At 69.9% G+C, this 57671-nt stretch carries 41 protein-coding genes and 11 pseudogenes; 27 read left to right on the top strand and 25 right to left on the bottom strand.

Annotated elements, in window-relative coordinates; translation table 11 throughout:
- Positions 1-589: 589 nt before the first annotated feature.
- Both C3492_RS44935 and C3492_RS36005 read right to left on the bottom strand, forming a co-directional pair.
- A complete protein-coding gene (locus tag C3492_RS44935; protein WP_171159365.1) occupies positions 590-757 on the bottom strand; it encodes a hypothetical protein in 168 nt (55 codons plus the stop codon).
- 134 nt (positions 758-891) lie between these two features.
- Complete coding sequence (locus C3492_RS36005; protein ID WP_103816873.1) at positions 892-1185, bottom strand: hypothetical protein; 294 nt, start codon at positions 1183-1185, stop codon at positions 892-894.
- Between the two features lie 545 nt (positions 1186-1730).
- Between C3492_RS36005 and C3492_RS36000 the strand changes: the two are divergent.
- A pseudogene (locus C3492_RS36000) lies at positions 1731-2375 on the top strand (TetR/AcrR family transcriptional regulator).
- Positions 2376-2570: 195 nt separating this feature from the next.
- On the opposite strand, the gene C3492_RS35995 reads toward C3492_RS36000, so the two are convergent.
- Positions 2571-3137 carry a hypothetical protein gene (locus tag C3492_RS35995; protein ID WP_103816849.1) on the bottom strand — a complete coding sequence of 189 codons (567 nt, stop codon included), beginning with the start codon at positions 3135-3137 and terminating at the stop codon, positions 2571-2573.
- A 75-nt stretch (positions 3138-3212) separates the two neighbouring features.
- The gene (locus tag C3492_RS35990; protein ID WP_103816848.1) at positions 3213-5369 is read right to left on the bottom strand and encodes a serine protease; all 2157 of its coding nucleotides are present in this window, start codon (positions 5367-5369) and stop codon (positions 3213-3215) included.
- A 1044-nt stretch (positions 5370-6413) separates the two neighbouring features.
- Between C3492_RS35990 and C3492_RS46265 the strand changes: the two are divergent.
- The 6 genes and pseudogenes from C3492_RS46265 to C3492_RS46720 form a co-directional block, all read left to right on the top strand.
- Positions 6414-6500 (top strand): annotated as a pseudogene (locus C3492_RS46265) (transposase family protein); the annotation flags it as partial.
- A 188-nt stretch (positions 6501-6688) separates the two neighbouring features.
- A pseudogene (locus C3492_RS45195) lies at positions 6689-7168 on the top strand (transposase family protein); the annotation flags it as partial.
- A 468-nt stretch (positions 7169-7636) separates the two neighbouring features.
- Positions 7637-11350: a S8 family serine peptidase gene (locus tag C3492_RS35980; protein ID WP_103816847.1), complete on the top strand. Its 3714-nt coding sequence runs from the start codon at positions 7637-7639 to the stop codon at positions 11348-11350.
- 383 nt (positions 11351-11733) lie between these two features.
- A pseudogene (locus C3492_RS35975) lies at positions 11734-12295 on the top strand (transposase); the annotation flags it as partial.
- A 52-nt stretch (positions 12296-12347) separates the two neighbouring features.
- Positions 12348-12752: pseudogene (locus tag C3492_RS35970) on the top strand (alpha/beta fold hydrolase); the annotation flags it as partial.
- Positions 12740-13126 (top strand): hypothetical protein, encoded by a 387-nt coding sequence (locus tag C3492_RS46720; protein WP_103816846.1) that lies wholly within the window; start codon positions 12740-12742, stop codon positions 13124-13126. The pseudogene C3492_RS35970 and the gene C3492_RS46720, both read left to right, overlap by 13 nt.
- Positions 13127-13318: 192 nt before the next feature.
- Here C3492_RS46720 and C3492_RS35960 read toward each other — a convergent pair whose 3' ends face one another.
- From C3492_RS35960 to C3492_RS35940, 5 genes and pseudogenes are all read right to left on the bottom strand, one after another.
- Positions 13319-14176, bottom strand: a complete 858-nt coding sequence (locus tag C3492_RS35960; RefSeq protein WP_258056082.1) for a DMT family transporter — start codon at positions 14174-14176, stop codon at positions 13319-13321.
- A gap of 140 nt (positions 14177-14316) precedes the next feature.
- Positions 14317-15974, bottom strand: a pseudogene (locus tag C3492_RS35955) (IS1182 family transposase).
- A gap of 120 nt (positions 15975-16094) precedes the next feature.
- Positions 16095-16253 (bottom strand): hypothetical protein, encoded by a 159-nt coding sequence (locus C3492_RS46715; RefSeq protein ID WP_308461173.1) that lies wholly within the window; start codon positions 16251-16253, stop codon positions 16095-16097.
- Positions 16254-16508: 255 nt separating this feature from the next.
- A complete protein-coding gene (locus tag C3492_RS35945) occupies positions 16509-16652 on the bottom strand; it encodes a DUF4240 domain-containing protein (protein WP_374938412.1) in 144 nt (47 codons plus the stop codon).
- A gap of 17 nt (positions 16653-16669) precedes the next feature.
- Positions 16670-17641, bottom strand: coding sequence for a helix-turn-helix transcriptional regulator (locus C3492_RS35940; RefSeq protein WP_103816845.1), 972 nt, complete (start codon positions 17639-17641; stop codon positions 16670-16672).
- 193 nt (positions 17642-17834) lie between these two features.
- Between C3492_RS35940 and C3492_RS35935 the strand changes: the two genes are divergently transcribed.
- The 5 genes from C3492_RS35935 (at position 17835) to C3492_RS35920 (ending at position 22348) form a co-directional block, all read left to right on the top strand.
- On the top strand, positions 17835-18929 hold the full coding sequence (locus C3492_RS35935) for an alpha/beta hydrolase family protein (RefSeq protein ID WP_103816844.1): 1095 nt from the start codon (positions 17835-17837) through the stop codon (positions 18927-18929).
- Positions 18930-18970: 41 nt separating this feature from the next.
- On the top strand, positions 18971-19813 hold the full coding sequence (locus C3492_RS35930; RefSeq protein ID WP_103816843.1) for a hypothetical protein: 843 nt from the start codon (positions 18971-18973) through the stop codon (positions 19811-19813).
- A gap of 118 nt (positions 19814-19931) precedes the next feature.
- Positions 19932-21035: a serine protease gene (locus C3492_RS35925; protein ID WP_146075756.1), complete on the top strand. Its 1104-nt coding sequence runs from the start codon at positions 19932-19934 to the stop codon at positions 21033-21035.
- A gap of 106 nt (positions 21036-21141) precedes the next feature.
- Positions 21142-21534 carry a hypothetical protein gene (locus tag C3492_RS44930; RefSeq protein ID WP_181140721.1) on the top strand — a complete coding sequence of 131 codons (393 nt, stop codon included), beginning with the start codon at positions 21142-21144 and terminating at the stop codon, positions 21532-21534.
- 430 nt (positions 21535-21964) lie between these two features.
- A complete protein-coding gene (locus C3492_RS35920) occupies positions 21965-22348 on the top strand; it encodes a hypothetical protein (protein ID WP_103816841.1) in 384 nt (127 codons plus the stop codon).
- Positions 22349-22652: 304 nt separating this feature from the next.
- Here C3492_RS35920 and C3492_RS44305 read toward each other — a convergent pair whose 3' ends face one another.
- Both C3492_RS44305 and C3492_RS35905 read right to left on the bottom strand, forming a co-directional pair.
- Positions 22653-23165: a hypothetical protein gene (locus C3492_RS44305; RefSeq protein WP_181140720.1), complete on the bottom strand. Its 513-nt coding sequence runs from the start codon at positions 23163-23165 to the stop codon at positions 22653-22655.
- Between the two features lie 239 nt (positions 23166-23404).
- Complete coding sequence (locus C3492_RS35905; RefSeq protein ID WP_103816839.1) at positions 23405-23833, bottom strand: signal peptidase I; 429 nt, start codon at positions 23831-23833, stop codon at positions 23405-23407.
- 786 nt (positions 23834-24619) lie between these two features.
- Here C3492_RS35905 and C3492_RS35890 point away from each other — a divergent pair.
- The 4 genes and pseudogenes from C3492_RS35890 to C3492_RS35870 all read left to right on the top strand — a co-directional run bounded on the left by C3492_RS35890 (position 24620) and on the right by C3492_RS35870 (position 29745).
- Positions 24620-25024, top strand: a complete 405-nt coding sequence (locus tag C3492_RS35890; protein ID WP_103816836.1) for a hypothetical protein — start codon at positions 24620-24622, stop codon at positions 25022-25024.
- An 860-nt stretch (positions 25025-25884) separates the two neighbouring features.
- Entirely contained in the window at positions 25885-26766 is an 882-nt protein-coding gene (gene hchA / locus C3492_RS35885; RefSeq protein ID WP_103816835.1) for a glyoxalase III HchA, read from the top strand.
- Positions 26767-26989: 223 nt separating this feature from the next.
- Positions 26990-27840: pseudogene (locus C3492_RS35880) on the top strand (methyltransferase domain-containing protein).
- A 1254-nt stretch (positions 27841-29094) separates the two neighbouring features.
- Entirely contained in the window at positions 29095-29745 is a 651-nt protein-coding gene (locus C3492_RS35870) for a TetR family transcriptional regulator (protein WP_219822111.1), read from the top strand.
- 333 nt (positions 29746-30078) lie between these two features.
- On the opposite strand, the gene C3492_RS35865 is transcribed toward C3492_RS35870, so the two are convergent.
- Complete coding sequence (locus tag C3492_RS35865) at positions 30079-30921, bottom strand: SDR family oxidoreductase (protein ID WP_103816832.1); 843 nt, start codon at positions 30919-30921, stop codon at positions 30079-30081.
- Between the two features lie 681 nt (positions 30922-31602).
- Between C3492_RS35865 and C3492_RS35860 the strand changes: the two genes are divergently transcribed.
- Complete coding sequence (locus C3492_RS35860) at positions 31603-32046, top strand: hypothetical protein (RefSeq protein WP_258056080.1); 444 nt, start codon at positions 31603-31605, stop codon at positions 32044-32046.
- A gap of 199 nt (positions 32047-32245) precedes the next feature.
- Here C3492_RS35860 and C3492_RS35855 read toward each other — a convergent pair.
- Positions 32246-33042 (bottom strand): IS5 family transposase gene (locus C3492_RS35855; RefSeq protein ID WP_258056091.1). Its coding sequence is split into 2 segments (ribosomal slippage): positions 32246-32707 and positions 32710-33042, totalling 795 coding nucleotides; the frame shifts between segments, so codons are not numbered across the junction.
- A gap of 514 nt (positions 33043-33556) precedes the next feature.
- Here C3492_RS35855 and C3492_RS35850 point away from each other — a divergent pair.
- Both C3492_RS35850 and C3492_RS45190 read left to right on the top strand, forming a co-directional pair.
- Positions 33557-33991, top strand: coding sequence for a tautomerase family protein (locus C3492_RS35850; RefSeq protein ID WP_103816830.1), 435 nt, complete (start codon positions 33557-33559; stop codon positions 33989-33991).
- Between the two features lie 1562 nt (positions 33992-35553).
- The gene (locus tag C3492_RS45190; RefSeq protein WP_219822110.1) at positions 35554-36012 is read left to right on the top strand and encodes a helix-turn-helix transcriptional regulator; all 459 of its coding nucleotides are present in this window, start codon (positions 35554-35556) and stop codon (positions 36010-36012) included.
- A 268-nt stretch (positions 36013-36280) separates the two neighbouring features.
- On the opposite strand, the gene C3492_RS35840 is transcribed toward C3492_RS45190, so the two are convergent.
- The 3 genes from C3492_RS35840 to C3492_RS35830 all read right to left on the bottom strand — a co-directional run bounded on the left by C3492_RS35840 (position 36281) and on the right by C3492_RS35830 (position 39626).
- The gene (locus C3492_RS35840) at positions 36281-37162 is read right to left on the bottom strand and encodes a class I SAM-dependent methyltransferase (RefSeq protein ID WP_103816828.1); all 882 of its coding nucleotides are present in this window, start codon (positions 37160-37162) and stop codon (positions 36281-36283) included.
- A gap of 166 nt (positions 37163-37328) precedes the next feature.
- Positions 37329-38846: a GMC family oxidoreductase gene (locus tag C3492_RS35835; protein WP_103816827.1), complete on the bottom strand. Its 1518-nt coding sequence runs from the start codon at positions 38844-38846 to the stop codon at positions 37329-37331.
- Positions 38847-39005: 159 nt separating this feature from the next.
- On the bottom strand, positions 39006-39626 hold the full coding sequence (locus C3492_RS35830; protein WP_103816826.1) for a TetR/AcrR family transcriptional regulator: 621 nt from the start codon (positions 39624-39626) through the stop codon (positions 39006-39008).
- 1083 nt (positions 39627-40709) lie between these two features.
- On the opposite strand from C3492_RS35830, the gene C3492_RS35825 reads away from it, so the two are divergent.
- From C3492_RS35825 to C3492_RS35795, 6 genes are all read left to right on the top strand, one after another.
- The gene (locus C3492_RS35825; protein WP_181140719.1) at positions 40710-41957 is read left to right on the top strand and encodes a protein kinase; all 1248 of its coding nucleotides are present in this window, start codon (positions 40710-40712) and stop codon (positions 41955-41957) included.
- A gap of 360 nt (positions 41958-42317) precedes the next feature.
- Positions 42318-43502 (top strand): pyridoxal phosphate-dependent aminotransferase, encoded by a 1185-nt coding sequence (locus tag C3492_RS35820; protein ID WP_103816824.1) that lies wholly within the window; start codon positions 42318-42320, stop codon positions 43500-43502.
- Positions 43503-43740: 238 nt separating this feature from the next.
- Positions 43741-44649, top strand: a complete 909-nt coding sequence (locus C3492_RS35815; RefSeq protein WP_103816823.1) for a DMT family transporter — start codon at positions 43741-43743, stop codon at positions 44647-44649.
- 852 nt (positions 44650-45501) lie between these two features.
- Positions 45502-46191: a hypothetical protein gene (locus tag C3492_RS44300; protein ID WP_146075753.1), complete on the top strand. Its 690-nt coding sequence runs from the start codon at positions 45502-45504 to the stop codon at positions 46189-46191.
- 48 nt (positions 46192-46239) lie between these two features.
- Entirely contained in the window at positions 46240-46566 is a 327-nt protein-coding gene (locus tag C3492_RS46250) for a hypothetical protein (protein WP_258056079.1), read from the top strand.
- Between the two features lie 478 nt (positions 46567-47044).
- Positions 47045-47710: a hypothetical protein gene (locus C3492_RS35795; RefSeq protein WP_103816821.1), complete on the top strand. Its 666-nt coding sequence runs from the start codon at positions 47045-47047 to the stop codon at positions 47708-47710.
- A 238-nt stretch (positions 47711-47948) separates the two neighbouring features.
- Here C3492_RS35795 and C3492_RS35790 read toward each other — a convergent pair.
- Positions 47949-48107, bottom strand: a pseudogene (locus C3492_RS35790) (IS5/IS1182 family transposase); the annotation flags it as partial.
- Positions 48108-48194: 87 nt separating this feature from the next.
- Positions 48195-48662 (bottom strand): SDR family oxidoreductase, encoded by a 468-nt coding sequence (locus C3492_RS35785; RefSeq protein WP_258056078.1) that lies wholly within the window; start codon positions 48660-48662, stop codon positions 48195-48197.
- 594 nt (positions 48663-49256) lie between these two features.
- On the opposite strand from C3492_RS35785, the gene C3492_RS35780 reads away from it, so the two are divergent.
- A complete protein-coding gene (locus C3492_RS35780; RefSeq protein WP_103816820.1) occupies positions 49257-49958 on the top strand; it encodes a type 1 glutamine amidotransferase domain-containing protein in 702 nt (233 codons plus the stop codon).
- A 507-nt stretch (positions 49959-50465) separates the two neighbouring features.
- Here the strand turns inward: C3492_RS35780 and C3492_RS46245 are convergent.
- The 5 genes and pseudogenes from C3492_RS46245 to C3492_RS35760 form a co-directional block, all read right to left on the bottom strand.
- Positions 50466-50855, bottom strand: a pseudogene (locus C3492_RS46245) (RHS repeat-associated core domain-containing protein); the annotation flags it as partial.
- 54 nt (positions 50856-50909) lie between these two features.
- A pseudogene (locus tag C3492_RS46240) lies at positions 50910-51053 on the bottom strand (transposase); the annotation flags it as partial.
- A 279-nt stretch (positions 51054-51332) separates the two neighbouring features.
- On the bottom strand, positions 51333-53009 hold the full coding sequence (locus tag C3492_RS35770; RefSeq protein ID WP_146075752.1) for a hypothetical protein: 1677 nt from the start codon (positions 53007-53009) through the stop codon (positions 51333-51335).
- A 367-nt stretch (positions 53010-53376) separates the two neighbouring features.
- A pseudogene (locus C3492_RS45180) lies at positions 53377-53484 on the bottom strand (DUF6233 domain-containing protein); the annotation flags it as partial.
- Positions 53485-53801: 317 nt separating this feature from the next.
- The gene (locus C3492_RS35760) at positions 53802-54587 is read right to left on the bottom strand and encodes a calcium-binding protein (RefSeq protein WP_103816817.1); all 786 of its coding nucleotides are present in this window, start codon (positions 54585-54587) and stop codon (positions 53802-53804) included.
- A gap of 220 nt (positions 54588-54807) precedes the next feature.
- On the opposite strand from C3492_RS35760, the gene C3492_RS35755 reads away from it, so the two are divergent.
- Positions 54808-55005 carry a hypothetical protein gene (locus C3492_RS35755; RefSeq protein ID WP_103816816.1) on the top strand — a complete coding sequence of 66 codons (198 nt, stop codon included), beginning with the start codon at positions 54808-54810 and terminating at the stop codon, positions 55003-55005.
- A gap of 336 nt (positions 55006-55341) precedes the next feature.
- On the opposite strand, the gene C3492_RS35750 is transcribed toward C3492_RS35755, so the two are convergent.
- Positions 55342-55734 (bottom strand): hypothetical protein, encoded by a 393-nt coding sequence (locus C3492_RS35750; RefSeq protein ID WP_146075751.1) that lies wholly within the window; start codon positions 55732-55734, stop codon positions 55342-55344.
- A 147-nt stretch (positions 55735-55881) separates the two neighbouring features.
- Positions 55882-56757: a hypothetical protein gene (locus tag C3492_RS35745; RefSeq protein WP_146075750.1), complete on the bottom strand. Its 876-nt coding sequence runs from the start codon at positions 56755-56757 to the stop codon at positions 55882-55884.
- Positions 56758-57671: the final 914 nt, after the last annotated feature.

The following is a 57671-nucleotide window of genomic DNA, read 5'->3' as shown; positions in this document are numbered from 1 at the left end:
CTGGATCGCGAGCAGAGGGAGACAGTTCTCGGCTATGGGCAGGCTCCCGCGGAGTATGACAGCCTTGACATGCCACACCGAGGGTGGGCCAAGTGCGGGGACAGAGCGATATGTTCGCGACTCGCGACTCGTTTTCCACTTTGCACGTGAGTGCATTCGCGGGCGCCGGGAGACGAGTTCGGCGTCGGCGCAGTGGCATCGGGAGAATCTCCCAGGCTGGCGTTGGAAAGCGACAGGACCGCGGCCGGACGCCGTGCTCCACCGCGTCGAGGGGCGCTGCCCCCTGTGGGAGCAGCACACCATGGGGTGCCTCGCCTTCCCTGCCGGCGGTGCTCACCGGAACGGCGGAAAGGATCACTGGCGAGCCGCGGCGGCTACTCGACTGTCCGACGGTGCCACGCCCCGCGAAGACCAGCCCGGTACGGGGGCGGTTCACTACACCGGGCCTGGATGGCCAGGGCCGTACTCCGCATGTGCGCCGGTACCCTGCCCTGCTGAACAGTCGCGGGCACGCTGACGCGAGCCAGGCCGGCAGCAAGAAGACGGGGCCCGGTGACAACTGTCACCAGGCCCCGGGGTGAGGGTGGGGTCAGCGTCTGCGGGTCCAGCCGGAACCGATACCGGCCACGTGCAGAGCCAGAGCGGTCAGCCCCAGCAGCATCACATTCGTCGAAGAGAACACGTCGTTGGTGCTGAGATCCGCCGCGTTGATCAAAAACGACACGAAGAACAGCACCGCCGCGACTATGCCGAGCATGAGACGAACTCCTTTCGAAGGGGTGAAGCCCGTATGCCCGGTTACCGTCTCCGCAGACGTGAAGCCACCTCCGACCACCGCTGGTTCGCCGGGCGCGGCCCGGGCCGAGTCGGCGGGCCGGCGGTAGTGACGGGTCAGGCGTGAGCGTGACGAGGGCTTGCCCCCTCATGTGATGCCGCGTGATGCGCGGGCCGGCCCGTCTCGGGGACGTCGAGGCGCCTCAGGGACAGGCCGGCGGTGACGAGGAGGCAGGTGAAGACGGCGAGAAGGAGGACGCACGCCCACATCTGCCGGCTCCCCGGCGCCTGCCAGCCGGTCCAGGCGGCGCACACGGCCCACAACAGGACACCCCCGGCGTAGAAGGAGCGGACGCGGTGCAACTGCCGCACGGCCCGCAGGAACATGAGGCGTTCGGTCATCGGTGCCATGCGCAGCCGTATACCCCGACGCGCCGCGACCACTGCATCACGATCAACCGGGCCATCTACAGCCGTCCCGAACAGCGGCCCGCTCGCCGTCACCTGCGCAGTCACTCCGCAGTCGGACGGAGGTGCGTCTCCTGGACGCCAGCGTGTCGCCACCTGCCGGCGCCGGGGACCACAGTGACCTCATCCCATAGCCGACGCCGCAGCTGGTGGCAATTCCTGCGTCGAGCAAAGGTGGAACGACTGCGCACTGGAGAATCCCTTGAAACGCGGCGGCGGCACGACATCGTATGACCGTGCGGCTATGACACCCGGTCGGATCGTCTTCCTCAATCGGCATGTCCAGTAAGGGCAGGTCGAGCGTCGCACTGGAGCTCCTGGACATGCTGGACGAGGGCTGGCAGTCGACGCCTTCGACGCGATGTGCAGCAAGCGGGAGCTCGGCTCAGTTGTGCTCGACGCCGCGCTGCGGCGTACCCGGACGGATCGTGGTCGATCATGTGCCGAGCGGGCCCTGGCGGCTGCGCCAAAAAGATCATCACGAGACGATGACCGACCGATCGCCTCGGACCGTGCGCTCCGACGTCCGCGACAACCGGGCTCGTATCTGGGCGCCGCCCGCGCGGTGTTCGTCGAGGAGGGCCTGAGTGCGCCCCTGCGCGAGGTCGCCCGGCACGCAGGCGTCGGACCCGCCACGCTGTACCGGCACTTCCCGACCAAGCAGGCACTGATCGCGGAGACCTTCGCCGAGCAGCGGCGGGCCTGCCATGCCGCCGTCCGCGACGCCCTCGCGGACCCGGACCCGTGGCACGGATTCCAGGACCTGGTCGAGCGGATCTGCGAACTCCGCGCACACAGCCGGGGGGTTCGCCGACGCCTTCGTGACGGCCTTTCCCGAGGCCATGGACTTCGCCACCGACCAGGAGCAGACACTGAGCGCCGTCGGCGAACTGGCCCGCCGGGCCCAGAGGGCCGGCCGACTGCGCCCCGGCTTCGTCGTCGACGACCTGATCCTCATGCTCATGGCCCACCGGGGCCTCAAGGACACACCGCGTGACGACCGGGTCAGGGCCTCCCGCCGCTTCGCCGCCTACGTCGTCGAGGCGTTCCGCGCCGCACCGGAGACGGAAGCCGCTACGCCGCTGCCGCCGGCATCGCGCCTGCGGCTCAGGCACTCGCCCAGCACGCCTTGATTGGCTGCATACCAGCAGCCAGAGCCGGACGCGGTGACCGGCAGGTGGGGCGCCTCGGCCTCCTCGGCATGGAGCTGAGAATTCTCGCTCCGGTTTCGCGGTGTCGCGCAGGCCGCCGCTGCGAGGCCGGTCCGGCACCGGCGCCGACGGACCGCTGCCCGGTGGACCGGGTGCCGGTCGGTCAGGCACGTTCTCTCACTTCTCGCATCCCCTGATGTCGTCCTTGCAGCCCTCCACGTCGGCGGGGGCGACCGTGTTGAGGCGCCACTGGATGAATCCCTGGACATGCCGGCCGGCGGCGGGGATCCGGGCGGTGAAGCGGTTGCCGGCGGGGATGTTGAACTGGTCGGCCTCGCGGTCGCCGCACGTCACCTCCCACTCGCTTTCCGCGTCACCTCGCGAGAGGGTCAGCGTCAGCGTGCGGTGGGTGGGTGCCTGGCAGGCGATGTCGAAGGTGTGGGGCCGGTTCTCCTTCGGAGTGTAGGTCTTGTCCAGTCCCCGGACGAGGTTCTCCATCCCCTCGTCGACCCGTGAGGCGCCGTCGGGTTCCACGGCGTTCAGGGCACGGGTGGCGCGTCGCATGGCGTCTTCCTGGGGTGCCTTGCCTTCCCAGGAGGGGGCCGGAGCGGTGGTGGCCGGGTTTGAGGAGGCCGTGGTGCCGGGTTCGGTCGTCGTCTCCCGGTTCTTCTGTTCCGCGCAGCCGGCCGTCAGGGCGGTGGTGGCGACGATGAGGGCGAGGCCGAGACTCTGGTGTGCACGCATGGGACTCCAGTCGGTGGAGTGGGTGCCGCCCCGTCCCGGCTCGGGCGCGGGCCGCGGCGGCACGTCGTACAGGGTTTACCGGCGGATGGAGCGGCGGTACAGCTCGGGGCCGCAGACCCGGGCACAGGGATCGTCCGAGCGCCGGATGCCCGCAGCGGCGCGCGCGGTGGGCGGCGGGACGAGCATGTACTCGCGGCCGAGTACGTCGGCCTGGGTGTTGCCGTAGATCGTCACCTCGCCGTCCGACCAGCGTACGAACAAGTCATCCTCCCACTCGTTCGCGCCGAACTCGCCTGCCGCGACGACACGGGCATGCTCCCAGGTGCCGTTCTTCGCCTTCAGCTGGGACTCGCCGCCCAGGCCCCGGGTGGCGACGTCCTGGTAGACGGTGAGTTCACCGTCGGACCACTTCACGAACAGGTCGTGGTTGGCGTCGCCGGTCGAGCCGTCGAAGTCGCCGCCGGTGATGAGGTCGGCGTGGTCGGCCCAGAGCTTGTTCTTGGCGAGCAGTTGGGTCTCCGCGTGGAAGCCTCCGCCGTCGACGTTGACGTACTTGGTGACCTCACCGTCGACCCAGCGGACCACGAGGTCGTCGGGCCACTTGTTGCCGCCGTACTTGCCCGTCGCGACGCCCTTGGCGTGTTTCCAGATCGATCCGGCCGGGGCGATCTGTATCTCGTTGGCCGGGTGCTGGCTCGTCGACGTGGGCAGCTTGGTGTTCTGGTCGATGTCCTTGTAGATGGTCACTTCGCCGTCGACCCATTTCACCAGCAGGTCGTAGGCGTTGGAGCCGGTGTAGTCTCCGGCGGTGATCACGTCGGCGTACTTGCTCCACATGTCGTTGGGCTTCGCCAGTTGCACCTCACACGGCTGGCCGGCCTTGCACCCGGTGTAGAAACCCTGGTTCTGGTCGCCGGGATAGAGGGTCACCTCGCCGTCGGTCCACGTGACGATCAGGTCGGAGTCGCCGAACTTCTGCGACTCGGTGTGGAACGTCCCGGAGGCGGCTCCGACGGCGTGCCGCCACAGTTCGGCGTCTCCCATGCCGTCCATGCCCTTGGGGGTGTCGGGTGCGTAGTCGTTGACCGCCTGGTTGTACAGGCGCACGACGTCGGCGTCGAACTGGGAGGAGTAGGAGACGTCGTCTTTGGTGCCGCCGGTTTTGTAACCGCCGATGACACCGATGATGTCGCCGCGTTTTCCGTCGAAGTCGCGCAGGAAGGGGCCGCCGGACACGCCGGGGGCGAAGCCGTCGCAGGCGATTTCGAGGAAGCGGCCGTCGAACGCCTTGGTGTTGGTCGAAGGGCACACCAAGGGCGCCTTCGCGTTGCCCGGGAACCCTATGAGGGTGACGTTGTGCTGGGCGAGCTGCGCGGAGTGCAGGGTGGTGAGCTCGTTGCCCATGCCCGTGGCGTTCTCCAGGAACTGGCCCTTGGAGTTCGGTCCGCTGCGCAGGATCGCGAAGTCCAGGTCGTCGGCCTTGGCGGGACCCTGGGCCAGGTAGCGGCCGTCGATCCAGATCTTGCCCTTCTTGATGGGGAAGATGCCGTAGGGGGCGATGCCGCGGTTCGGGTGGGCGGGATCCGGCTTCCAGCCGGGGGCGAAGGCGAGGGACCTGAACCGGTCGTTGTCGTTCAGGCAGTGGGCCGCCGTGATGACGAGCGACTTGGTCGGCGAGGTCACGGAGGACGCGGAGCAGAACTGGTCGCGGTTGCCCGGATCGGACTGCGGGTCGTCGTCGCTGTTGATGAGGAAGACTCCCGCGGTCGCCACGCCTCGTGTGTCGGGGTGGGACGCCATGCGCGTCATCCCGCTCCCTGTCGGCGGATGTTCGGGATCGCCGCCGTCGGCGCCCGCCCCGTCCTTGCCGATGTCGACCGGCACAGCGTTGGCGATGCGCTCAGGCGTCCAGTACGCCTCCGCGGCCTTGGCCTCGGCGATCTCCTCCGGTGTCGCCTTCAGCGGCTCCTCCGGCGGCTTGGGCGTGTCCGTCGGCTCGGTCGCCGGGGCCGAGGGCGACGGTGCTCGCGGGCCGGGCTGCTTCGGAGAGGCCGGTGGTGTGCCGGCCTCGGTACGCGCCGGCGACGGTGTGGGGCCCCTCTCCCCCTGGGTCCGCGCCGGCGTGGGGGTGTCGGCGCCGGTGCGCGCCGGGGACGGCGACGGAGAGGCCGTGGGCGCGGCCGACACAGCGGGTGCGGTCAGCAGGACCACTGCCGTGGCCAGGCCCAGCACGCTTGATCTCCATCTTGGGCGTCTTACACGGGAACGCAATGTATTCGTACCTCTCACGGTTGGTCAGGCCGTCAGGTGGTGTCACATGCGGCGGTGAATGCCGGGGGAAATGACACTTCTTCAGCGACCGCACGAATTCGTTCATGCGTGCGGATCGTCTGTGCTGAAACCATAAGCGAGGCCCCGAGTCCGAAACGATCTACGACCCTCTCCCCTGCCGCGCGGCGAAGAGATCCCGCCATGCCGGAATCCCGAATTCGCCTTCCGGATCGGTGGATTGCTGCCCGTCCCGTCGGCCGGCGCAAGTCTCCGCCCGCCTCTCGACCTACCGCTACACGCAAGGGGACGCAGCGTGAACCAGACGTGAATTCACGCTCGCTGCCACGCCATCGGCGCGGTTGCCCGCCATCCGTCCGCATGTGCGCATGACGCGATCACGAATTGGCGACTATTCGCCCCTTTCGACGCCATGGTCACCGGTCATCCGGCAGAGGCCCAGGTCAGAAGCCGCTGCGAAACGAGTCGTCGTCCTCGGAGTCACCACCCGCCTGACCGGCCATGGACCCTGGACGCCATGGCCCGTGCCGAGGGCGCCGACCTGGTGACGGCGCCGTGGCAGGTGACCACCGCCGCCGGGACCGGTCGCCATCCGGTCGGGATCGACATCGGCGTCATCGTCTACCTCCTCGCACGGACAGAGCTCCCTGGACGCCCCTCCACAAGGTCGAACTCGGCGACTGCGCTCGTCCTGCGGCGCCCTGCCGCCAAAGGCAGGCATCCGGTGCCCGATGGCCCGGGTCATCCCTAACGAGCTCGTGCACGGTAGGCGGTGAGACGTCGAGCGCCTGATCGTCGATCATGGTCGTGTGGTGGGGAACCCGTCTCGTGCAGCGATCGTCAGCGACCGGAGGAGCACGGGCCTGTCGGCTGAGGTGATCGCTGAACTCGTCGCAGCGGTAGGCCCGTTGTGGCACGCCCGGCACCAGGCCAAGCTTGCGTCCAGGCCACGGAAGCGGGCTGGGCGCGGGAGCGAAGCACCAGCTGGTGTTCGTCGACCGGCTCCTCGCCACCCTCGTGCATCTCCGCCACGCCACCACGCACGACGTACTGGCCTGCTGGTTCGGCGTGGACCGCTCCACCATCACCCGTGTCGTCGGCGAAGTGCGGCCCCTGCTCGCCGAGCGAGGGTGCACCATCAGCCTCGGAGTGCGGCTGCGGACCCTCGCCGAGGTCGTCGACCATCTCGGCGCCAGCGGGAAGACCGGTGTCATCGACGGAACTGAGATCCGGGTCCGGAGGCCGGCAGCCGGACGCACAAACGGGGCAAGGTCATCTCCGGCAAGAGCAAGCAGAACGCGGTCAAGACCATGGTCGTCACGGGCGGCGACGGCCGGGTGCTCTTCTGCAGCCCGACCCAGCACGGCAGCTGCGCGGACATCACCCATGCCCGCCAGTTAGGGCTGGTCAGGTTCCTGGCGGGCGGTCCGGCCGTGGAGATTCTCGCTGATGCCGGCTACCAGGGCCTGGGTGCACAGACTGGCGGGTGTGTCGTGACGCCACCGCACCGCAAGTTCAAGAAGAACGCCCCGGACTGGTACGAGGAGATGCACGAGCGACAGCGCAAGGCGCACTCCTCGCGGCGCATCCGCGTCGAGCACGGCATCGCGCACCTGAAGTACTGGCGGGCGCTGGCCCGCCACCTCGGCCGCCGCGAGCACATCAGCGACACCGTGCAAGCCGTCGCCGCCCTGCTGTCCCACCAGCAGACCGCCGACCTGGCCCCGGCACGAACAATGTGAAACGCCAGGTCCCACCGAGGCACATTACGCCCCACCGCCTACCGTTCACGAGCTCGGTAGCCGCTGTGAGAAGGCGTGTTGCGAGTAGAGCGTCGTCCACAGGTTGAACACCTGCACCGATTCCGCAACTGGGCGCCCCGTAAGCGGACTTCGACACGGATTCGACGGATACTCGCTCCCTGCCGACGTGAGAGCGCGGGCTCGCCGCACCTGGCGTCCGCCCCGGCGGAGGGCATGCGCCAAGCCGCCGAGCTGGGATGCCCCACAGGCCCGTTGCTCCGTCCCTACGCCGAATTCATGGGGCGGTCCGCCGCCGTCCCCCGGACGCGCGGTGGCCGGCGACGCCGCCTGCTCGCGGCGCAACTGTGCCACGGCGCAAGAGCGACATGTGCGACCCCTTGAACGACGGCGGGGGAGGCCACAGGATCCAGTGATCTTTCGCTCTTCGCCGCGTCTCAGGAGTCTTCTTTGCCCAAGGTTCCCATCCCCCGGCCCGGGCCGATCGCCCTCGCCGTGGCGGCCGCGCTCACACTCGGCCTCATACCGGCGACTGCCGCTGCGTCCGCGTACGCCGCCGGCGAGGTGTCGCACAAGGACGCCGGACACCAAACCCCCGGCGATGCCGGCACGCACACCGTCACCCTGATCACGGGTGACAAGGTCACCATCGGGACCGCCGCCGACGGCACCGTCGTGCGCTCCTTCCAGGCCGCTGGCGGAGCCACCACCGGCTTCCACCGCGTTGTCGTGGACGGCGCCACATATGTCTACCCCGACGCCGCCCTGCCGTACGTGAGCGCCGGCAAACTCGACAAACAGCTCTTCAACGTGACGCGGCTGATCACCGAGGGCTATGACGACGCGCACAGCTCCCGGCTGCCGCTGATCGTGCGCTACACCGGAGCTGCCGCCAAGGCCCGCACCCGGACGAAGATGGCCGGCTCGACCGACGTCCGCCGCCTGGACAGCATCCAGGGCGCGGCCCTCGCCCAGAACCACAAGCAGGCACCGGAGTTCTGGTCCTCGCTCACCGGGGGTTCCGGCGCGGCGGCCCGGTCCGCGAAGCCGTCCTTCGCGGGCGGCGTCGCCCACGTGTGGCTCGACGGCAAGGTAAAGGCCGACCTGGCCGACTCCACCGCCCAGATCGGCGCGCAGAAGGTGTGGGCGGAGGGCGACACCGGCCAGGGCGTGAAGGTCGCGATGCTCGACAGCGGCGCGGACACCGAACACCCGGACCTGGTCGGGCAGGTGTCCGACAGCGCCAGTTTCGTCCCCGGCGAGGACGGCATCGCCGACTACAACGGCCACGGCACGCACGTCGCCTCGACCATCGTCGGCACGGGCAGTGCCTCCGGCGGCAAGGAGCGGGGTGTCGCCTCCGGCGCCCGGCTGGCCGTCGGCAAGGTGCTCAACTCCGAGGGCAGCGGTCAGGAATCCTGGATCATCGCGGGCATGGAGTGGGCCGCCCGTGACCAGAAGGCCAGGATCATCAGCATGAGTCTGGGCGGCGGCGGCGACAAGACCGACCCGATGAGCCAGGCCGTCGACGAACTCAGCCACGACACGGGCGCGTTGTTCGTGATCGCGGCGGGCAACGGCGGCCCGCACTCCATCAGCAGCCCCGGTGCCGCGGACTCCGCGCTGACCGTCGGCGCCGTCGACTCCACCGACACGCTCGCCGACTTCTCCAGCCAGGGCCCGCGTGACGGCGACGGCGGGCTGAAGCCGGAGATCACCGCGCCCGGCGTCGACATCGTCGCGGCGCGCTCGCACTACAAGCGCGGCTCCGGCTACTACACCACGATGAGCGGCACGTCGATGGCGACACCGCACGTCGCCGGTGCCGCCGCGCTCCTCGCCTCCAAGCACCCCGACTGGACGGGCACCCAGCTCAAGGAGGCGCTGGTCAGCAGCGCCAAGGCAACCACGGCGTACACCCCGTACCAGGCGGGCGCCGGCCGACTCGACGCGCTGGCGGCCGTGCACACCACGGTCTTCGCCACCACGACCGCCTACTCCGGCTTCCACACGTGGCCCCCGAAGCCCGGAGAGACTGACGTCCAGACGGTGACGTACACCAACGTCGGCGACGCCCCGGCCAGCCTCAGCCTGGCGGTCGACGGCACCGTCCCGGCCGGGTTGTTCAGCCTCTCCGAGGACCATGTCACCGTGCCCGCGCACGGCACCGCCGCGGTCAGGCTGACCGCGGCTCTGGACAAGCTGGCGGGCGACCAGTCGGTCAGCGCCATGATCACCGGTACGGACGGCGCCGGCACGGTCCGCGCCCGGACCCTGATCGGCGCCGCCCGCGAGGGCCAGCGGCAGAATCTGACCGTGATCGCCAAGGACCGTTCGGGCAAGCCGCTGGAGGGCCGGGTCGTCCTGACCGCCGAGCACCTCTTCACGGTGATGGACCTCGACGCGTCCGGCACTGGCACGGCGCGGCTGCCCGTCGGCAGCTACAGCGGCTGGCTCACCGGTGACGTGCAGGGCGCCGAAGGCCCGCACTCACGCGGCATGGTGCTGCTCGCCTTCAACGACGTGAAGCTGGACCAGGACCGTACCGTCACCCTGGACGGCCGCAAGGCACGCCGGATCCTGGCGCGCGTGCCGCAGCAGACCACCGCCGTCGCGCCGCGCCTGGATGCCCACCGGTCCTTCACCGACAGCCTGGTGGAGACGTCGATGCTGCCGGACTCGTCGTACGACAGCATCTGGGCGCTCCCGACCGACAAGAAGGTCACCGACGGCGAGTTCGAGACCGGCGCCCGCTTCCGCCTCGAACAGCCTGCGCTGACTGTGAGCACGAAGTCGACGACCTTCAACGACCCGCTGGTCAAGCGCGCTGCCACGCCGTTGCCCGCCGGTACCCGGAACCTGACGGCGGTCTTCGCCGGTGACGGCACGGCCGAGGAGCTCGCGCGGCAGAACGTGCGCGGCAAGGCCGTCGTGGTGCGCGGCGCCGGCACGGCAGGGATCAAGGCCCAGGCGGAGGTCGCCGCGGCCGCCGGCGCGCGGCTGCTGCTGGTCGTCAACGACGGCGTCGGCCGCATGGAGCCCTGGGACGAGAACCCCTGGAGCCCGGAGAGCCCGGCCCCGGTGACGGTGGCGACGCTCAACGCCGACCAGGGCGCCGACCTGCTCGGCCGACTCCGGCACGGCACGGTCTCGCTGAAGGTCACCTCGCACCCCACGACCGACTACGTCTACGACGTCGTGCACCACTGGACGGGTGCCGTTCCGGCGGACCCGACCTGGCGTGAGGAGTCCAGGGATCTCAGCCGGGTGGACGTCTCCTTCCGGAACTACCGGCAGGGCAAGGCGATGGAGTTCCGCCCGGACGTCTGGCGCGGCTGGGCCGTCGGCAACCAGCTCACCGCGCCTGCCCAGGGCGAGCGCACCGACTGGGTCACCGCCGGCACCACGTGGCTGGACGACGCCTTCATCCAGGGCGAGACCGGGCAGCACTCGATCGAGCCGCTGACCTACCCGGCGCGCAGGACCGGCAAGGTCAGCTGGTTCGGCCCGATCCAGCGGCCCCGCATGGGGCCGATCAACTACCAGCCGGTGCGCTACCTCGACACCATGTACATCACCGCGCCCGGCTGGGGTGACTCGGGGTCCGGCCACGTCGGCGAGGCCGGCGCGAACTTCGACGTCAAGGACTGGATGTCGCTCTACCAGGGCGACCAGCAGCTCGACTGGGGCAACGCCGAGTACCTTCAGGTTCCCGGCCTCGGCGCCGAGCGCCTGCCCTACCGGCTGGTCCTCGACAACGACCGCGGCACCTGGGCCAACCCGTACTCGACGCACACGCTGACCGAGTGGGACTTCACCTCCGCGGTCACCGGCAGCGATGCGGTGGTGTCCCTGCCGCTCATCCAGCTCGACTACGGCGTGGACACCGACAAGTCCGGCCGTGCCGACCGGCACGCCGGCCTGACGGTGACCGCCTCGCACCTGCCAGGCACCACCACCACCATCGGGAAACCGACCGTCGAGGTGTCGTACGACGACGGTGCGACCTGGCAGCGGACCGACCTGAGCCGACGCGACGACGGATGGCGGACGAACCTGCGCGCGCCGCGGTCCGCCGACTTCGTCACCCTCCGGGTCGGCGCCCGGGACAGCGCGGGCAACACCGTCTCGCAGACGATCACCCGGGCCTTCGGCCTGCGCTGACGTCACCCCCCGGGAGTCACCCGGGACAGAACCGCGTGGGTGGGACCGCAGCCGGCGGCCCCGCCCACGCGGCGTTCCCAGGTGTCAGAGGATCTGACGGCGACGGGCGGCCTCCGGGCACTGCACCGCAGGGCCGCCGGGCGCCCGGCCCGGTAGTCGGTGGCCCGACGGCTCACGGCCGACAGCCGACGACGGGCGCCGTGGCGGCCCGTGGCAGCCAGTAGCGGCCGGTGACCGCCAGTACGGGCGGGACTCGGGGTGACGGCGACAGGCCGCCGCGGCCCGGCGCGAGACAGCCGACGGAGACGGGCCGACGCCCGGATGCAGCCGCGCGGTGGAGGCAACCCGGCCGGGACGGCCCGCCGACATGAAGCAGAGGCGGAGGGCATGCGCGCCCCGGCCTCGCGGTCGGGGACGGTGCCCTGGGCTTTTGGAAGGCGCTGGCCGAGGTGTTCCCCACTACCCGCGAGCAGAGGTGCTGGGTTCACAAAACCGCAAACGTGCTTGACTCCCTGCCGAAGTCCGCGCAGCCGGGGGCGAAGAAGGCCATCCAGGACATCTACAGCGCCGAGGACAAGCAGCACGCCGAGGCGGCGATCAAAACGTTCGTGCAACTCTCCGGCGCGAAGTTCCCCAAGGCCGTCAAGAAGATCACCGACGACCAGGCCGAGCTGCTACGTTTTACGACTTCCCGGCCGAGCACTGGATCCATCTGCGGACCACGAACCCGATTGAGTCCACGTTCGCCACGGTCCGGCTGCGGACCAAGGTCACCCGCGGCGCCGGTTCCCGCGCCGCCGCCCTGGCGATGGTCTTCAAGCCGGCGAGTCCGCCCAGCAGCGGTGGCGGGCCGTGAACGCCCCCCACCTGGTCGCCCTCCTCCGCGCCGGAGCCTGCTTCGAACGCGGCCGGCTCGTCGAACGCCCCGAGGCGGTTGCGGCATGATCGAGGCCAGCCGATTCCCTGGGGGGCCGACGTGACATGGTCTGAACGCGTGGTGGTGCGAGAAGGTGTCCGGCTTGCCTGCCGGGACTGGGGCGGGCCGCGACAGCCCATCGTGCTGCTGCACGGCCTGGCCGGTCACGCGGGTGAATGGGACGTGCTGGCACGGAGGTTGAGTTCCCGGTATCGGGTCGTCGCGGTCGACCAGCGCGTGCACGGCGCCAGCGAGCGCCACCCGCGGGACGTCTCCCGCGCCGCCTACGGCGCCGACGTCATCGCCGTTGTCGATCAGCTGGCGCTGCAGCGGCCCGTCCTGGTCGGCCAGTCACTGGGCGGGCACACGGCCATGCTCACCGCCGCCGCGCATCCCGGGCTCGTCCGCGCGCTCGTGCTCGTCGAGGCCGGCCCCGGCGGTGCAAACCCGAACGGCCCCGCGGACATCGGCGGATGGCTCGACTCATAGCCGACACCGTTCCCCTCAGAGATGGCGGCGGCCACGATCTGGTCGTCCAGACCGGGGTCGCGGCGGCGGCCGCGAAGGACGAAGGCGAGGTGGCGGCGGGCGCCGGCAAGCAGGTGCCGGCAGTGGAAGCGGCCGCCGTCGTTCATCACGAACACGGTCGCGGTGACGTCGACGGCCGCCAGGGCGACGTCAACCACGGCGGCGACCCGGGCCCGGATCGCGGCAGCCGCGGCGCGGGCGTGCTCGAGGGGGGAGCGGCAGGACAGCGGCTGATGCGCACAGTGATCGGCGACTCCTCCCTCAAAAGCGCCGACGAGACCGCGCTGACCCGAACACTGGAACAGCTGTTCACGGTGCTCGTGCACCCCTGACGTCGCAGCCTGCGGTGCCGGCCCCGCAGCGTGCCGTTGCCACCTCCGCTCGGCGGCATCGATGCCGCGCACTGCCTGCCGGGCCTCGACTCCGCCCACGAGAAGACACTGTTGGCACATCTGGTCGGTTGAGTGAGAAGGTTTTCGACTCGGTGGGGACGGATGGCCTAGCCCGAGGACGGAGCGGGGCATTCACCCGAGGCTGAGCAGGATGACAGCGGCGGCCGAACTTACCAGGCCTGTCACCTGTGCGCGGGTGACCTTTTCGCGCAGCACCGTGAGCCCGAGGGCCGTCGGGACGGCCGGGTAGAGAGAGGCCAGGACGACAGCGATGGCCAGCATCTGTAGTCGGGTGGCCCAGAGATACAGGATGAGGCCGAGGGCGGCTCCCGCTCCGATCAGGACCGCCCAGCCCCATGACCTGGCGGATCGCCTGAACTCGGAGGTGTGTCGCCAGGTGGCCGGCAGCAGGAGGAGCACCGCGGTGAGGCGGCCGACAGCCACCGGCCAGAGACCACTTGCCGGATCCACCTGGGCGAGGCCGACATATTGCACGGCCACCCCCAGGCTAGCGGCCAGGCCGTCTGTCAGTACCGGCCCGGACTGTGTCCCTTCGTTGTCTCCGCGGCTGGTGCCGCCGGCGGAGACGAGCCACAGGGCGGGCACGGTGATACAGATGCCCAGCCAGGCCAGTGGTGTGGGACGGTCCCCCAGGAAGAACACCCCGCACAACACGGACAGGGCCACTCCGGTGACGGCGCTCACGGGTATCACCACGCTCATGGCACCGCGGCTCAGACCGCGATTGAGGAAATGCATGGCCGTCGCGCTGCCAGCACCGGAGAGAGTTCCCCACATCACATCAGCTGGCCGGACTGCTTCGGCGGGTAACAGAAGAGCGGCTGCGAGCGCGAGCAGCAGGCCTCCGATCTGTCCGAGGAAGGTGACCACGGCGAAGTGGACCCGACGGGACAGCAGCCCGCCGGCGAAGTCGACGACGCCGTAGCAGACCGCAGAAGTCAACGCGAGAAGGGCACCCATCTGCTCCATGTGCCCAGCGCCGCCGTCTCAATCCGCTGGGGTAGTCACGCTTCGCCGCGCTTCACGACAGCACCGCCCTGTCTTCCCTCACGACAGGCCGCATCTCAGAGAGATCAAAGGGAGCACGACTGTGGAGCCTCTGCTGAGTTCTACTGGGCTGGCCGGAGGGCTGCCAGGTGAGATGTTCGGGTGCGAGCCCGTGGGGTGTCAGTCCGCCAGGCGTTGAGCCGGTGGAAGTTCATCGCGGTTGCGGTGTGCTGGTGCTGTAGCCGGGCTTTGGCCAGGCCGTGATTGCGACATCGTCGTAGGCCGAGACATCGGACGCCCTGAGAGATCGTGCCTTCGACACCGGCCCGGAGCGCGTACTGCTCTTTCCATTTCTGGGTGTCTTCCTGGGCTCGTGCCTGCTGAATCGCCTCATACTCCGCTTGCGGGCGGAGGGTGATCCGACGGCCCATATCCCACTTGGTGTTGGAGCGGGTGCACTGCTCTCGGGCCTTGCAGGCCCGGCAGGCAGCCGTCGGGAACCGTGCTCGGACCACGGCTGTCCCCTCCTGGGAGCGGTCTTCGGCCCAACGGCTGCTGGTCGCGCCGTTGGGACAGGTCACCTGTCGGTTCTCCCAGTCGATGGTGAAGTCGGCCTGGGAGAAGCCACCGTCGTCTTTGGTCTGCCAGCTGGTGGAAGCGAGGATTGGGCCCACCAGATTGACTTTGTGATTTCGGCGTGCGGTGACCACTTCCCTGGCTGTGGCGTAGCCCGCGTCGACCAGGTGCCGGTCGGGCAGGAGGTCGCGCTCGGCGAGGTGGGCGTGGATCGGGGCGACCAGCCGCACGTCCTGGACAGTGGAGTCCGTCGTGGCGACGTGTGTGATCAGATTCGGGCTGTCCGGCTCGCAGGTCTCGGTGAGGTGGACCTTGTAGCCGTCCCAGAAGATGCCGCGCTTCACGCTGCCCCGCGCGTCGGTGTCGTAGGGCGTGACCAGCCGCTCTGCGCCCGCGGGCGGTCCTTGAGATCCCGGCGACGGACCAGGCCGTTGTCGACGACGTACTGCTGGATCCACATCTGGCGCAGGCTTTGGACCCGGTCGAGCCGCCTCAGGGAGCCAGGGGCGTCCGGTGCATGCAGGGCCGCGAGCAGCTTCAGCCCGTCGGCGCCGATCTGCTCGATCAGCTCCGTCTGCTTGGCCTTCCCCTTTGGCAGCCGGGTGTCCTCGAACCGGATCGCGTACCGGTCGAACCACTCAGGCGGAACCCACCCAGCCAGCCACTCCGGCTCGCGGGCCGCCACGCTGTTTAGCGCGGCCCGCAGGGTTTCACCAAGTCGCACCAGTCCGTTGATCTGCCGCGCGGCAGACAGCACGATCGTGGAGTCCGTACGAGCACGGCCACCTGCCCTGATCAAGCTCTGCTCCGCGGCGGCCTCGAGGACCCGGTCAAGAAGCTTGATCCCGACGTCTCCGGCGATCAGCCGGTCCCTGAACTCGGTGAGCACCGAGTGGTCGAACCCTGGATCGGCCAGCTCCAGCCCCAGCAGGTACTTCCAGTCCAGCCGCCCGCGCACGGCGTCCGCGGCCTGCCGGTCCGACAGGCCCTCGGCGAACTGCATGACCGACCCGAGCGCCAGCCGAGCCGGCGACCACGCCGGCTTCCCCCTGCTCGGATACAACCCGACAAAGTCCGCGTCCGAAAACAGCTCGCCCAGCTCGTCACGGATCCGTATCGCCAGACTGCCCTTCGGGAACGCGGCCCGCGCTACCCGGGCCGTCTCCTCCGGAACCCCACCGATCTTCCTGACGTGCAACGACACCGCCACCCTCCCCCCCAAACACGACGTCGGCCTTCATGACCACAACGGGGCATGAAGGCCGACGTCACGTTCAGCCCCCAGGATTCGCCAACAGTGTCACGAGAAGGGCGGGGTCGAGGGTCAGATCGGCTGGCTCCGCTCGCGACGGCGGCCGCGCAGCACGAAAGCGAGGTGACGGCGGGCTTCGGCTAGCAGGTGCCGGCGGTGGAACCGGCCGCCGCTGTTCATCACGAACACCACCGCGGCGACGTCGACGGCCGCCAGGGCGACGTCGACCACGGCGGCGACCCGGGCCCCGATGGCGGCGGCCGCGGCGCGGGCGTACCCGAGGAGGGAGTTGACGACGTCGGCGGCGACACCGGAGGTGAGGATCGCGCTCGCGTTCTACCACGCGCGCAGCTGCCCGAGCGGGCGGGCCTTCTGCTTCGGCGGGCGCGTCATCTTCTCGGCCATCCGGTTCGACTTGGCGCGGGCCCGCTCGGAGACCACGGGCAGGAACCGCGGCTCGCCGTCGCCGTCGACGGCGGTGACCTACTACCACTCACGTCCGAGCGCCACGAGACCCGCCGTGAAGTCGCTGAACCGGTCATCGGAGCAGCCCCCACCGACGAGAAAGGCGGCTGCCCATACGTCCCACCGATAGACCGCGTCCTCGCCCAGGAAGCCCGGCCACAGCATAGGCTGTCACCGCGGGTTCAGAGCCAGCCGCGCCGTGCCGCCTGGACCCCCGCCTGGAAACGGGTGGTGGCGCCCAGGCTGTCGAGGAGGGCGGAGACGCGGCGCACGACGGTGCGGCGGCCCAGGCCCAGGTGTCTGGCGATCGCTTCGTCGGTGGCGCCGCTGGCCATGAGGGTGAGGATCTGGCGGTCCCGGGCGTCGATCGGCGTACCGATTCCCGCCGCCGATACCGGAACGGCGAGTCTCCACAGCGACTCGAAGGTGTTGGAGAGCGCCTGGAACAGACCGGAGGGACGGATCAGCAGGGAGACGAGTCCGGGACGGTCGTCGGCAGCGAGGGTGACCACCGCGAGATCGTTGTCACGGATCGCCAGTTTCATGGGCGGATCGTCCAAGGTCCGTGCCTGTTCCCCGGCTTCGATCATGCGTGCCATGTTGGGCCAGGCGATGGGGTCGTCGAAGGCGGATCCGTGGTAGATGGCACGGTAGACGACGCCGGCGGCCATGCGCTCGCGCTGCAGCGCCTCCTGCGCGAGGTAGTGGTCGGAAGTGCCGGAGTACGGTGGCACGTCAATGACGCGGAGCTGGTGGCGCACCGACTGCTGGAGCTGCCTGCTGACCGCCAGGACGCGTACGGGGTCCTCGACGACTTCCAGCGCCTCGTAGTGACCGGCGTCCCTCCTGGCGGAGCGGTAGACCCGTTCCATCTCCGTACCGGTGTGCCGCAACGCGGTGCGCACCACGTCATCGCGCCGCAGCAGCGCCTCGACGACCTGGGTGGGTGGCATCGCTTCCCAACGGCTTCGCGCGTCCCCGGAATCAGCCGTCAGCACGATGTCCTCGGCGGCGAGTTCCTCCAGCAGGGCCCGGACGGCCGTCTCACTCAGTCCGGTCCCGGCCGCCAACCGTGGGGCAGACGCGTGCGGGTGACCGACCAGGAACCGGTAGACCCGCCCTCGGTCGGAGTCCGGGTCGAACACGTCATGCACGGCTTTCCCCCTCGCCGAACCGGGACCGGTCAGCCCAACCCCTAGCAGAGTACTGCCGTGTTGGCGCAATGGCGCCAGCGGCCCGACTGCGCCACGTGTACGTATGGCGTCACGTGGAGTGATGCGGTGAGATGCTCCGTGACCGGCTGACCACCCGTCCCGTCCCCTCGCATCACCCCCCGGAGGACACCTGATGAGATCAGCTCTGCCCACCCGGCTCAAGCGTGCGACGGCGGCGGCCATCGCCCTGGCGACGGCCCTCCTCCTTCCGGGTATGCCGTCCGCACAGGCCGCGGATCCGGACGCGCGCCCACCGCAGATGACCGACGGCTTCGGACTGACCCAGGTCGGCACCACCACCGGCTCCGCCACCAACTTCGTGATCACCGTGACCACGCCCGAGGTCGACGGTGAGCACCGCATCCGGATCCTGCTGCCCGCCGACTACGCCGACCGCCCCGACAAGCGCTACCCGGTCCTGTACTTCCTGCACGGCGCGTCGGACGATCCGGGCAACCCGAACGTGGCCTACCCGGCCCTCACCGCGGCCCAGTCGATGATCACCGTCATCCCGGACGGAGGCCGCAGGGGCTGGTACACCAACTGGCTCGACCAGGGCACCGCCGCCGGGGCGCAGAACTGGGAGAACTTCCACATCACTCAGGTGATCCCGTTCATCGACGCCAATCTCCGCACGGATTCCGCACGGAGGGCCCGGGCCGTCGCCGGACTCTCGATGGGCGGCTTCGGCGCACTGCACTACGCCCAGAGACATCCCGGCCTGTTCAGTCAGGTCGCTTCGCTCTCCGGTGCCGACGAACTCTCCCTCCAGCACGGCGTCATGCGGGCGGCCGTCGTCGCCACGCTGACGAACATCGGAGCCCCGCTCTGCGGCAGCTCGAACCCCACATGCGGTCTCGACTTCGGGCCTGCGGTGTCCAGCGACGCCGTCTTCGGCACGCCGTATCCGGTCTTCGGCGCCGACTGGCGCTGGGACGAGGCGGATCCGGTGGCGCACATGGACGTCCTGGCGAGGGCCGGTACGGGCGTCACGCTGTACACCGGGAACGGGCAGGGCAGCCCCGCCGAGCCGGAGTTCTGGGTCCAGTCGGCGTCCCAGCACGCCAAGGAGCGTCTGGACCAACTCGGACACCCTTCCCATTACGTGGACTACGGGGACGGGTCCAGGTGGGGCGACGAATGCGACGGCGGCCACACCAGCGGCTGCTGGGCGCGGGACCTCGTCGACTTCGTGCCGCGTCTCGAAGCGGCGTTCGCGTCCTCCTGACCGCTCAGCACCCCTCACTCTCCGACAGACAGGGTTGGCACATGATCAGACGATGGTGCGTCCTGGTGCTGAGCCTCACGGTCCTGTGGACCGTGGCAGCCGGCGCGGCCCGGGCCGACACGGGCAAGCGCGTCCACAACGGGATGCAGATCCTCTTCAGTCCGTCGGCACCGTTCGCCTTCTGCACCATCGGCGCGGTGGGCGACGACAAGTACGGGCACCGGATCGCCATCTCGGCCGGTCACTGCCTCAACGACCCCGACGGCACCTACGCGGACCGCGAGATCCCGGACGACGTCGCGCCCGTCTACGACCGGGCGGATCCCGCTTTCGGCCCGATCGGACACGTGCGCTACTTCAAGGACCCCGAGGGTTCACAGACCGGTCACATGACCAAGGACTACATGATCATCGAGCTGGTCCCGCAGGTGACGCTCTCCTCGCGGGGCCCTTACCTGAAGCAGACCGGCGAGGTACGGGTTCCCGGCGGAACCGCCAGTCCGAACGCCCTACAGCCCGCGCTCGACTCCGAGCGACTGCTCGCCACCGGGGACGACGAACTCATCGTGGCGGGCCAGACAGGTGTGTGGTTCGGAACCATCATGGACAACACCGGCGGCATCTACAGGTCGCCGGCCGCCAACCTGACGGGTGACTCGGGAGGACCGGCCGTCTGGCACGTACCTGGGAGCGAACTTCCCTCCCAGGAGAACGGCTTCAAGGCCGAGGGCCCCTGGGCCGGGATCACCAAAGCGATCACTTTGTCCCTGCCGCCGTTCGAATACACCAGCTCGGCCAACATCCTCGCCGACTTGCGCGCCCGGGACGCCGCCACGCCCGCCGGCGTGTACGGCGCGGGCTTCGAGGTGACCAGCAACCCGTGAGGCCGGCCGCCGGCACCGGAAGCGCACCGCCGCGAGGCGGAGAGCCCGCATCGGCCGCCTCCCCGGCGCAGTCGTCCGCACCGAGCACCCCGAGGAGGGGGAAGCATTGCTCACCCGCATGCCGTCACGACATGCCCTCACCACCGTACTCGGCCTTCTCACCCTGACGGCCGCGCTGCTGATCGCGGCACCCCCGGCACGAGCCGCCGTCCCCGCCTTCGAACTCCGCCCGCTGGTCCCGGCCGGCCCCGACCACCAGGAAAGGCTCAGGGCCGAGGTGGAGTACTGGACCCTCGGGAAGATGGCCGACGCCGGCCTCAACAACGAGGACGGGGACGCGACCGCGCCACCCGGAGGCTGGGACGACCTCAGCAGGCCGTGGCCGCGGGAGCACGGGAGCATCTCGCGCACCGCCGGCAAGATCTTCATGGAGTACACGGACGTGGAGACCGGTGCCACGTCGACGTCGTCGTGCTCCGGCAACGTGGTGAGCAGCGCCAACCGCAGCGTCGTACTCACCGCCGCCCACTGCTTGCGCATCCACACCCCGCTCGACGTGGGCTTCGGCGACGTCGTCGCCACCAACATGGTCTTCGTACCGGGATTCGACGGAGCGAACCTGCCCCGTGGCTCCTCCAGCACACGGCTCCCGGGCAGGGACATCGCCCCGTACGGGGTCTGGGGAGTCACCCGCCAGTGGATCACCAACACCTGGAGCCAGAGCGCCGACTGGCTGCTGGGACGTGACATGGCCGCGGTTGTCGTGGCCGACCCTGACGATCCACGCCCGATCGCCGAGGTCACCGGAGGTCAGGAAATCGCGTTCGGCCAGCCGCAGAACCAGACCCACCACGTCTTCGGCTACCCGACCATCAACGAACGCAACTACTACCGCCCCGGCAACGTGCCGGCCGCGCTCCAACGGACCTTCGACGGCCGCAGTCTCATGGTCACCCAGGGCCCCACCCACAACGATCCCGTCTACTACAACGACGTGATGGCCGGCGCCCAGTCACCCGGATGCAGCGGCGGCGCCCTGCTGCAGAACTTCGATCCCACCGCCGGTGCGGGCGTCCAGGTCGGGGTCTTCTCCCGTTACGACGACCCTGCCCAGATCATCGGCATCCTCGGCTGGGTGCAGGGCCCCCACATGAGTTCCACCCACTTCGGCGCCGAGGAACAGGCCGTCTACGACGCCGCCCAAGCGGCAAGCCCGGCATAAGCCGTCGGTGTGCGCCGAAGACGGGCACCGCCCCGTGCAGCGAGGTGCTCTCCGGGCCACCCTGCCGCGAGCGCAGGACCGCGACCGCCAAGGAGGAGAAGAAGGCATGGCACTGTTCAGGCGCGGGAACAACCGCGGGGACGACCACGACAACCGCTGGACGGACGAGAACGGCTGGACCACCGACCGCATGAGCGACGGAACGATCTTCCGGTGGCGGGTGCGCATGGAACGCATCGGCAACATCCTCCCCGAGTACAAGGAAGCCCTGGAGGCCGTGGCCCGCGAAGAGGGCTACACCTACAGGGAGTACGTCGCCTGGGCCGCGAACCTGACCGACGCCCGGATGAACGACACACGTGACCGGATCAGGAACGGGCTGGCCAGCCCGCGCGAGGCCGCCCTGTACCGCTGCTGGCTGGGAGCCCGCCTCGCCGTGCACGAGGTCCAGTACCGACTGGAGGTTCGCCCCGGAAAGTTCATCTGGACCGGCCGCTGACGTCTGGCGGAAGGAGGTCTCGGTCGCGGACGATGACGGGCCCCGCGGTCGACGGCTCCGGCGTCCGCTTCCGAAGACGCACGGAGAGCGTGCAGGTCGAAGGACTCCCAGCGGGCGAACTTGTCGGCTCGGGGTTGGACGGCGTCCCCGACCACGCGGTGATGCGGACGAGCGCCGTGAGCCGGGGAACGCCGCGGCTGTCGTCGCTCAGCATGGTCACCACCTGCGCGTCCGCCGGATCGTCATCGACTCCCACCGTCTCGCCACCACCCGCGCCTACGCTGAACTGCAGGCCGTCGGTGCGCGACCAATCGAACAACCGGACAGAGGTCGCCGGTGTCCCCGGCCCCCGCAGGACGAGCTGTCTGCCCGGGACCCACTTCGACGGCCAACGCGTTCGCCGCCATGCTCAAAACCGGTCGGCATCCAGGTGGACATCAAGAAGGCGGACCAAGCCGATTTCTCCAAGATCCTCAGCGATCGCGACTTCGACCTCTTCCACTCCGGCAACCGCTCGACGGACCCCTTCGGCGCTCGCTACCTTCACCAGTTCTACGGCACCGACAGTGACTCCAACCTGACCGGCACCGGAACGCCCGAACTGGACAAGGAGATCCACGCGGCGTCCCGGATATCCGACCCCGCGAAGCAGACGGCCCAGGCCAACGCGATCGAACGCAAGGAACTCGCGCAGTACGTCTTCCTGCCGCTGTACAGCGGTCCCTCCGTCTACGGTGTCAAGAAGGGACTGGCCAACGTCGGCGCCACGATCTTCGGCACCCCCCTGCCGGAGACGGTCGGGTGGCAGAAGTGACTCTTCGCCGCCGTGGGGGCGTCTTCGCGCCGTCTTGATCCCGTGACGGCGCCCTCCCCGGCCTCCAGCAGGGGCATGGCGCACCCCGGCCCTGGCGGGGCAGCCCTGGCGGCGTCTGCCCGCGCCGAATCGGGCCGTGGCGGACCTGCTATCGCCGCTCCACACTCTGGCCCGCGACGGCACACCGCACCGCGTCACCACGGCGCCGCTGCCGACCCCGGGCCAGGGCTGGCCGGCTTCGTCCGCGGCTTACGGTTCTGACTCGCTCAGCGTGAACCGGTCACGGTGGGTCATGCGACGTAGCTCAAAGGCCGTGGTCCCGGTGCGCTTCTGCGGCCGAAAGTCCCGCGCCACGGAGGTGACCCGGTCGCGCGCGTGCTGCTGGTCCGGAGGTTGATCGTTCGGCAGGTCGAGCGCTCTCGCCGGGTCGACGATGGGCTGCAGCGCGGGCGGGGCGGTCGAGTTCGGCTGCGGCTTCCGCATGGATCAGCTTCGCTCCGTGCACGGGATCGAGTCGGCGCGCCGCGATCTGGCGGGCCCACCAGTGGGCCGCGGCCCATCGCGCCTTGGCAGGATCTTCCCAGGTCAGCGGCAGCAGACCCAACTCCTCCAGCAGAAGGTCGAACAGCTCGCGGGCCTGCGGATACTCACCAAGCGCGCGGCCGGCCAGCGGGGGAAGCGAGGGAGCCTCGATGCCGGCCGACAGGGAGTCCAGACCCAACTGGACCAGGCAGGCGTCCGGGGAGCGCTGCCAGGGTTCCATGGTCAGGTCCGCGGCGGCCATGCGGAGCAGACTGATCGCTACTACTGCGTCCACGCGTCGGCTCCTCCCCCTGTCCCGCAAGAACCGGTGCCTACCTGCGTCGTCGTGGGATCAAGGAAACGATCCTCGTCCCGGCGGACCGGCTCCGCAATCGCAGGAACCTCGGCTCTCGCGGCGGTCGGCCGCCGAGTCCGATCAGACCGACCACCGCGAACGCCACGCGGCCGAATGCGCAACCAACGCCTCATGCGCCACCGTGTGATGGCCACCCGCTAGGACAAGTTGACCGTCCGCTACGAGGCCACCGTGTCGGTCGCGGTCCTGAACGCATGGCTCTGGTCGGCAGCGGAACCATTCTCGTCGGTCACCTTGTAGCCGGGGACGGAGGGCCAGCGGACCGTCAGCACCACGGACTCTTCCTCCGCGAACCAGGAGTGATCGACGCCCCGACCCCACACGACGTAGTCCCCCTGCTGGGCCAGAACCACGCTGCGCCCTGGCAGTTCCACCCGGAAGCGCCCGCTGATGAGGACCAGCAGCGCGGTCCGCTCTTCGCCGGTCACCCACTGAGCCCGCTCGTCACCCCGCGGGTGGACGCCCCATTTGATCTCCACGTCCTCGCTGTGCCGGGGATCGGAGGCGTCCTTGAAATGCCCCAGCAGCCACCCCCGGTCGAGCGCCGCGTCCCTGCCCGCATTCCCCACGTACACACTGTCGGTCATGCCTCCGGAAGGTAGCAGGCAGCCGCGTCAGCCCTCACAGGAGCAACTACTGCCACCTGCACAGCAGGGCCATGGACGGCGACCCCGCACTGGCAGGACCGCGCTGTTCCCCGCCGTCGTCCCGGCAGCCTTCCTGACCGCGTCACTGACCGGCGTCGCGCCCGCCCGTGCCACCACCTAACCCGCGGCGGCAGCGCTCTCGGCTGGGTGGCAGACGTCGCAGGTGATGCGTCGTGCGGATGGAGACGCTGTGCCTGAGCCGGAAGCCAATGCGAGGGGGTCAGGGGTGACGTGCGCATGCCGGCCGCAGACCCCAGCCCCGCAGCGGGCGCAGGCGGCAACGGCGGGATCCGGGGAGATGTTGGTGGTCCCCGCTTGATAGGCGCGCGTACAGTCGAAGCAGTTCATTGCGTCCCATCCATGACACACAGCCCGTTTCCCCCTACCAGTCATGGTGGCACCGACTTCGGTGCCGTGCGACCGACACACCCTCCCAGCCCGGTACCCACTCGCTGCCATCGCCGAGGCCAAGGGTGCGTCTCCCGCCCAGTCTGGGCCTCGCACGGCCTCTGCCACGGCCTCTGCCACGGCCTAGACGCCGACGCTGTCGCGGCGACAGCCGCCGGCAGACGCCGACGACGCAGCCCTCGCCGTCATCACCCTCGCCATCACCGCCGCCGCCCTGATCTTCCTCCTCACTGGCGTCTCCCTCTGGCTCTCCTACGAGCACCTCCACGACGTCGGATCCCGCCACGGCTTCCGCGACGACCCGATCCGCGCCTGGACATGGCCCGCCACCCCTCGACCTGTTCCACGCCGCCGACGAGGTCCTCATCCTCCGCGCCGCCCTGGCCCCGCCGCATCGACTGGTGGGCGATCAGCCTGGTCGTCTTCGGCGCCGGCGGATCGATCGCCCTGAACATCGCCGGCGTCGGCCCGGGCGCCCAGCCGCTGGACTACGGGGTCGCGGCCGTGCCACCCGTCGCCTCCCTGCTGGCGTTCGGGGCGCTGATGAACCAGCTGTACCTCCTGCTCCGCGGGCCCGCCGGCGCACCCGTCGACGGCACTGCGAAGCCCGTCACGGAGCCGGAGACGGCACCCGTCGCCCCGGCCCCGTCGACCGCCCCGGTGCTTGTTCCGCCCGCGCCGACCGCGCGCCCGGCCGCGCCCGCCGCGCGCGTGCCGAAGTAGACCATCCGCCGCCAGACCGACGTCGATGGGCGCCGGTGCCCACGCGACTGGTCTCTTCGTCGGTGAGGGCAGGCGGGCACCGGGCATATGGTCTGCTGGGCGACGAGCCGGCCCTTCGGGCGCCGGAGAGGCTGATCTGTTCGGCGACCTGGTCGGCTTTGATCAGGCCCTCGCCCTTCAGCAGACTGCCGGTCAGGCAGGCGTGTCGCAGGGCGGCGGCGTCCATCAGCTGGTGGGCGCGCGGGCACAGGTCGTCCTCGTGGGCGGAGGGTGCGGGCAGGCGGCGGGTCTTCTCCCACGTGACGTCGGCGACGCGCGGTGTCCAGGTGCAGGCAGGGGTGGCCTGGCGTCGAGGGTGCGGGTCGAGGCCGAGCTGGACGACGAGAACACCTCTACTTCTGGATGTCGATAGCGCGTGCGAGTACGCGGGTGCGATGGAGGGCAGGTGGCATGCCAGGGGCCTGACCTGGGCCGTCTTCCCATGCCTGTTTCGCCGGCCATGGTGCGTTGGTTCTGCGGAGCGCTGGCCGTGAGAGCTGGACGGGCCCCTGCGGCTCCTACTGCGCGACGCCGCGATGCATGTCCAGCTGACCGTTGCCTCCAACGGACCGAGGAAGCCCTGGTGAGATCCCGTCTCGGGGGAAGCTGACCGCAGCGGTCCGGTCGCGTGGGGCGGGGGCGCCGGGCAGGATGTGAAGTGTCAATTCGAACGGGCGCCTTTCGTCTCCGCGCGGCGGCGAACCCCGTACACGGACCCCTGCGACGGGGCGGATGCGTCTCGGTGGAGCCCGCAGGGTCGACGCCAGAGCGACCCAGGGCGCGACACATTTCCTGCACTGCACCAAGGAGAGTGGGCCGCCATGTCCCAGGCCGCAAACGGGTTGAGCAGGGCCCCCACGCCGGACCCGGCCGAAGACAACGCGTACTTCCCGTCGCCGTACTCACTCAGTCAGTACACGTCGTCGAAGACCGATTTCGATGGGGTCCAGCGCAGGGGCGCCTACACCCGGGGGAAGTGGAAGGTGCTCATGATCGCGACGGAGGAGCGTTACGTCCTGCTGCAGAACGGCAAGATGTTCTCCACCGGAAACCACCCGGTGGAAATGCTGCTTCCGCTTCATCACGTCATGGAGGCGGGCTTCGACGTCGACATCGCCACGCTGGAGGGCTATCCGGCGAAGCTCGAGCTGTGGGCGATGCCTCGCGAGGACGACGCGGTCATGGGGACGTACGAGGTCCTCAAGCCGAAGCTCAAGCAGCCCAAGAAGCTCTCCGAGGTCGTCGCCAAGGAACTCGGACAGGACTCGGATTACATCGCCGTCTTCATTCCAGGCGGACACGGGGCCGTCGTCGGGCTGCCGGCCAGTGAGGCGGTGGGCCGGACGCTTGAGTGGGCTCTGTCCAACGACAAGTTCATCATCACCCTGTGCCATGGCCCGGCGGCGCTGCTCGCTGCTTCGATGGGCAGGGACGAGTCGCTGTTCAAGGGGTATTCGGTCTGCGTCTTCCCCGACGCACTCGACGAGGGGGCGAACCTCGAGATCGGCTATCTTCCCGGCCGCTTGCCCTGGCTGGTGGCCGATCTGCTGAGCAAGCAGGGACTCAACGTCATCAACGACGACATGACCGGCAGGACCCACCGGGACCGGAAGCTCCTGACGGGTGACAGCCCCCTCGCCTCCCACCAACTCGGTCTGCTCGCCGCTGAGGCCCTGGTCGAGGCGGCCGCGACCGCCGAATAGGCCGTGTCGCCTCCCAACTTCGGTGGCGGACGAGGGCTTCGCCGGTTCTCGTAGACTGGTGACGTGGCATTCATGAGCACCCCGCGCTGATGCTTCCTGTGACCGGAAGGCGTTGAGGGCGATACCGAACGGCATCGCCCTCCGCCGTTCCCCTGGGGCAGTGACGCTCCGAGCGCGCGTGCAGGCACGGACTCTTCCCTTCACCCTTGCCAGGAGTGCCTCGGTGCCCGTGTCGCTTCCCCCTGCTCTCGAACTCTCCCTCGACGTGCTGCGTCGCCCGACGTGCCGCACGCGCCGCCTGCTTCCCGACCGCGGTGCACTGCGCTGCCCGGTGGGCCACACCTTCGACATCGCCCGCCACGGCTACGCCGGGCTGCTGACGGGCACCCGTCCCACCAGTGGTGACGAGCGACCATGGTCCAGGCCCGGGACCGATTCCTGTCCACCGGCACTTACGCACCCATCCGCGAAGTCGCGGCCCGCCTGGCGGCCTGCGCAGTGTCCGAGCAGGCCACGGTGCTGGACGTGGGGTGTGGCACGGGCTACTACCTGGCCCGCGTGCTCGACCGGCTGCCCGGCGCCCGCGGTCTGGGTCTGGACACGTCGGTGCGCGCACTGTGATCGGCAGCCCGAGCCCACGACCGAGCCGCCGCGGTGGCCTGGGACGTCTTCCGTCCACTCCCGCTGGCCGACGGGGCGGCCGATGCCGTGCTGAACGTGTTCGCCCCGCGCAACCCGGCCGAGTTCCACCGGATGCCGCGCCCGACCGGGAGGCTGATCGTGGTCCGTCCCACCGGGCGGCACCTGGCTGAGCTGCGCGGCCGGTTGCCTGCGATGGTCACGACCGACCCGGCCAAGGAACCGCGCCTGTACCGGGCCCTGGATCCCTTCTTCGAGGCCGCCGTCACCGAACAGGTGGAGTACTCCGCGACCCTGTCCGAGCCGGATGCCCTGGACCTGGTGACGATGACGCCGAGCGCACGTCACGTGAGCCGCGCGGACCTGAGTGACGGCCGCTTCCTGCCCGACCAGGTCACCGTCTCCGTGCTGGCCACCGCCTACCAGCCGCGCTGACCAGGAGCGGGCGCATGCGCCCGCTGACCGACGAGCCGGCCCTGGATCCCGTCGGGGAGCGACAGGCGGGCCGATACGGCCTGCCCGTTCGCCCCGGCTGTCGCGCGTACCTTCGGCTGCCCGCGAAGCGGGGCACGCGTCCCGTCGCCCCCTTGCGCAGGGGTGCCCCGGGGCGGAGGAGAAAACGTGTTGGCTGGCTGTCTGCGATCTGAAACGCTGCGTCTGCTTCTCGGGCGGAGGGTATGTGTTCGTCTTCGTGTGTGCGGGGTGCGACACCGAGTTGACCACCCCGTTGTCCCAGGTCTCACTGCCAGTCCATGCCCGTCAGAAGTACGGCAACGGGGCCCAGCTTGCGGTGCTCATGGAGCCCGGGACCATCATGAAGCTCTGTCGCTGAGACCGGCCGCCGGAAGTCGAAGGCGCGGCGGCCACATCGCATGAGCCGCGGGACCATGTCGAGGGAAACGCCCTGGAATACGCTCCGTTGCCAGGTTTCACCGCGGTGTGCTGCGGCTCGCGGCCCGGGCGGGCGGTCTGGACTCGACGGGGCAGCGCGGCGGTGCGCCATCCTGGCGTGCGGCGTTCCAGCGCTCGGTCAGCTCGTCTTTCCATCCCTGCGGCTGGGGCCACGGGACACTTCGAACGGAAAGCTGCTCGCCGAGTTCATCGGCAACCGGTGCCGGGCGCGCCTGGCCCGTCCCACCGGCTGGCAGACGTCATGCACACACGCTCAACTAGTGCCGCATCAGGCAACGTTCGCCTTGGTGACTGGGCGGTGGGTGTTTGATTCCCTGCCCGAGGACGCGCTCCAGCACGTTCGCATACAGCCGCGTACTGGCGACCTTCGGGTGGCAACACCCTCCCACCGGCAACCGGCCGTTGCCCTTGGGCGTCGGCAGGAGTGAGGTTGTTCTCCGCCGGCGCCGCACCGGCCGTCATGCCGCATCATGCCGTTGATCATTCGCGGGTAGGAGAGCCCGACCGACATCGCAGCGGTCTGTGTGAGTTCTCCGGTCCCGCAACCGCACCGCGCGTACAGCGCCTCTGCAGAGGCGGCCTGCCGGTTCCGGCCTGCGAGCCGCCCCTGACGTGGACGCTCACAAGCAGCGGCATGGGGTGAACGCCCTGCGCAATCCGGCTTCTCACATGTGAAGACCGCTCCTCGACGGCCTCGGAGCGGTTCCGCTCGCTGTGCAGGTTCCGGAGGAGCGATGCCGTGTATGTAGACTGACCAACTGGTTAGGTGCAGGGCCCGTGGCGGCGTCGATGCCGCCGCGGGCCCTGCACACGGTGCAAGGAGGAGGCCCCATGAGCGCTGCGGGCAATGCCGAACAGACGAAGGCGCGCATTCTGGAAGCAGCCATGGAGGAGTTCTCCGCGTACGGCATCGCCGGCGCCCGGGTGGACCGCATCGCCCGCCGCGTGGGCTGCAACAAGAACCTCCTCTACATCTACTTCGGCAACAAGGAGGCCCTGTTCACGACTGTTCTGGAGCGGAGTCTGGCGAGGGTGTACGAGGAGATCGAGTTCACCCCTGACGACCTTCCGCGGTACGCCGGCGCCGTGTTCGACTTTGCGATGGCCCATCCGGAGCTGATGCGTCTGATGCTGTGGTCGAGCCTGGAGCAGGACGCGGACCGCGTCACGGCGCGGGCAGAGGCCCGTTCGGGCAAGATGCACGCGCTGTCGTCCGGAGCGGCCGGCAATTCCGGCGGCCCCGGATTCCGGGGCGAGTTCCTCCTGACCGCGATCATGGCCTTGGCCACGGCGTGGTCGGCGATCAGCCCCTTCGGTCCCACACTCGACCCGGACGCGGCGAACGATGCGGACCGACTGCGTGAAGACGTGAAGAGGGCCGTCGCACTCCTGTCCACCACGCCGGGGGCAGACCCTACGAGCCGATAGCGGCCGCAGCGCTTCCGGAGGACTCAGTCAGTTCCGGCTGATTGCCTTCGGGCCACAGAGACGGCTCGGCGCGCGGGTGTACCGGTCGCGAGCGGCGTTTGGATCCCGGACCGGTGTGAGCGAGCTGGAAGAAGTTCGACGACGCGCCAGGTTCGGGAGGGGGCGGTGTATCCGTCGCGCCCGGACCTGCCTGTCGCAGTCGGCGGCCACGGTGGTCCTTCGAACGTCGGTGACCTGCGGGCGCGCCCCCCGCGGCGGCGCTCGGAGCGCCGCCGCAGGGGGCGGGCGTGTGCTGTGGTGCGGTGGTTCGGGGCCCTCCAGGCGAGAACGTGTTCAGCCGGCCTCGGGGAGGTCGGTGGAGAAGGCGGTCTCCTTGCCGCTCTCCAACTCGCCGAGGCGTGCGGTGAGGGCAACGTGCATGTACCGGTAGGAGTCGCTGCCCAGCGCCAGCCGGCGCGGCGCTTCCGGCTGGTCCACCGTGGCGATCATCGCGGCGACCATCTTGTCCACGTCTCCGACGGAGGGCAGGGACGGATCCTTGATACGGCGGACCATGGCGGCCGGCGTTCCGTCGTAGGCGGCCAGCGGCTCTGCGAGGCGAGCGCCTCCCGTCCGGAACCCGGTGCCGGCGCTGCCGGGCTCGACGATGGTGACACCGATACCAAACGGGGCCAGGTCCAGTGCGGTGGCCTCCATGAATCCTTCGATGCCCCACTTGCCGGCGTTGTAGACGGAGGCGCCGGGGTTGGTGGCCTGGCCTCCGTAGGTGGAGACCTGGATGATGCGGCCGCCGCCCTGGGTCCGCAGGTACGGGACGGCCGCACGTGTGACCCGGATGGACCCGAGGAGGTTGGTCTCGATCTGGTGCACGATCTGCTCGTCGGTCAGCTCCTCAACGGCACCGAAGAGACCGTATCCGGCGTTGTTGACGACGACGTCGATGCGGCCCGCCGTCTTGAATGCCGCGTCGACCACGGTGGTGATGGCCTGCGCGCCCTCGGTCAGGTCGAGGCGGTACACCGCCAGGCGGTCGCCGTGGGACGCCTGGAGATCCTTGACGGAATCTAGATCGCGGACGGTGCCGACCACCCGGTTGCCGCCGGCCAGGAGGATCTCGGCCATCCGGCGGCCGAAGCCGCTGCTGATGCCGGTGATGAACCAGGTGCGCTGAGACATGCTGAGTGCCTTTCGGGGACTTTGACTAACCGGTTAGCTACCGTACTCTCTGACTAACTAGTTAGTCAATTCGCAACTGACGTCGTCGGCACCGGCTGGAGGCGACGGAGACACGTCCAGGCGCGTGGCCGAATCCACTCCCCGCCGGTCGACGGATACGCCGACGGCCGCCACGTAAGCGGCCCGGTGCCGTCGGCGGGCAGCGGCGACCGCCGTCGTGGGGCAGCGGCGACGGGCCGACGATCAAGAGAGAGGGCGAGCGAGAACGACGCTGTCCGCGACCACGGTTCCGTCCGCCTGGGCGTGTGGCGGCGCGACGTCTGGGAGTGCCGGGGCGAAGAGCTCGCCGGCGGGCACATTTCCCGCCGTCGATGGTGCGCACCATGCACAGCCGCGGCGCAACCACCGCGTCCCCTTGCCCACGTACGGCGCGTGTTCCCGGCCGGTTGCCACCGGTGATGCCGGGTGTGCCAGTCACCTGACCGATGCCTTCGGCGCGTCGGCCGACGCACGATGAGCGTGGATGTGAGGCGTGACCTCAGTGGCCCTGATGCGGAGGCATGGATGAAAGCATTCGACGGGACGACGCCGCAGTGTGCACACCGGTCCGGGGAATCTGCCGTGCCCCTGCCCGGCAGCCGCCCGGGTGCCTCCGGACGCACACCTGCCGTACCGGCGTCCGTGCCGAACCCGGCTGTGTCGCACCGGCCCGGCCTGATGGATCTGGACAAGGTCTGCGCGCTGCCCATGCCGGTGGGTGCGGTCGGCGCGGTCGTGCGCACCGCCCGCGGCCTCCCCGGTGACCTGCTGCGTGTCTCCTGGGTACAGGCCGCCGATGCCCCTGTCGAAGCGGGCCGGGTCGTTCTGGCGTGGGAGCCTTCGGCGGCCGGTGCGCACGGCGGCCGGGAGGGAGACGTCGCGGAGGGCCGGACGCCCACGAACCGTCCGCCCCACATGGATGTCACGGCCACCCTCCAACTGGCCGCGGGGCCGGTTCTGCTGGCCAGGTGGCCCTCACTCGGCGGAGACTGGTCGGACGTCGTGCGTCCCACCGTGTCGGAGGTCATGGGCCTGCATTCCGCCCTGTCACTGGCCACCCTCATGCTGGAGCGCTGGTGCCCGTAGATGGCGCGTCCTGGTGGCGGGGAGCGTGCGGGGAACTCACGCCTCGTCGTGGCGGAGCGGGGCGGCATGCCGCCGCGCGGCCCCAGAGCCGTTCTTCCGCGTCTCGGCGAGCCGGGGCCACGCTGCGTCAGCCTCCAGGCGCCCGCCTACCGCTTCTCCTGCGACATCGGCCTGCGGCCGCAACGGCTAAGACGTCATCTCATTTGGTAAGCCTGCGGTAGCAGATGAGGGTGCAGGCGATGCTGGTGAAGGCGAGGAAGTGCTCGGCTTTGCGCTCGTAGCGGCGGTGCAGTCGTCGGCATCCGGCAAGCCAGGACATCGTGCGTTCTACGGTCCATCGGTGCCGGCCCAGGTGGGTCGAGGACTCGATGCCCTTGCGGGCAATGCGATGTGTGATGCCCCGCTGGCGTAACCATCGCCGCAGGTGGTCGTAGTCGTATCCCTTGTCGGCGTGGAGCTTTCCCGGTCTGCGTCGTCGACGTCCGCGCCGGGAGCGGATCGGCGGTATGCCCTTCACCAGCGGGATCAGCGCCTGGCTGTCGTGCAGGTTCGCTCCCGAGATGCCGACGGACAGGGGCAGACCGGTCCGCTCGGTGATCAAGTGGATCTTCGAGCCGTACTTGCCCCGGTCGACAGGATTCGGGCCTGTCAGGTCCCCTTTTTCAGGGCCCTCATGTTCACCGAGTCGATCGCGCAGCGGGACCAGTCCAGCTCACCGCGGGCGCCGAGTTCGTCGAGGACCAGACGGTGAAGCTTGGCCCAGACCCTGGCCTTGGTCCACTCGGCGAAGCGCCGGTGAGCCGTCGCTCCCGACGGCCCGAACGATGCGGACGGCAGCTGCTGCCACGTGCAGCCCGACGTAGCCACGAACACGATCGCAGCCAGCACTTCCCGGTCACCGTGTCGACGCCGACCGCCACCCTGAGGCCGGGTAGGCGCTTCCGGCACCACCCGCTGGAACAGCTCCCACAACTCGTCCGGCACCAGCCGCTCCACGATTCCCACGCCAGCAGGCTACCCAATACGCCAAATGAGATGGCGTCTAAGACGACGCGCGGTTTCCGGTTCGCCGTGGTCCCGGACGGGGCGAAGGCCACCGGCCGAACCGCCTGGGGCGAGGGAACACGCGCCACTCGACCCTTGGCCCGCTCGGCCGGCCCCCGCGCGGCCGGGTCCCGTCCCGCCGCCCGCCGGACGGCACCACGGGCGGTGGGAGCCCGTCAGTTGACGCCGAGCTGGGACAGCACAGTCTCGTTGTCCTCGATGTACCAGCCCTTGACGATCTGCCGCGCGCCCACGTACTGCGTGTCGATGGTGTCGAAGTCCCCGATCCGGTCCTCGCAGTGCGATCAGGTCAGGTGGGGCACGCGGTGCGGAAGAAGGAAGCCGGCGGCACAGCGCTCTTGAGTCAGATGACTGAAGCCAGGCGGTCGAGCCGGCGAGACCATCACTTCGTTCAAGAGTGCATCGGAAGAAACGCCACACTCCCCCAGCCAGGAGGTAAGGCCCCATGCCCATCTATCAGTGCTCCGCCCCGGTCGGTCTGCTCACCGACGACATGAAGGCAGCCGTCGCCACCGCGATCACGGACGCACACGTCGAGGCCACGGGAGCGCCGAAGGCATTCGTCCACGTGTTCTTCCACGAGCTCCCGTCGGGCATCGCCTACAGCGCCGGAGAGCTGGACACCGACATCTCCGGCATCACCGGATCGATCCGCGCCGGCCGCACCTTGGAGGTGAAGCAGAAGCTGGTCAAGAACATCGCCGCGTCCTGGACGTCCATCACCGGTCAGTCGCCCAAGCAACTGATCGTCGGGCTCAACGAGATCGACTCCGACATCACCATGGAGTACGGACTGATCCTGCCCCATCCCGGAGGCGAGGCCGAATGGTTCGCCACCCACGCGGACGAACTCGACGGCATCCAGGGCACCGGTCTCTGAGGCTGACGCCGCCTCGCCCCTCGACGGCGTACCGGCTCGCGCGGGCGCAGCACCGCTGCTTCCGCGCCGAGCCCGCGGGCCACGACCCGGCGGCTGACCGTCAGGGCGTAGTTCGGCCCTGGCACGGCTCAGCCCTGCGGCTTCGGGGAGCCGTACGGGTCGCAGGCGGCCACCGGCCGGGCACCCGTCGCAGGTACGCGGCCGGGTCGGGGCGAGACAGTTCCCGCAGCCGGGACCGACGCGCTGATACTCCGGGCGTGGTCCGAGGGGCGTACGCGGTCGGTGCCGCGGGCGTGCAGGATCGACTGTTCCCGGGGGGCCGGGACGGTCCAGCGCCGTCAGGCCCGGCCGGTTCGCGTGGTGCTCAAGCGTGCTCCGAAGGCACGGGGTCCGCGGAGTGGTGCGGATGCGCACGTCGTGCCGCGCCTCGCGGCAGTCTCGCCGCTGGACACCGGGACAACGGCGGGGGGCGGGACGGGGTGCGGCGGACATCGACGATGTCCCTACGGACCCGACGCACCCGCCGAGTGCAGTCGTATGACTGGTCGCTCCGGTCGGGCGGCGGCGGACCATGCAGTCATGACGACTGAGCCCTCGCCGATTCCACCGCCGCTCATGGGTCGTGGCCGAGAGGGCTCGCACCTGCTGCGCCTGATGGACGAAGCGGTCGCCGGGCGCGGCGCCGGTCTCATCGCGCGGGGCGAGGCCGGGATCGGGACATCCGCTCTGCTGGACGTGGTGCGAGGGCAGGCTCTGGCGCGGGGGTTGACCGTCCTGGCCGCCGCCGGGGTGGAGTCCGAGTCGGAGCCGGCTTACACGACCCTGCACCAGACACTCCATCCCCTGCTGGGCCAGGTGTCCACTGCGGCACAGGGCCTCGGCAGTCCTGGGCACCAGCGAGGAGATCGCGGCCGAGCTGGAGAAGTACGCCTCTCGCTCCGAACAGTGCGGCGCAGTCATGACCGCGGTGGCCGCCCTGCGCAAGGCGGCGGATCTCACCGAGAACGAGGTCTGGCGTACCTCGCTCGTCATGCACGCCGCGGGACTCACCAGCGGCATCGGCGCCCGTCATGAGGCGGTCCGACTGGTGCGGCGCGCCGACGTCCCCGCACTTGGTCCGGTCGACACCGCGCGCCTCACCAATGTCGTTGAGATCGTCGACTTCTCCCGCTACGACGACTCCGAGGCCCGCGTGCGCGGGCTCACCGCGTCGGCCGCCGGGCTCGACTCCGGCGGTCAAGCCAAGATCGCCGTCACCTTCCTCTGGCAGGCGGCCAAGAGGTGCTTCTTGCAGGGTGCCAGTGCACAGGCCCGCAGGGACCTCATCGACCAGTTGTGGACTCTGGAGGTGCCCGAGCACGATCCACGAGGGCCGGCCATACGCGCATACGCCGACCCGGACAACCAGGGCCGCGCCGTCCTGGAAAGTCTGGCCCGCCTCGCTCCCGATTGGACGAACGCGGACAGCACGCGCCTGCTGGGCGCCGCGACCATGGTCCTCGGCGGCTTCCGGCGCAACGCCACCTACACGGACGTGGCCGCGGACGTCTGCCGCCGAGGCGATGCTCACGGACGGCCCGGAGGCCGACCTGCCGTACCAGGCCGCGCTCAGCGGCCCGGTGGGCTCATGGCCCCTGTACCGGGCCAGGCCGCAACTGCACCACGGACGCCGGCTGCGGCGCCGACGCCGCACTCAGGACTCCCGTGCACCGCTGCGCGCCGCCCGGGACACTTTCGGGCAGCCGGGCTCCGCCCCCTGGGCCGAGTCGGCTCGCGGCGAGCTGCGAGCCGCAGGTGAGAGCAGTGGCAGCCCGACGCCCGGCGACCGCGACGAGCTGACGGCCCAGGAACTGCGGATCGCCGTGCCGACTGCGCACGGGCTGACCAACCGCCAGATCGCGGAGCGTATGTTCGTGTCCCACCGAACCGTCGGCTCCCACCTCTACCGCATCTTCCCCAAGCTTGGCGTCACCACCCGCTCACAACTGAGCGCAGCCCTGCACATCGTCCCCGGCAGGTGACCGCGCGAGCAGGCGCGGAACAGGAGCCGAGCACCCCTCGGGGCCGTCGCCGGGTGAGGTCGGCGTGCGGCGTCCGCACCGGTTGCGGTCGCCGCCCCTCGGGTGGGGAAGTGCGGCAACGCCGTCCCGGCGAGTTCCTGGACAACCTCCAGACGGGACGGTCGCCGGGCCGCAGGTTGAAGGAGACGTGACTGATGATGGGGTGTACCGGACTGACGGTCCCGGCAGCGTGCCGGCGGTCCGGGCGCCCCGAAACGGAGTCGGCGGATCAGAAGCCGGGTGTGCGGGTCCATGCACCGACCAGTTCGGGGGAGAACATGACCGATCCTGCCTTGCGCATGTCCTCGCGCAGCCGGTCGAGGAGCGAGTCGATGCCCATCTCCTCGATCATCGTCGCCCGGGTCTTCTCGACGAGGGGCAGCACGGTGGCAAGGGTTGCCGTCGCATGGGCGGCGACCTCCGAGTCCGCGTCGCCCGCGGGTGCGGTCATGGCTACCCGAGGAGTGGGCAGTCCGGCATCGCGGAGGATGGCGTACAGCCGGTCTCCGGGGTCGGAGTTCCGGCCGCCCCTCCTGATCGCGTCCACGATCCAGGCGACGACATCGTCCATCAACGGCACGGTCGGAACTGTCCTGCTGCGGGTCACGTTGAAGTCCTGGAAGGTGACGATGCCTCCGGGCCGGACGTGCCGTGCCATGGTCCGCACCGCGTCCACGGGGTCGTCCAGGTGCATCAGGATCAAACGGCCCACGAGCGCGTCGACCGGCCGGGTCAACGGGATGTCGGGAAGCGTCGCCTGCTGGAAGGACACGTTGTCCAGGCGGGCGTCGGCCATGTTGCGGGCCGCCACGGCCAGCATGCCCTCGTCCGCGTCCACCCCCACCACACGCCCCGAAGGACCGACCAGGCGTGCGACGATCTGCGTGACCTCCCCGGTGCCGCACCCGACGTCCAGCACCGTCATGCCGGCCGTGATGCCGGCCAGCTCCAGCAGGTGCTTGGTGTGCCGGGCGTACAGCCGGCTCTGGAGATCCAGCCTCCGTGTTTCCTGCCGCGAACTGCCCATGATGTAGTCGTTCACACTCTTGTCGCCTTCGTGCTCGCTGGTGTCGTGGCCGGTGTGGCAGCGGTCGGAACGGGTCTCAGGCAACCGAAGCCGGCAGCGTCACGGAGTCTCCCCGTTTCAGGGGCACACCCGCTCGGCTCACGCCTGCCCGGGCGCCGGAACCCTGCCGGATCGGGGTGTCGGAACGGTGGGAGGCCACGGTCTCGCGGCTCGAAAGACCCCCGGCCCGGCGCATTCGGGTGAGGCGGCGTCATGAAGCGGAGCGCGCAGCGGTGATCAGCTCCGCAGCCCTCTCCGCCACGGCGAGGACGGTGGCATTGGGGTTGGCGTCGGGCAGCGTCGGCATCACGGAGGCGTCGACGACCCGCAGGTTCTCAAGGCCGCGCACCCGCAGGTCCTCGTCGACGACCGCAGTCGGTCCGGTGCCCATGCGGCACGTGCCCACCGGGTGGAAGTAGGTGATGACCCCCGCTCGCAGGTAGGCACGCAGTTCCTCATCGCTCTCCAGCTCCGGACCGGGCAGTACCTCGCGGTCCCGCCAGGGCTGCAGGGTCTTGGAGCCACCCACCTCCCGGGCCAGCCGCAGCGCCGTCAGCATGCGGTCCACGTCGCGTTCGTCGGTGAAGAAGCCGGGATCGATCGCTGGGGAGACCCGGGGGTCGGGCGAGACCAACGAGACGGAGCCCCGACTGTGCGGGGACAGCACGCTGAAGGCCACGGTGTAACCGCTGTCCAGTCCAGGCGGCCCGATCGGCACGTCCACGAACAGCAGGTGCAGGTCGGGCCGAGACACACTCTCGGCGCTGCGCACCGCGGCGAGGACCTCGACGTGGTTGTTGACGCCGGGGGGCATGTCCCGGGCCGCGGAGTAGGTCACTGTTCCCAGTGTGTGGTCGGAGAGGTTGGCACCGACTCCGGGCGAGTCGAGCACCACCTCGATGCCGTGCTCGCGCAGGAGATCCGCCGGGCCCACCCCGGAGAGCTGGAGCAGGTGCGGCGAACCGATCGCGCCCGCGCTGAGCACCACCTCACGAGCGGCCCTCGCGTGCGCCTCCTGCCCGTCCCTGACGTAGCGGACTCCGGTGCACCGAGTACCGGAGAAGGTCAGTGCGACAACCAGGGCATCCGTGACCACGGTCAGGTTCGGCCGCTTCGCGGCCGGCGTCAGGTACGCGTCCGCGGCGGACTGCCGCACCCCGTCGACCGCGGTGACCTCCGTCCAGGCGACGCCTTCCGCGTTCGCGCCGTTGAGGTCGTCCGTCGCGGGAATGCCGAGCTCGACGAACGCCTCATAAGCGGCCTCGGAGACGGGGTGACGCGCGTCCGGGACGCGAGGCCGCATGAGGCCGTCCGTGCCCCGGTACCGCGGGTCGAGGCCCTCGGTGCGCTCGCTGCGACGGTAGTACGGCAGCAGCTCGGCCGAACTCCAGCCGGCGACGCCCCACGCATCGACCGCCTCGCGGTGGCCCCGGACGTTCATGAGGGCATTGATGGCGCTGGAGCCGCCCAGCACCTTGCCCCGCGGGTAGTCGATCTCCCTGCCGTCCAGGGCCGGCTGCGCGACGGTCCGGTACCCCCAGTCGACCTCGCTGCCCCAGAGGCTGAACCACGCGCCCGGTACGGACATCGCCGCCGGCCCCTCGGCCTGCCCCGCTTCCACCAGCAGGACCCGGATTGCGGGGTCCTGCGACAGACGGGACGCGATGACGGAGCCGCCCGTGCCGCCCCCCACTATCACGTAGTCGAAATCATCCCCGGCGGACGCCATGGGCTTCTCCTCACTGATCGCTCGTGCAGCCGCACACACGGACACGGCAGCCCGTGGGTGAAACTGCAACCGCTCACAGCCTACGCTATCTGAAGGCAGGTGCCCTCAGATGGAGGTCTAGCGCCACCGCCCATGCGGCAGAGCACACATGCGTGTCGCTCAGTCACCGTCGGAAGGTGTGGCAAGTTGCTGCTCCACGCCTTGGACGAGCAGCATCGCGTGCTCGACCAGCAGACGGTCGTCCATCTCCAGCACCCCGATCAGACGATCGGTGAGCATTCCGTTGACCCCCGACACGAGCGCCTGAGCGAGGACCGAACGGTCGACAGGCGACGAGGGGTGCGGCAGCGGCAGAAGACCGGCCATGGCTTCCGCGTAACGGCGCAGCGCCCTCCAGCGCAGTTGCTCGATGGCGGGCGACACACCCGCCGTCTCGAAGAACTTCACACGGGCCATGACCTTGTCCTCGCTCAGTACCGCGACGAGATTCTCCAGCATGCGCCGGATCTGCTCCCGTGGCCGCGCCGAGGGATCGACGTCCTTCACGGTGCGGGAGAAGACCGTCTCCTCGATCTCCGTGTAGACGGCGCCGAGCAGGTCTTCCTTGCCCGTGAAGCTCTCTGCGAAGTAACGGTCCTGTAGTCCGCTCTCCCGCAGGATGGCGCGGATCGACGTACTGGCATAGCCCTGGGTGCCGAACAGCCGGCGCCCGGTCGCGATCAACAGGGCCCGCCGTTCAGCGGAGCGCTGCCCGGCCGTCTTGCCCGCGTAAGTCCTCATCCCGTCACCATAGGCACATGCGGGGGTGCGCCGGACCAGGAGGTGGGGGCATTGCCGAAGGGGACATGCCCCCTGGACCGGAGTCCGCGAGCCGGCGGTCGACCAGATCGGGGGTGACGGGGTCGTTCTCACACCAGTGGACGGTGGGGTGGCTGCCGCGGCGCGGGGCGGCGAACCGGCTCGCCGTCCAGGCGGTGGTACCGGGTGCGGTGGGTGAGCCCATGGCGCCGGCGACACCAGGCGGGCCCACTGGTGGCAAGTGCCAGTGGCTCCGGCAAGGGCGAGCACGCCGGCGGCGGTCAGGGCACCGTCGTGAGCCCGACGTCGCGGAGGGATCCGTGCAGGCACGGGTGGCAGGTGTGTCCCTCAGGGCGGGACACACCCGGGGAAGGGGGCTCGCGCGGGGCGGCCCTGCCGCTGCCGCAGCACGGGTGTCGGAGGTCGGCATCCGGACCGCCCCGGCCGCCCTCAGAGGCAGGAACAACTCGCCAGGCTCCGCGCAATCGCCTCCTACGACCCGGACACCCAGACGTGGCATGCCCGCCTCGGCGCGCTCGACCTGGCCGGCGTGCAGATGATGCAGACCCTCTTCGACGCCGCGCGCATCCACGGCACCGAGGTGTGCCGACACCCGTGGCGCTCCCGGCGCACTGGGACGGCCCCACCTTCGCACCGAGCCCTGACGTAGCCGCTGTGCTGGAGGCACAGGCCGACCGCGATCGGTTGCTTGGCCAGCTTCGCTTGGCGTGACCGGCCCGCACCAGGCCTCGAACGGGTGTGTGGCCTGAAGCCGACGGGCGGTGCGACAGCCGGACCACGGCTGACTGGTCCCTGGGTCGGTGATGCCGGCCCCGGGGTGCTGTCCTCTCGGTAGCGGGCATCGGAGGATGTCAGGCGCTGCCCCCGGGGGGGAGCGCAGGTGATGGGCGGGTGTTGCGCCAGGGCGGGTTCGGTTCGGGCCTTCCAGGAGTGCTGAACAGCGTCTGGGCGAAGAGGCAGCGGCAGCTCCGGTACTGCTCTACATTGCCTGACATGTCTGCGACTGCTGCCCGGTCATGGGGTCCTTGGCGTGATATCCGTCCGATGAAGGACTTCGGACACGTCCACTTCGTCAAGCACGAAGACGGAACAGAGGGCGTGCTGAAGTCGATGCGGCCGGGCAGGGGCGGAAAGGTCAACGCAACTACGCGGCAGCGCTTCCAGGAGGAGGTGCGACGCATGCAGCAGCTGACCCGGGACGGGGTCGCGGGCATCGTGCCGGTGCTCGATGCCGACCCGGACGATCCACCGCAGTGGTTCGTCATGCCGAAGGCCGTGAAATTGCGCGATGTCCTCAGCCCGGATGCCCGGCCGGCCGAGCTGAGGGAGGTGGTGGAGGTGATCTGCCAGGTGGCCGGCACGCTGGCCGCACTGGCCGAGCGGGACATCTCGCACCGGGACATCAAGCCCGACAACCTCCTCCACCTTCAAGGTCGGCCGGTGGTCGCGGACTTCGGCATCGCCGCGTGGCCGGAACGCCCGGAGCTGACCGCCGCGACTCACAAGATGGGGCCGATGTACTTCCTCGCGCCCGAGATGCGGTTCCCCGAGCCGGGCACGCCCGGCTATCCGGCGGATGTGTGGTCGCTGGCCAAGACGCTGTTCGTCCTGGCCAAAGGCCTGAGGTACCCGCCTGAGGGCACTCACTACGTGCAGGGCAACGAATACTCGCTGTGGGCGCAGGGCGGGGAGGCGGCGATGGACCTGGCCCCGGTGCTGGAGGCCGCGACCGCCTACGAGCCACGCGCCAGGCTGACCATGGCAGTCTTCCGCGCCGAGCTCGCCGCGTGGCTGGAGCTGCATCCGGACCCGGTCGCACCCGCCCATCCCGCCCTCCGGAAGGGCTTTCGCGCCATTGAGGCGGTCACCGTCGACATGCGCCGTCATGAAGACGAGTTGCGGCGGCTCCTGCCCGACCAGATGCGGCGCCTGGCCACGGCGCAGCACGGTGAGAGCGACCGCTGGCTGCCGCAGGCGTTGCGTGAACGGTATCCGGAGGGAGTGCGGCTGATGGACCCGCACGGCTATCCCGACGATCCTGACGATCCCGGGTACGACATGGGGGTCGACGGGATGGTGCTGTCGAGTACGGTGCCGGACGCGGCGGGACGGCGGATCGTGCTGGGCGGGTTCCTGATGGGGACCACCACGACGCTGGCGGCGGAGATACAGCAGGACGACAAGGTGCTGGCCGGCTGGAGCGAGGATGTGAACGTTCTCCTGCCCAGCGCGGTGGTGGCTCTGCGGCGTATCACCGGAGAGGCGGCGGCCGCGTACGCCAGACTTCCCTGACACGGGGCCCCGAGCGCGCGTGCCGGCCGCGTGAGAGGGGCCCCCGCGATGTGGACGCCCTGTGCCGGCGGACGAGGTGCTGGGCGCCGTCCGCGGCTAGCGGCGGACCGAGGGCTCCGTTCGTCACCGGGGAGGTGCACGGCGGTCCCCTGCCGGAGACAGGGGAGCGTTGTGGAGGGTCCACCCGCCCCTCCCCCGGTACGTCCGTCAGTGGCCGCGCATATGCTGGACGACCACCGTCGGGCCGATCCGGGGGGAGGCGGGCGCCGCCCTCACCGCCGCGGGCACCACGGCACCGGGATTCCCGGCCGTCCCGTGCGCCAGGACGCGGGGGCCCACTTGCACGCCGGAGGCAGAGGTATGGACACCCCGCGCATCTCGCGCCGCGCGCGAGCCGTCGCGCCCTTCTACGCCATGGAGTTCGGCAAGCACGCCGCCGCCCTGGAGGCCCAAGGGCACCGCGTCGTCAAGCTCAGCCTCGGCGAACCCGACTTCGGCGCGCCCCCGGCCGTCCTGGAAGCCATGCGCGAGGCCATGGACGGGAGACCCCTGCCGTACACGCCCGCCCTCGGCCTGCCCGCGTTGCGGCAGGCCATCGCCCGCTTCTACCGTGACGCGCACGGGGTGCCGGTCGATCCCGGCCGGATCGTGGTGACCGCCGGCGCCTCGGCCGCTCTGGTCCTCGCCGCCGCCGCCCTCGTCGACCCCGGGGACGAGGTTCTCATCACGGACCCGTCGTACCCGTGCAACCGCCAGATCATGGAGAGCTTCGGCGCCCGGGCCGTCCTGGTGCCCACCACCGCCGTCGGCCGCTTCCAACTGGACGCCGCGTCCGTGCGGTCACACTGGACGGACCGGACCCGCGGGGTCATGGTCGCCACACCGTCCAACCCGACCGGTACGTCCGTGCCGGCCGCCGAGCTGGCCGCGATCTGCGCCACGGCCCGCGAGCGCGGCGCGTGGCGCCTGGTCGACGAGATCTACCTCGACCTGGGCGACCACGACGAGCACGGCCGCCCGCCGGCGAGCGTGCTGGCGTCCGACCCTGACGCCCTGGTCGTCAACAGTTTCTCGAAGTTCTTCGGCATGACGGGCTGGCGGCTCGGGTGGTGCGTCGTCCCTGAGACGCACGTACCCGTGATGGAGCGCCTCGCCCAGAACTACTTCCTGTGCGCGTCGGCGCCCGCCCAGCAGGCCGCGCTGGCCTGCTTCACCCGCGAGTCGCTCTCGGTCTGCGAGGCGCGCCGCGAGGAGTTCGTCCGGCGCCGCGCCCTCGCCGTCGAGGGCCTGGAGAGCATCGGCCTGCCGGTGCCCGTGCGCCCCGACGGCGCGTTCTACGTGTACTTCGACGTCAGCGGCACCGGACTCACCTCCTGGGAGTTCTGCGAACGCGCCCTGCGCGAGGCACATGTCGCCCTGACCCCCGGCAGGGACTTCGGCGTCCGCACGGCGGACACCCATGTCCGCCTCTCCTGCGCCGCGGCGGCGGACGAACTGCGCGAGGGGATCGCCCGCCTCGGCACGCTGGTGGCGACGCTCGGATGACGTGTCAGGACCGGAGGGCGGCCCTGACGCCGCTCGGAGGGCGACGCACCGGCTCCGCCGGACCCGGCCGGGCGGCGGCACCGGAGAGAGGACCGAGCGGGACGGCCGGGACTAGACTGTCCGGGGTGTTTCCTCGCGAGGGAGCAGGAAACCACCCAGAACACCTCGCTGGTCGGCCGTACGGCGACGCTCCGTCCTAGCCGAACGCGCACGACAACCGGAAGCAGTGCCATCGGACATGATGCTGGCGATCGTCTTTGCCGTGCTTGCCGCGGGCAGCAACGCATGGGGAACCGTCCTGCAACGGCGTGCCGCCGGCAGCGTCCCCGCCTCGCGATCACCCCTCCGGCTCCTCGCCGGTCTGCTGCACAGACCGGCGTGGCTCGGCGGCATCCTCGGAGTGACGCTCTCGGCCCTCTTCCAGGCCCTGGCCCTGAACGCCGGATCACTGGCGACGGTGCAACCGGTCTTCATCCTGGAGCTGCCGATGGCCCTGCTGTTCGGCAGCTTCGTCTTCCGGGTGCAGGTGTCCGGCAAGGCGTGGTGGTGCGTGCTCTGCATCTTCGCGGGGCTGGCGGTCTTCCTGTTCTCGGCCGCCCCCACGGGCGGACGCGACCAGGTTCCCGGCCCGTGGTGGCCACCGACGATCGCCGTCGTCGCCGCGGTGGAGGCGGCACTGGCCGTCACCGGCCTCCGCCGGCCGCCCGGTCTGGCCAGGGCCGCCTGTCTGGCGGCCGCGGCGGCCATCGGCAACGCGCTCACGGCGGCCCTGGTGAAGTCCGCCATGGACGTCCTGTCCCGTGACGGAGCGGCCGGTTTCTTCCTCGCCTGGCAGACGTACGGATTCGCCGTCGCGGGATCGCTCTCCATCGTGCTGCTCGGGTACGCCATGCAGGGCGGACCGCTGATCGCCTCCCAGCCGGCCCTGACCCTGGGCGACGCCGCGGTCAGCTTCGGTCTGGGTGTGACCTTGTACGCCGAGTCGCCCCGGCAGGGGCTGTGGCTCGTGCCGGCCCTCGCCGGCCTGGCGCTGCTGGCGTACGGCGTCTTCACGCTCTCCCGCACCAGGTGCCTGGCCAAGTGCGTCGACCGGGACGAGCCGGAGGGGGACCGGGAAGCGGGTCAGCGCGCCGCGGCGATCATGTGACGACGGCGTGCCGGACCGAAGGCGCGCATAGGGGAACGTAGGGACACCACTGCCGACCCGGGGGACCGCGGGTCCGGCGTACCCGGGAGATTCTGGGGAGCCGGTTCCACGGCCTGTCGCGTACGGGTTCCGCAGCGACGAGAACGGGAGCTCGCCGCACACCCCGCCGGGGACTCCGAGCCGGCACACGCATCACAGCGGACGCGGAACGGGAGGGGCGAACCGGCCCCTCCGCCCCGGCCGACGCCTCACCGCGGTGTACACCACCAGCCGGTTCGTCCGCGGCGCGCCCTCGTACGGCGAGCCGGCCGACACCTCCCGAGCCGTGCCCGCGGCACCGGTCGGACCGGTGCCGCGCCCGGTGGTCGGCCGTGGGTAGGACCGCCCGGCGAAGATCCTGCGGTCGGTCGGTCGACGCCGAGCTGGGACAGCAGGGTCTGATTGTCCTCGATGTGCCGGTCCTCGACGATCTGCCGCTCACCGTGTCCGCTTCGGTGGACGAGATCATCTTCGTGGTCGTCCTTGCCGGCAGCGTGGCCCTCCGGTTCGCGTGCACTTCACGTACGGCACGCGTACGAGAAGCGCACGGATGCCGCACGAGAGGCTCCGAAAGTGGCGGGGTCCGCGGCGTGGCCCCGATGTGGGGACAACGCGGGCCGTCAGGGCGCCGGCGGGTGCGTCTGGCTGAATGCCGCTGCCGAAGAATCAGGCACGTCCCGTGAACAGCACCTGATGCACGTCACGTTCATGGGATGCGGTCCTTCGGATGCTGCTCGGCTTTCGCGGTGCGCTGCTTTGTCGGTGGGGGCGCGTAACGTTGGCCGGCACACCGAACTCGCAGCAGGAATCGTCATGCCACTCACTGGGGAACAGCCCGCTTCCGTCGCCGTGCCGGCCGCGCGCCGGCGCCGGCCGCGGCGGTCGTCGGTCCGTCATGGCCAGGCGTCGTGCGCCGACTACGGCTGCACCCGCGCCGAGTGCCGCCAGGCAGCACTGCGTGCCCGCCGCCAGCGCAACCAGGACCGCGCGCGTGGTCTGTCCGCCCGGGTGCCGCCTTATGCGGCCGCTCGGTGGGCGGTCCGGTTGCGCGAGCAGGGCATGTCCGCGCAGGACATCGCCGACCGGGCCGGGCTGTCCGTGACCCTGGTCCGCCGTGTGCTGCGGACCCCCACGCACGGCAGCACGGTCCGGGACATCGCCCGCACCACTGCGGACGCCATCCTCGGCGTCCCGCTCCCCCACCGTCGCAACCCCGGCGCCCCCGGCCTGACCGACTCCGCGGAGGCATCCCGGTTGCTGGCCGACCTGGCCCGTGCAGGATGGCCCGCCACCACACTCGCCCAGCGCCTGAACGTCAACCCACGCACCGTCGCGGAGGTCCGCGATAAGCGCCCCCGCCTCCACCTCGACCTGGCGTTGCGGATACGCCGCCTGCACCGCGACATGATCGGCCTCGATCCGGCCGGCTACGGCATCCACCCCACCGACATCGCCCGCACGCGCGCCGCAGCCACCCGACGCACCGTGACGCCAGCCGCCTGATCCGGGCAGCTCCTATGGCCCAACCGCTGATGAGGCTCCCCCTACACTGTGGCGCTGCGGAACACGAAGGCCTTCAAGGAGGCCGTTGCCCAGACCTCGGCGGAACTGGCCCAGCGGGGCGTGCCGCTTGCACCCGCGATGGTCGGGGACACCATCGTCAGGAACGTCAGCACGGTGGCCGAACTCCTTTGTATCCAGGCGCGGTCGGCCTGGCGGTATTTCGACGCGGCCGCGCTCGCCGACAACCTCGCCACAAGCGCGCGCACCTTTGAGCAGAGCAACGCCGACAGCGGTGTGGGAAGCGCGCCGATGCCGTCGTTCGACAACCCCGAGCTCGCCCTGGTCCTCGCAAGCACCCGAATGCCCTCGCCCTAGCGGCGGAGACCTGTACAACGTCATCCTCAGCGTCGCGGTGAACGCATGGATGGCCGGCCTCATCCACGGCGAGGACGGCTGCGCCGGGTACGACGGCAGCCGCGGCCCGTCCGGCCACGACTGGGAAGCGCGGATGCGAACCATCACCGGGCAAGTGGTTCGACCAGGACGTGTGGACCCGCGCGGTCAACAGCTCCGGCTTCACCGTCACCCGCCACTGACCCCTGGATGCTCGTCTATCGCGCGGCGCGAAGCGACTTCATCAGGATGCGGCGGCGGGCCGGCCCGCCGCCGGTAGCGCCCCGCACCCTCACACTGCGCCTCCTCGGCGGAGGAGACGCCGCTGGATGGCGGGCGAATGACGGTGGCTTGTCAGTTACGCACGGGCGCGGCTTCTCGATGTCCCTCCCCCTGCCACGGCGGCACCGCAGACCGGCGTCCGTCCTGGATTGTCAGGGGAGGCTGCTTTCATGACGCCATGAGTACAGTGCGCGAGACCGCCGCCCTCCTCCCCAACCCCGCCCGGCTCCGGGCCCATCTACGTGCCCTGGCCGCCCTGGAGGGGGCGATTTGTGACGATCCACGGTTTTGCCAGTACACCTTCCACGCCGATTGGAGCCCCGGTATCGAGGCGGCCCTGATGGAGAACGGCTCTGGAGACGACTTCGCCGTCCTCTTCACTCCGGCCGGCGTGCTCATACGCGGCTTCGACCACGAGTCGGAGATGAGTCCGTACGGCGCGGACGACAAGCAGGTCTGGCCCGGTGTCATCGACGAAGTGCCCGCGGCGTTGCGCCCGCTTCTGGACGAGCCCGCCTTCCATGACGAGGGCATCGATGCCCCTAGGATCACCGCCTGCCTGTGGCAGGCGACCGGCGACACCGTCTGGCGCACCGGCTCGGCCATCGCCTTCCCTGCGGGCAGCGAAGACCCGGACGGCTCGGGCTTCCTCTTCCACCTCCTCACAGACCGTTCCGCTGAGACCGTTCAGGCATGGTTCGAGGACTACTACGAGCGCCCCGTTCCCCTCGACGCCGTCCGCCACGTCCTCGCCGGACACCCCCTCACCCCCGCGGTTGCCAAGGCACTCAACCCGACCGCCCCCTCCCGGGCAGCGCCGCCGCACAGTGACCGGCGTAGCTGAGAGTGTTCGACCGGACGGTGATGGGGATTCTTGAAACCGGCTCTGTCCGCAGTTCCGTGAAACGGCCAGGTGCCGGCAGGGTGGCCAAGGTCGATTGTCAGCGGGGCGTGACAGAGTGCGCGGTCATGGAGATCGACACGTTCTGGGACGTCATCGAAGCCGCGCAAGCCGGGGCTGCCGCAACGGGCGAGCCATTTGACGAGGCTGCCGTCAAGCAGCTCGCGGACAGACCGCAGCAGGAGCGGTCTTCCGGCGGCAGACTCCACGGACGGCCCGGCCGCACCGCATCCGCGTCCTCCCGTCGCAACGCGGTGACCAACCTGCCGAAGCAGCGCGGGCTCAGCCCAGTGAACGGAGCTGTCCAGGACGACTCGGACGCCGTGATCACAACTGCCACAGCCCGTCATCATCATCGCAAGGCAAGACCGCTTCCCTTGAACAAGATGGGCGCCCGCGACTGCACACTCCGTACTCCGATGCCGGCTCAAGCGGCGATCCCGGATTCGGGTTGGAGTGCAGGGCCGAGCAGCAGTCCCCCGTCCAGGACGAATTCCGAGCCCGTGGCGAAAGATGCGTCCTGGGAGGTGATGAAGAGCAACAGGCGGGTGATGTCAGAGGGTTCGGCGAGGCGGGGGATGGCGAAGGGATCGGGTGAGTAGAAGTCGGCGATGGCCGGCTGGCCTGCGACGGTGGGTTCGTTGATCAGCGGTGTGGAGACGACGCCGGGGTGGATGGAGTTGACCCGGATGTTGTCCCGTCCCAGCTCCAGCGCGGCCGTCTTGGTCAGCCCGCGTACGGCCCACTTGCCGGCGGTGCAGGGGGCGTAGAAGGCCGTGCTGACATGGGCCATGGTCGAGGCGATGTTGACGATGGTTCCGCCACCGCCCCTGCGCATCGACGGAGCCACGGCCCTGATGCCGAGGAACTGGCCGGTGCCCCCTGGTCGGCTCAAGTCCAGGCGGCAGGGTGGGAGGGTGCCGTTGCCGGGCGGGCCCGACCTACGTCACACACCTGCACCCCACAGGCCGGCGTCGCCCTGTTGGTCGGCGTCGGCTCTGGGGGCCGCCTCCGCGCCCCGGGGACAGCCGTCTGCGGCGCGGAGCCGGCCGGCCGCGCGTCACGTGCCGAGCGAGGACGAGACGTCGCCGACGATCTCGCGGGCCAGCTCGGTCACGTCGCCCTGGGTGACGGGGAACTCTCCCGGTGCGACGACTTCCCTACGTCCAGCACAACGGGTTCCCTCTCGGCGGGTGGCTCACCATCGAACGCGGTCCCCCGGTCCCGCGTCCGCGGCGTCGAGGTGCGGGTGGCATGCGCGTGGGCTGTCGGTCCTCTCCCTCGCTGCCGCCACGTCTTCGTCCGCTCCAGTAGAGCAGCCAGTCAGTAACCCTCTGACCTGCACAGTATCCCCTGGGAAAGTACCGGCCCTTGCGGGTAACCGCCCTCCCGCGTCTACCTTTCATCACCAGGGAGCCGGCTCCCGGCGGCACGGCGGGGCCGCGACCACCCGCCGACCTGGTGACACCGAAAGATCGAGAGAATCAGCATGAGTACCGCATCCCCCTCACCGCACCGCGCCCTTCTGGTGATCACCAGTCACGGTCAGCTGGGCGACACGGGCAACACCACCGGGTACACCGTGTCGGAGGCGGCCGACCCGTGGCAGGTGTTTGTGAACGCGGGCTGGGAGGTGGACCTCACCACCGTACGCGGCGGCCGCCCGCCGGAGGACGGTTTCGGCGACCCCACCCAGCCCAATCAGGCGGCGTGGGCCGCCGACCCGGGCGTCCAGGCCAAGCTGGACACGGCACCCGCCCCGGCCGAGGTCGACCCGTCACGCTACGACGCTGTGTACTTCGTCGGCGGCCACGGCAGCATGTGGGACTTCCCCGGCAACAACGACCTGTCGCGCCTGGCAGCCTCCGTCTACGAGCACGGCGGCGTGGTCGCCGCGGTCTGCCACGGGCCGTCCGCGCTCACCACGCTGCGGCTTTCGGACGGCTCACTGCTGGTCGAGGGCAAGAGCATCGCGGCCTTCACCGACAGCGAGGAACGGGAGATCGGCCTGGACGGCGTCGTGCCGTTCCTCCTGCAGTCCCGGCTGGAGGAACTTGGGGCCAAGCACACCGGCGCCGCGCACTGGAAGAGCCACGTCGTCGTCGACGGCCGGCTGGTCACCGGGCAGAACCCGGCGAGCGCCACAGGCGTCGCCGAAGCGGTGACGGACATCGTGCACGCGCGCTCCTGATCCGCCCCGGCCGGCTCGCCTGCTGCCGGGTCCGGACCACGTGCCGACTGGTCCCGACCCGGCAGCCGGGCTGCCGTTCAGCCGGAGTGTGACGTACAGCCCGGACTCCACATCACTGACGGCACTCCTTGAACGGCATCCCCGCCCGCTCACCGCCATGCACGACAGGATCCGACCACAGGGAGACAGCATCCGGCACGGGCCGACGAGCCCGACGACGAACCGGACGCGCTCAGCCGCCCGGGCTGGCAGCGCGTAGGCGCCCGCGCCGCCGCCCGCGCCGCCCGCGACAAGGGCGAGCCGGGGGGACGTATCCAGGGATTTGCGTCGGTGCCCTCGCCGAGTATGTCCTGGGTGATGGTGGCGTGCATCTCGCTGGGGGCGGCCGTGTCCGTCGCGTACCCATACGACCTTGCCGCCCCAGGTGGGGTCGGCGGTGCAGCCGGACAGGCCGAGGGGGTCGGTGAGGGTGAAGGAGTTGGGAACGTAGGCGTAGTGGTGGGCGGCGGGCGCGAGTCCGAGGGAGTCTGGGGTGAGGTATCGGCCCAGGCGGGGGTCGTAGTAGCGGTTGACGTTGTGGTGCAGGCCGGTTTCCGGGTCGAAATGCTGGCCCGGGTAGCGCAGGGGTGTGCAGGCGATGCAGTCGCGGTTCCACTGGGTGGCGCCCCAGGCGGTGCTGCGGGCGCGCCAGGCCGGGATGCCGTGGGGGGTGATGAGTTCGCTGGGGGCACCGGTGAGGTCGGCGACGATGGCGAAGAAGCGGCGGTCGACGGCCTGCTGCTGGTCAGCGTTGGGCCAGGGGGGCGCTGTCCCAGGTAGTGCCACGTCAGGGATGCCGTCGGTGTACTGTTCCGGGCCCTTGTCGTAGCAGGTGGCGAGACCCCGCCATGCCCTGATCTTGTTGATGCCGCGTTCGACAGTGTCGCGCTCGCGGTAGAGGTCGGGGTCGCAGCGGAACCGGTCGTAGACGGTCTGCCACGGCGCGCAACACTCGGGCATCTCTCGCCACTGGGCCCCGGACCGGAACTTCCACACGACGCCTTCGAACCGGGCCCTCGGGTTCTGCGGATACAGACCGAAGGCGCCGATCGGCAGCGGCCCGACCTGATCGGTGAGCCGGGCATCGGATCGCGACCGGCGACAGGCCGGTGTGATGATCCCGCCCATGGCTGAACACGGTGCACCGCGGGCCACATACTCAGGCGACAGGGGTAACAGCTCAGACCTGGTCCACGGGGTCGAGACCGGGAAGCGGGATCCCCCCGCCCCGATCACCTCGACAAGGCCAGCGAGGGGCTCGGGGCGGGGCGGGCTGCCCGCGGCGACGAAGGGGGACGTGCGACGCCTCCGGCCCGGGCTCCGTCCTGGCTCCGGTCAGCCGCGCCGGCGCCGGGCGACGAGGAACACACCGGCGCCCACGGCCACGGCGAGCAGCCCCGCCGCTCCGGCGACCCAGGGCAGTGTGCCGGCGCCCGTGGCGGCCATGGAGCCTCCGGTCGCGGAGGACTCCTGCGCACCACCGCCGCCGGTCTGGGACGCGCCGCCGGATGTCGTCCCGCCGGATGCCGTGCCGCCGGACGAGCCCGATGAGGCGCCCCCGTTCCCGTCGCCGCCGGCGTCACCACCGCTGCCGCCCGTCGTCGGGCCCGTGCCTCCGCCCGGCACCGTCACCGTGACAGGGGCGGTGTCGTTCTTCGGGTCGCTGTCGCTCTCGCTGAGAACCTCCAGGGTGACCTTGCCGGGCTTGAGGGCGGACGGCTTGTCGATGCGCAGCCCGAAGGACCACACCAGCCGCGCGCCGTTCTCGATCTGCCAGTCCGTCGTCGTCTGCACGCACTCGTACTCCTTGCCGCCCGGCTCGGAGGCGCGCCCGCCGCCGACTCTCGTGTAGCACCGCTCCGGCACCTTCACCGCGGTCGTGCCGGGCGGGACGGTGAAGGTCGTCGTCACGGTGGGATCCTCGATGGGCCTGCTGCCGGTCCAGGTTGCCGTGCGCGCGGGGCCGTTGTTGTGGAACCCGATCTCGGCGGTCACGGTCTCGCCCGGGCGCCCCTCGACGGAGGCCCCGACCGCCTCGATGTCCGCGGTGTTGTCGACGGTGTAGGCGACGCCACCAAGACGCTGTGGCGTCCCCTTCGGCGCGTCGGCCGGGCGCGGCACGAGCCCGAGCTTCGGGCCGCGGCCGACGTGGACGTCGGTGAGTTCCTTCCACTCCCCGGAACTGGACCGGGAGACGGACCAGGCGGCGTTGCGTACGTCGTCGGCGATCTTCAGCGGGCCCGGGTACAGGTCGTAGTACTGCCCCGGCTCAAGGGTGTCCTCGACGTGGCAGAGGGCCGCCGCGTAGGACACGTCGGTGAGTTGGTTGCCCATGTCCCGGACGGGCAGTGTGCCGTACGTGCAGTTGCCGAACTCCTGCTGGAACGAGGCACCGTCGGCCTGCATGCGGAAGTAGGCGCCGTCGATCGCCTTGTCGCCGTAGTTGGTGTACCCGATCCCCGGCCGCACCAGCGCTCCCGGCTCGACCTTGCCCTGGACGGACCCGGTCGTACGGTCCGTGACAAGACCCACGTCCTTGACGGTCACCGTCCAGATCGTCTCGGTCATCGCCACGCCGTCCGCCTGGCCGCCGATCCGGATCTCGCCGGTGGCGCCGGCCTTCGCCCCCCGCAGGCTCCGCGCCACGAGCCCACCCAGGAACGCCTCCCTGCCCGGGGCGGGCGGGTCGACGGGCGAGCAGCTGAGGACGCCCTCGGACTTCTGCCCGCACCCGGGGAGGGTGACCTCGGCGATTCCCTTGAGGGAGGTGTAGTCGACGGTCAGCGTGTACGACTTCACCTTCGTCCTGCCTGTGTTCACCAGCGTGACGGAGTTCCCAGAACCGACATCTTCGCCGTAGGGCGTCGCTTCCAGTGCGTACCGGTCGAATACCGACTTGACCACCAGCCCAGCCCCGTCGGCCTGAGCCGTCCCAGGTGCCCCGCCCACCCCCAAGGCGGCCAGCACCAGCACCCCGCCGGCCATCCCCGCACCCCAACGGACCTCGCGCACTCCCGCACTTCCTCTCTCTGCACGTCCTACGCCCCCCTACGACCACGCTCCGCGCGAGAAGGTTGTACGCGGGTACGTCACCCGCGGACGTGCGCTCGGGCCGGACCTCGTGCGGGCAGGTCCGGTGGCGGGGAACGGGCCGGACGCTCCACCGCCGTGGTCCGTCTCCGTCCACAGCAACGTGCCCACCCGGCGTTCCACCGGCTCGATCTCCGTCAGGTCCACGTTCAGCGCCGCGATCTCCCGCGGCAACGGAACTTCCAGCACCCCCTGCAACGCCCGTGTCAGCAACGCCGAGTCCTTCTGCAAGACCCGGCGCAGCGTCAGTGCTGCGGGGCGCGGAGGCCCGCGTTGTCATACACGGCGGGACGTTCTGCCGCAGGGCACCGAGGGCCTGCGTCCGGCGGACCGGTCGGCACCGGCCGCTCTTGGCCGCCGCCCAGCACTCGCCGGTGTGGACGAAGTCGACGTTCATGCGGTTCAGACGGAGCGCGTGCAGTTCGTCGGGGTCTTGGTGCGTCGAGGTACGCGGAGACCGCGTACCTCGCCGTCCCGCCGTCCCCGGGACGGGTGGGGCCGGAGTCGGCGGGCACCGACAGGAGCGCGTGGTCACCCGCACCGCCGGCGACGAGGAGGTCGCCCGCTGGTGTGGTGGCCGGCGCGGTCACTCGGGAGCCGACGGGCAGAGGGCTTGCGGCCGTCCCCACCCGGACATGTGCGGCTCGTACCCGGCTTTCGTTGGCAGTCTTGCGGCTGTCTTGCGGCTCCGATGATGTCGAAGTGTGGCCGGGGCTACTTGATGTCGACGTAGTCCGCCGCGGAGGTGACCGCCGGGGTGGTGGACGTGCCTGCGAAGGAGTACCGGAAGTAGCCGTCCGCCGTGGCCTTCGTCGTCGCTTTCAGGTTGCCCTTGCTGTCCGTCGTGAGGGTCTTGAGGGTCTTGAAGGTGCTGGTGCCCTTCTTCTTGAACTGGAGCTTCACGGGCTGCTTGGCGTAGCCCCCGTACTTGTAGGTCTCCCAGTCGGCGCGGGTCAGGGCGCCTGTGACGGTGATCGTCTTGTTCCTCTTCACCGGTTCCGGCGAGGCGTTGACCGTCAGCTTCAAGTTGCGCAGGACCTTCGCCCTGGCAGCGGAATCCTTGGTGTAGTAATCGCCGTCGTTGGCCAGGGCGGTGGCGGTCACGGTCCAGGTCCCGGCCGTGGTGTTGTCCTGGGGATCGATGCGTGGACGCATTTTCAGCGTCCAGATGCAGGTGGTCGTGGTGAAGCTCTGGCGCACGCACGTGCCCTCGACGTCGTCCGGGATCACGAGACCGTAGTAGTCCCCGTTGGCCAGGGGCTTGTTCCACATGACGGGGAAGGTCTTTCCGACCTCGATGCCCGAGTCGTCCGTGGCGGTCACCACGATGGTGAACGTCTTCACGGCCGTGGTCCCCAGGACGATGTCCTTGCCCCCGTTGACGACCACCTTCGTGATCCTGATGTCGCCGGAGAAGTCGTCCGCATGGGCGGCCGCCGGAACAGTGAGTGCGGAAAGGGCAAGGGCCCCGGCGAGGCCCGCCACGATGGTGCGGTGCATGAAGGCATGTCCCCCATGTTCCAGCGCCTCAGGAACGTCTTGAGGCGGAGCTGACAAAGCCCACCCGGTACAGAGGCGGCACGGACATGACCATCAGGTCGCCGAAATGGTTGCCCATCGATCACAGCTGGCAGGACCGGTGTGGGGCTCGATCGACCGGAACGCCGATGGCGGAGGCCCACATCATCGGACCGACTCACCGGTCCACCGCTCGGGAGAGGTGGCCAAGAACCGCGCCGAGGCCGAGGCCAAGTCCGGCGGCACGTCGGAGGCGCCGGAGGCCGAGGACGCACGACGGCGGCGGCTCCTGGAACAGGGCATCACCAGCGCGGCCAAGGCCGGGCCGGCCCTGGTCCGTATGAGCCAGAAGCGCGGCAACCAGGTCTTCGGCTCCTTCGATGCCGTCGAGACGACGTGACCCTCCGGGAGAACGGAAGCGTCACTCTCGACGTGGACGGCACGTTCGACCTGCCGGAGCCGTTCGATCGGGTCACCCCTCCCATGCATGATCACCACCACCGGCATGGCGGTACTCAAGGCCGACCACCCGGCCAATCGGACTATCGAGTCTGGGTTCCGGGCTTTGACTATCCCGGTCCCCGACGTGATCCAGGCGCTGAGCGCCCGCGAGGCAGCCCTCGCTGGCGACGGATCCGCAATCCGCTCCTTCAGGTCGCAGGTGCTGGGACTGCGGAGCGGATGCCTCCCCGGTCGACTGCCCCGGGGAGGCTCGTGTGGGCGCTCAGCGTGTCCGTTAGCCGCTGTGAGCCCGCTCGTACGCGAACTCCTTCTCTCCACCTCCGCATGCGGAGTTGAACGGGTCATCCAGGCTGCCGAAGATGACCCACCCGTCATCGGAGCCGTGTCGCACGCCTACTTGGGCCTCGCTCTGATCACCCGCCGCCCGATTCTTGAACGGGATCGCAACCACTGGGTCACCGTCCTGGTTCTTGCCCTTGACATACGCGGCCGAGAAGTCGAGAACGTTGTCAAGAACACCGCCGCATGCCTTCTCCCGTGCCTGGACTGCTGCCACCGCTGCGTCGTCATCACTGCCGCTGGTGAGCAGGGTCACGGCGGTGACCAGCACAGCCAGCGCGAGCACAGGCCATGCCACCTTCGGGTATCGCTCGAACAGAGATCGCATGAATTACCACCCGTTATATGGTGCTCAGGGCGCCGATAGTTTGGAATCCCGGGCCGAGGGCCGATCCTGCACCACCCTCGTCCACACACGGATCGCGTCGTCGGCGCGGACGACGACCGCAAGGATGGTTCCGGTGGTCGCCCCCGGTCACCACGGGAGGACGACTGCCCGCTCCCGCAGCAGCTGCTCCTCGCGCGGGTTCAGTTCGGCGTAAAGAACGATTTCATCGATGCTGGAAAATATCCCGCCTACTCGCGCACGCGCCCCGACGATCCGAGAGGCTGCATCCGCTGACAGGCGGAACGCCCGGCTCAAGGTCTCCGCCTCCACACCGTTGATGTCGATGAGTCCGCCATCGTCGAAGCCGGCGTGTCGATTGGGGTCACCGATACCGAGTTCAAGTGCGAGACGGGGATTCTCCAATGCGATGCGCTTCCCCTCATCCCGCTTACGCATCTCTGCCTCGATCGAAGCAACCGTTGCGGAAGAGACGCTCACCGACGGGGACGCCGTCGCACCAGCCGCGATGGCCGGAACGGCGCCCGAGTGGACAGCATCGGAGAGACTGCCTACCCATACACTCGACAGTGTGGTGAGATCGGGCTCGAGGTAGATTTTCGAGTCGAGTTCGACGTGGTCTCCCCACTTCTTCTTCGAAGCGAAGACGAAGTATCCGGCAAGACGTCGTCCCGGGTGGAGTACCACATCGAACAAGGCGCCATCATGAAGATCCAGTCCCGTCGCCTGACGAGCCGGATCGCCGACGCGTGCGAAGTGGTACTGGTAGTGCAGGTCGAACTTCAACTTCTTGGATCCGGTGTTCTCGACAACGGCATCGATCTGGAAGAAATTGAGAGAATCAACCGATCCGCTCATGCCGTTGTCCTTGGCAGCCCTCTTGAGGGTTTTCTCAGGCAGATCCGGCGTCTGGATGTTCGTGAAACTCAGCTGGAGACCACAATCAAAGATATGAGTTTCGCCCATCTTCAGTAGATCAGGCGCCGTTTCATCACGCTTTCCCACGTCTCCTCCTCCGAAATCAGGGCAGGGGTACTTGCCCTCTGGTTGTTCGATCGCGAATGCTTACATGATCATGGCTCCACTTGCCGGTGGAGCCGTGGGTACTTCGCCAGCACGCGAAGCGCCCCCCTGGCCAACAGCGCTGGGGAATCCTGGAGATCGAGCCGCCGCCTCCGCGCAGCTGATCGACGAACGCAGCGCCTGGCGGCAAGTGCGCCCCCAAGGCGTTTCGGCGACTGCAGCCGGGCGCGCCAGCGGAGACGATGCAGCCACTGGCGCAGGGCAGGGCCCGCGACACCGGGAACGGCCTTGGCATTCGTGTCACCGCCCGTCGCGTTCCGGTCTCAGGGCGGTCAGCACGGGAATGTGTGCTGAGCCCCGCGCATGTGGGCCACGGTGTAATCCCACTGGCGCCCCAGTGATCGGTGCGAGGACACCTGTCCTAGGGTCTCGCCGAACTCGCCGTTCTCGGCTTCCTTTGAGGTGAGTTGTCACGTGCCTGGGCGTGGGACTGCCCACGCGGATGTCGTCGTAGCCGCGGGTGCCGGCACAGCCTCCGTCGCCGTCGGCCACCACGCTGTCGGTGAGGACGAATTTCCCTTCAGCATGAAGGTTCCAGGAGCGTCGGACCCGCTGACCGTGGTGATGACCCGCGCTGCGCCGACGAGGCCCGCGCCCACGACGAGCCCGAGCAGGGCAGCGGTGAGCGGCCGGATGCGGTTCCACGCCTTCGGCGGCTGAGGCGGCGGCGCGCCCCAGCCCCGCTGCGGGCCGCCCCATGGCTGAGGCTGCCCGGGCTGTTGCGGGCCGTTCCAGCCGGGCTGGTGGGGCTGCCGCGGGTACTGGTTGCGCATGGTTTCCTCTGGGACGCACCTGTGCTTTGCGGGTGTGTGACTCGTGAAAGGGATGTGTGGTTG

It is taken from the genome of Streptomyces sp. Ru62 (genome assembly GCF_002920615.1).
GTDB lineage: Bacteria > Actinomycetota > Actinomycetes > Streptomycetales > Streptomycetaceae > Streptomyces.
This window is presented reverse-complemented; position numbering and strand designations above follow the sequence as displayed.

Bases quoted from the DNA above. Each gene is read 5' to 3' on its own strand.
- C3492_RS36005 (WP_103816873.1), bottom strand. From the start codon at position 1,185: ATGGCACCGATGACCGAACGCCTCATGTTCCTGCGGGCCGTGCGGCAG.
- C3492_RS35795 (WP_103816821.1), top strand. From the start codon at position 47,045: ATGAGTACAGTGCGCGAGACCGCCGCCCTCCTCCCCAACCCCGCCCGG.
- C3492_RS46720 (WP_103816846.1), top strand. From the start codon at position 12,740: ATGGCTCGACTCATAGCCGACACCGTTCCCCTCAGAGATGGCGGCGGC.
- C3492_RS44930 (WP_181140721.1), top strand. From the start codon at position 21,142: ATGGCACTGTTCAGGCGCGGGAACAACCGCGGGGACGACCACGACAAC.
- C3492_RS35930 (WP_103816843.1), top strand. From the start codon at position 18,971: ATGATCAGACGATGGTGCGTCCTGGTGCTGAGCCTCACGGTCCTGTGG.
- C3492_RS35890 (WP_103816836.1), top strand. From the start codon at position 24,620: ATGGCCCGCCACCCCTCGACCTGTTCCACGCCGCCGACGAGGTCCTCA.
- C3492_RS35820 (WP_103816824.1), top strand. From the start codon at position 42,318: ATGGACACCCCGCGCATCTCGCGCCGCGCGCGAGCCGTCGCGCCCTTC.
- C3492_RS44935 (WP_171159365.1), bottom strand. From the start codon at position 757: ATGCTCGGCATAGTCGCGGCGGTGCTGTTCTTCGTGTCGTTTTTGATC.
- C3492_RS35995 (WP_103816849.1), bottom strand. From the start codon at position 3,137: ATGCGTGCACACCAGAGTCTCGGCCTCGCCCTCATCGTCGCCACCACC.
- C3492_RS35905 (WP_103816839.1), bottom strand. From the start codon at position 23,833: ATGACCGACAGTGTGTACGTGGGGAATGCGGGCAGGGACGCGGCGCTC.
- C3492_RS35835 (WP_103816827.1), bottom strand. From the start codon at position 38,846: ATGGCGTCCGCCGGGGATGATTTCGACTACGTGATAGTGGGGGGCGGC.
- C3492_RS35945 (WP_374938412.1), bottom strand. From the start codon at position 16,652: ATGCTGTGGCCGGGCTTCCTGGGCGAGGACGCGGTCTATCGGTGGGAC.
- C3492_RS35760 (WP_103816817.1), bottom strand. From the start codon at position 54,587: ATGCACCGCACCATCGTGGCGGGCCTCGCCGGGGCCCTTGCCCTTTCC.
- C3492_RS44300 (WP_146075753.1), top strand. From the start codon at position 45,502: ATGCCACTCACTGGGGAACAGCCCGCTTCCGTCGCCGTGCCGGCCGCG.
- C3492_RS35750 (WP_146075751.1), bottom strand. From the start codon at position 55,734: ATGCGATCTCTGTTCGAGCGATACCCGAAGGTGGCATGGCCTGTGCTC.
- C3492_RS35960 (WP_258056082.1), bottom strand. From the start codon at position 14,176: ATGGAGCAGATGGGTGCCCTTCTCGCGTTGACTTCTGCGGTCTGCTAC.
- C3492_RS35935 (WP_103816844.1), top strand. From the start codon at position 17,835: ATGAGATCAGCTCTGCCCACCCGGCTCAAGCGTGCGACGGCGGCGGCC.
- C3492_RS35865 (WP_103816832.1), bottom strand. From the start codon at position 30,921: ATGTCTCAGCGCACCTGGTTCATCACCGGCATCAGCAGCGGCTTCGGC.
- hchA (WP_103816835.1), top strand. From the start codon at position 25,885: ATGTCCCAGGCCGCAAACGGGTTGAGCAGGGCCCCCACGCCGGACCCG.
- C3492_RS35780 (WP_103816820.1), top strand. From the start codon at position 49,257: ATGAGTACCGCATCCCCCTCACCGCACCGCGCCCTTCTGGTGATCACC.
- C3492_RS35825 (WP_181140719.1), top strand. From the start codon at position 40,710: ATGAAGGACTTCGGACACGTCCACTTCGTCAAGCACGAAGACGGAACA.
- C3492_RS45190 (WP_219822110.1), top strand. From the start codon at position 35,554: ATGCTCACGGACGGCCCGGAGGCCGACCTGCCGTACCAGGCCGCGCTC.
- C3492_RS35925 (WP_146075756.1), top strand. From the start codon at position 19,932: ATGCCGTCACGACATGCCCTCACCACCGTACTCGGCCTTCTCACCCTG.
- C3492_RS35850 (WP_103816830.1), top strand. From the start codon at position 33,557: ATGCCCATCTATCAGTGCTCCGCCCCGGTCGGTCTGCTCACCGACGAC.
- C3492_RS35830 (WP_103816826.1), bottom strand. From the start codon at position 39,626: ATGAGGACTTACGCGGGCAAGACGGCCGGGCAGCGCTCCGCTGAACGG.
- C3492_RS35815 (WP_103816823.1), top strand. From the start codon at position 43,741: ATGATGCTGGCGATCGTCTTTGCCGTGCTTGCCGCGGGCAGCAACGCA.